General features: G+C 66.3%; 42 protein-coding genes. 18 read left to right on the top strand and 24 right to left on the bottom strand.

Features of this window, described 5'->3' with window-relative positions; all coding sequences use genetic code 11:
- On the top strand, positions 1-399 hold a 399-nt coding region (locus HV773_RS33505), incomplete at its 5' end, for a phosphorylase family protein (RefSeq protein WP_484555908.1).
- A gap of 54 nt (positions 400-453) precedes the next feature.
- Here the strand turns inward: HV773_RS33505 and HV773_RS33500 are convergent.
- From HV773_RS33500 to hpnN, 4 genes are all read right to left on the bottom strand, one after another.
- Positions 454-834 (bottom strand): type II toxin-antitoxin system VapC family toxin, encoded by a 381-nt coding sequence (locus tag HV773_RS33500; RefSeq protein ID WP_175198132.1) that lies wholly within the window; start codon positions 832-834, stop codon positions 454-456.
- On the bottom strand, positions 831-1037 hold the full coding sequence (locus HV773_RS33495; protein ID WP_175198131.1) for a type II toxin-antitoxin system VapB family antitoxin: 207 nt from the start codon (positions 1035-1037) through the stop codon (positions 831-833). The genes HV773_RS33500 and HV773_RS33495 overlap by 4 nt, the downstream gene beginning before the upstream one ends.
- 98 nt (positions 1038-1135) lie before the next feature.
- Positions 1136-2182 carry an MlaA family lipoprotein gene (locus HV773_RS33490; protein WP_175198130.1) on the bottom strand — a complete coding sequence of 349 codons (1047 nt, stop codon included), beginning with the start codon at positions 2180-2182 and terminating at the stop codon, positions 1136-1138.
- Positions 2179-4809 carry a hopanoid transporter HpnN gene (hpnN, locus tag HV773_RS33485; RefSeq protein ID WP_175198129.1) on the bottom strand — a complete coding sequence of 877 codons (2631 nt, stop codon included), beginning with the start codon at positions 4807-4809 and terminating at the stop codon, positions 2179-2181. The genes HV773_RS33490 and hpnN overlap by 4 nt, the downstream gene beginning before the upstream one ends.
- A 242-nt stretch (positions 4810-5051) precedes the next feature.
- On the opposite strand from hpnN, the gene HV773_RS33480 reads away from it, so the two are divergent.
- Entirely contained in the window at positions 5052-5660 is a 609-nt protein-coding gene (locus HV773_RS33480; protein ID WP_175198128.1) for an MlaC/ttg2D family ABC transporter substrate-binding protein, read from the top strand.
- A gap of 41 nt (positions 5661-5701) precedes the next feature.
- On the opposite strand, the gene HV773_RS33475 is transcribed toward HV773_RS33480, so the two are convergent.
- Together HV773_RS33475 and HV773_RS33470 are read right to left on the bottom strand one after the other, a co-directional pair.
- On the bottom strand, positions 5702-6352 hold the full coding sequence (locus HV773_RS33475) for a response regulator (protein WP_175198127.1): 651 nt from the start codon (positions 6350-6352) through the stop codon (positions 5702-5704).
- A 13-nt stretch (positions 6353-6365) separates the two neighbouring features.
- A complete protein-coding gene (locus tag HV773_RS33470; RefSeq protein ID WP_175198126.1) occupies positions 6366-7892 on the bottom strand; it encodes a cache domain-containing protein in 1527 nt (508 codons plus the stop codon).
- 182 nt (positions 7893-8074) lie between these two features.
- Here HV773_RS33470 and HV773_RS33465 point away from each other — a divergent pair, with 182 nt between their 5' ends.
- The 4 genes from HV773_RS33465 (at position 8075) to HV773_RS33450 (ending at position 13985) form a co-directional block, all read left to right on the top strand.
- Positions 8075-9055 (top strand): glycerophosphodiester phosphodiesterase family protein, encoded by a 981-nt coding sequence (locus tag HV773_RS33465; RefSeq protein WP_175198125.1) that lies wholly within the window; start codon positions 8075-8077, stop codon positions 9053-9055.
- A gap of 183 nt (positions 9056-9238) precedes the next feature.
- The gene (locus tag HV773_RS33460; protein ID WP_175198124.1) at positions 9239-11329 is read left to right on the top strand and encodes a carbon starvation CstA family protein; all 2091 of its coding nucleotides are present in this window, start codon (positions 9239-9241) and stop codon (positions 11327-11329) included.
- A gap of 24 nt (positions 11330-11353) precedes the next feature.
- Positions 11354-11560 carry a YbdD/YjiX family protein gene (locus tag HV773_RS33455; protein ID WP_175198123.1) on the top strand — a complete coding sequence of 69 codons (207 nt, stop codon included), beginning with the start codon at positions 11354-11356 and terminating at the stop codon, positions 11558-11560.
- 370 nt (positions 11561-11930) lie between these two features.
- Entirely contained in the window at positions 11931-13985 is a 2055-nt protein-coding gene (locus tag HV773_RS33450) for an SMP-30/gluconolactonase/LRE family protein (RefSeq protein ID WP_175198122.1), read from the top strand.
- A 31-nt stretch (positions 13986-14016) separates the two neighbouring features.
- Here HV773_RS33450 and HV773_RS33445 read toward each other — a convergent pair whose 3' ends face one another.
- From HV773_RS33445 to ispH, 3 genes are all read right to left on the bottom strand, one after another.
- Positions 14017-16557, bottom strand: coding sequence for a tetratricopeptide repeat protein (locus HV773_RS33445; protein WP_175198121.1), 2541 nt, complete (start codon positions 16555-16557; stop codon positions 14017-14019).
- Between the two features lie 273 nt (positions 16558-16830).
- A complete protein-coding gene (gene hpnH, locus HV773_RS33440; protein ID WP_175198120.1) occupies positions 16831-17982 on the bottom strand; it encodes an adenosyl-hopene transferase HpnH in 1152 nt (383 codons plus the stop codon).
- Positions 17983-17994: 12 nt separating this feature from the next.
- Entirely contained in the window at positions 17995-18939 is a 945-nt protein-coding gene (ispH, locus tag HV773_RS33435; protein ID WP_175198119.1) for a 4-hydroxy-3-methylbut-2-enyl diphosphate reductase, read from the bottom strand.
- A 399-nt stretch (positions 18940-19338) separates the two neighbouring features.
- Here ispH and hpnC point away from each other — a divergent pair, with 399 nt between their 5' ends.
- Together hpnC and HV773_RS33425 are read left to right on the top strand one after the other, a co-directional pair.
- Complete coding sequence (gene hpnC / locus HV773_RS33430) at positions 19339-20202, top strand: squalene synthase HpnC (protein WP_175198118.1); 864 nt, start codon at positions 19339-19341, stop codon at positions 20200-20202.
- Positions 20199-21377, top strand: coding sequence for a glycosyltransferase (locus HV773_RS33425; protein WP_175198117.1), 1179 nt, complete (start codon positions 20199-20201; stop codon positions 21375-21377). The genes hpnC and HV773_RS33425 overlap by 4 nt, the downstream gene beginning before the upstream one ends.
- A 93-nt stretch (positions 21378-21470) precedes the next feature.
- Here the strand turns inward: HV773_RS33425 and HV773_RS33420 are convergent, their stop codons facing one another.
- Both HV773_RS33420 and hpnA read right to left on the bottom strand, forming a co-directional pair.
- Positions 21471-22049 carry a hypothetical protein gene (locus HV773_RS33420; protein ID WP_175198116.1) on the bottom strand — a complete coding sequence of 193 codons (579 nt, stop codon included), beginning with the start codon at positions 22047-22049 and terminating at the stop codon, positions 21471-21473.
- A 132-nt stretch (positions 22050-22181) separates the two neighbouring features.
- Positions 22182-23204 carry a hopanoid-associated sugar epimerase gene (gene hpnA / locus HV773_RS33415; RefSeq protein WP_175198115.1) on the bottom strand — a complete coding sequence of 341 codons (1023 nt, stop codon included), beginning with the start codon at positions 23202-23204 and terminating at the stop codon, positions 22182-22184.
- Between the two features lie 142 nt (positions 23205-23346).
- Between hpnA and HV773_RS33410 the strand changes: the two genes are divergently transcribed.
- Positions 23347-23643, top strand: a complete 297-nt coding sequence (locus HV773_RS33410) for an acylphosphatase (protein ID WP_175198114.1) — start codon at positions 23347-23349, stop codon at positions 23641-23643.
- A gap of 31 nt (positions 23644-23674) precedes the next feature.
- Here the strand turns inward: HV773_RS33410 and egtD are convergent, their stop codons facing one another.
- The gene (gene egtD / locus HV773_RS33405; protein WP_175198113.1) at positions 23675-24694 is read right to left on the bottom strand and encodes an L-histidine N(alpha)-methyltransferase; all 1020 of its coding nucleotides are present in this window, start codon (positions 24692-24694) and stop codon (positions 23675-23677) included.
- Positions 24695-25065: 371 nt separating this feature from the next.
- Between egtD and rarD the strand changes: the two genes are divergently transcribed.
- Positions 25066-25968, top strand: coding sequence for an EamA family transporter RarD (gene rarD, locus HV773_RS33400; protein WP_175198112.1), 903 nt, complete (start codon positions 25066-25068; stop codon positions 25966-25968).
- A gap of 5 nt (positions 25969-25973) precedes the next feature.
- On the opposite strand, the gene HV773_RS33395 is transcribed toward rarD, so the two are convergent.
- Positions 25974-26513 (bottom strand): Mpo1 family 2-hydroxy fatty acid dioxygenase, encoded by a 540-nt coding sequence (locus HV773_RS33395; protein WP_175198111.1) that lies wholly within the window; start codon positions 26511-26513, stop codon positions 25974-25976.
- 231 nt (positions 26514-26744) lie between these two features.
- Between HV773_RS33395 and HV773_RS33390 the strand changes: the two genes are divergently transcribed.
- Together HV773_RS33390 and HV773_RS33385 are read left to right on the top strand one after the other, a co-directional pair.
- A complete protein-coding gene (locus tag HV773_RS33390) occupies positions 26745-27389 on the top strand; it encodes an HAD family hydrolase (RefSeq protein WP_175198110.1) in 645 nt (214 codons plus the stop codon).
- A 69-nt stretch (positions 27390-27458) separates the two neighbouring features.
- Positions 27459-28697: a dienelactone hydrolase family protein gene (locus HV773_RS33385; RefSeq protein WP_175198109.1), complete on the top strand. Its 1239-nt coding sequence runs from the start codon at positions 27459-27461 to the stop codon at positions 28695-28697.
- Between the two features lie 102 nt (positions 28698-28799).
- Here the strand turns inward: HV773_RS33385 and HV773_RS33380 are convergent, their stop codons facing one another.
- Entirely contained in the window at positions 28800-29060 is a 261-nt protein-coding gene (locus tag HV773_RS33380; RefSeq protein WP_175198108.1) for a hypothetical protein, read from the bottom strand.
- Positions 29061-29286: 226 nt separating this feature from the next.
- On the opposite strand from HV773_RS33380, the gene HV773_RS33375 reads away from it, so the two are divergent.
- Both HV773_RS33375 and HV773_RS33370 read left to right on the top strand, forming a co-directional pair.
- Positions 29287-30180, top strand: a complete 894-nt coding sequence (locus HV773_RS33375; protein ID WP_175198107.1) for a M23 family metallopeptidase — start codon at positions 29287-29289, stop codon at positions 30178-30180.
- A gap of 22 nt (positions 30181-30202) precedes the next feature.
- Complete coding sequence (locus HV773_RS33370; RefSeq protein WP_175198106.1) at positions 30203-30811, top strand: BPSL1445 family SYLF domain-containing lipoprotein; 609 nt, start codon at positions 30203-30205, stop codon at positions 30809-30811.
- 48 nt (positions 30812-30859) lie between these two features.
- Here HV773_RS33370 and HV773_RS33365 read toward each other — a convergent pair whose 3' ends face one another.
- Positions 30860-31672 (bottom strand): DNA/RNA non-specific endonuclease, encoded by an 813-nt coding sequence (locus tag HV773_RS33365; RefSeq protein ID WP_175198105.1) that lies wholly within the window; start codon positions 31670-31672, stop codon positions 30860-30862.
- A 262-nt stretch (positions 31673-31934) separates the two neighbouring features.
- Positions 31935-32294 carry a DUF3564 domain-containing protein gene (locus tag HV773_RS33360; RefSeq protein WP_175198104.1) on the bottom strand — a complete coding sequence of 120 codons (360 nt, stop codon included), beginning with the start codon at positions 32292-32294 and terminating at the stop codon, positions 31935-31937.
- A gap of 340 nt (positions 32295-32634) precedes the next feature.
- On the opposite strand from HV773_RS33360, the gene HV773_RS33355 reads away from it, so the two are divergent.
- The 3 genes from HV773_RS33355 to HV773_RS33345 all read left to right on the top strand — a co-directional run bounded on the left by HV773_RS33355 (position 32635) and on the right by HV773_RS33345 (position 35197).
- Positions 32635-33057 (top strand): rubrerythrin family protein, encoded by a 423-nt coding sequence (locus HV773_RS33355; RefSeq protein ID WP_175198103.1) that lies wholly within the window; start codon positions 32635-32637, stop codon positions 33055-33057.
- Positions 33058-33197: 140 nt separating this feature from the next.
- Positions 33198-34547 (top strand): heterodisulfide reductase-related iron-sulfur binding cluster, encoded by a 1350-nt coding sequence (locus tag HV773_RS33350; RefSeq protein WP_175198102.1) that lies wholly within the window; start codon positions 33198-33200, stop codon positions 34545-34547.
- 68 nt (positions 34548-34615) lie between these two features.
- Positions 34616-35197, top strand: a complete 582-nt coding sequence (locus HV773_RS33345; protein ID WP_175198101.1) for a DUF3501 family protein — start codon at positions 34616-34618, stop codon at positions 35195-35197.
- A 13-nt stretch (positions 35198-35210) separates the two neighbouring features.
- Here the strand turns inward: HV773_RS33345 and HV773_RS33340 are convergent, their stop codons facing one another.
- Together HV773_RS33340 and HV773_RS33335 are read right to left on the bottom strand one after the other, a co-directional pair.
- Positions 35211-35672 carry a GNAT family N-acetyltransferase gene (locus HV773_RS33340; RefSeq protein ID WP_175198100.1) on the bottom strand — a complete coding sequence of 154 codons (462 nt, stop codon included), beginning with the start codon at positions 35670-35672 and terminating at the stop codon, positions 35211-35213.
- A gap of 36 nt (positions 35673-35708) precedes the next feature.
- Positions 35709-35936, bottom strand: a complete 228-nt coding sequence (locus HV773_RS33335) for a hypothetical protein (protein ID WP_175198099.1) — start codon at positions 35934-35936, stop codon at positions 35709-35711.
- A gap of 121 nt (positions 35937-36057) precedes the next feature.
- On the opposite strand from HV773_RS33335, the gene pdxR reads away from it, so the two are divergent.
- Positions 36058-37566 carry a MocR-like pyridoxine biosynthesis transcription factor PdxR gene (gene pdxR, locus HV773_RS33330; RefSeq protein ID WP_175198098.1) on the top strand — a complete coding sequence of 503 codons (1509 nt, stop codon included), beginning with the start codon at positions 36058-36060 and terminating at the stop codon, positions 37564-37566.
- Here the strand turns inward: pdxR and HV773_RS33325 are convergent.
- The 6 genes from HV773_RS33325 to HV773_RS33300 form a co-directional block, all read right to left on the bottom strand.
- A complete protein-coding gene (locus HV773_RS33325) occupies positions 37563-38867 on the bottom strand; it encodes an NAD(P)/FAD-dependent oxidoreductase (protein ID WP_175198097.1) in 1305 nt (434 codons plus the stop codon). The two genes, pdxR and HV773_RS33325, sit on opposite strands and share 4 nt — an antisense overlap.
- A complete protein-coding gene (locus tag HV773_RS33320) occupies positions 38867-40159 on the bottom strand; it encodes an NAD(P)/FAD-dependent oxidoreductase (protein WP_175198096.1) in 1293 nt (430 codons plus the stop codon). Before HV773_RS33320 ends, HV773_RS33325 begins: the two co-directional genes overlap by 1 nt.
- 70 nt (positions 40160-40229) lie before the next feature.
- A complete protein-coding gene (locus HV773_RS33315; RefSeq protein WP_175198095.1) occupies positions 40230-41831 on the bottom strand; it encodes a DUF3138 family protein in 1602 nt (533 codons plus the stop codon).
- 129 nt (positions 41832-41960) lie between these two features.
- Positions 41961-42881 (bottom strand): ABC transporter permease subunit, encoded by a 921-nt coding sequence (locus HV773_RS33310; protein ID WP_175198094.1) that lies wholly within the window; start codon positions 42879-42881, stop codon positions 41961-41963.
- Positions 42878-43831 (bottom strand): ABC transporter permease subunit, encoded by a 954-nt coding sequence (locus tag HV773_RS33305; RefSeq protein ID WP_175198093.1) that lies wholly within the window; start codon positions 43829-43831, stop codon positions 42878-42880. The genes HV773_RS33310 and HV773_RS33305 overlap by 4 nt, the downstream gene beginning before the upstream one ends.
- 13 nt (positions 43832-43844) lie before the next feature.
- Positions 43845-44025: TOBE domain-containing protein (locus HV773_RS33300; RefSeq protein ID WP_175198011.1), on the bottom strand; the 181-nt coding region annotated here is incomplete at its 5' end.

Here is a 44025-nt window from a genome sequence, read left to right as displayed (position 1 = left end):
GCGCGCACGCGGCGCGGCGTGGAGGCCGCCGTGGCCGCGCCGCTCACCGGCGCGGCGGACAAGGCGGCGCTGCATCGGTCGAGTGGCGGCGCGCTGGCCGTCGACATGGAATCACATCTGGCGGCGGCAGCCGCCGCGGAACGCGGCTTGCCGTTCGCGGTCTGCCGCGCGGTGGTCGATCCAGCGTGGCGCAGCTTGCCGAAGGCCGCGATGGCCGGCTTGCGCGACGATGGCTCCACGGCCGTTTTGCCGATTCTGCGCGAGCTCGCACGCGATCCCCTGCAACTGGGCGGCCTGCTGCGCGTGGCCGCCGACGCCGGCGCGGCGCGCAAGGCGCTCACAGCCGCGCGGCGCGTGCTGACGGCCTCCGGCGCATTTTTCCCGGGTTTCCCTGGTTGATCCGGCCGCTTGCCGGCGCGAATGGCGATGGGGTACTGGGCTTGGATCGGCTTGTCAGTGCATCTCTTTCGGAAACGCCACGTTGAACCGGCGCGCCAGTTTTTCGAGGCGATGATCGAGGGTCCAAAGACTTCCGCCCGGCGTCATCAAAGCCGAGGCGAGCAAAGTGAGGTCGACGCTGCCGCAGCCTCGACCGTAAAGCTGCTCAGTTTCGATAAATTGCATGACCTCCGACGGTGTAGCTTGCTGCGCGCGACGTAGCAAGCCGATGTCGTGAAGTGTGCGGGAACGGGGTGCCGGAGGAGTGCCGCACGCGAGTTCGAGGAGAACCAGCGAGTGTGTCAGTGCCTGATCGGACGTGATAAGCCGGACCAGTGTTTCATTACGCCACCGGAAGTGGCCCACCCACACTGAGGTGTCGATCAGGACGCTCATCCTGCGCTCGGTTCGTTACGGCGTCGAGGAATCTCCTGCATATCAGGCGCCACTCCCCCGAGCGCTGCAAGGCGCTTTGCAGCCTGGACCCGCACGAAAGTCTGTATCGCTTCGCGGAACAGTTCGGCCTTGTCCATGCCGGGTTCGGCAAGCTCGAGCGCCTGTTCATACAGTGCGTCGTCAATCGTGACCGTTGTTCTCATAGCAAGCTCCTGAATTGATGCAGTTTCACATCAATTTTAGCATCTGATTGCCAGGAGCTCGGAGAAAGCGTCGCAATGTCGCAAACATGCCGCGCGTTTCAGGGCGCCGAAGCAGCCCGCGCAGGCGCTGCAGCCGATGCCGCCACTGGCGCCGATGCCGATTGTGCAGGGGCAGCAGCCGCCGCGCCGGCGGCGCCCGTCGACTCGCCCGGATCTTCGTAGTTCGGCAACCCGTTGTTCGAAGCCCCGGATCCACCCGATCCCCCCTTCGCGCCCGAACCCGCGCCATCGGGCGAACCGCCCGACTCGCCCGGATCCTCGTAATTCGGCAGGTTGTTGCCCGGCTTGGCCGATCCGCCCGCAGCACCGGCGGCTCCGGCTGCACCCGAAGCGCCTTCCGCGCCTTCAGCACCCTCAGCATCCGGATCGCCGTAATTCGGCGGCGCCGCATTATTGTTCTGCGAGCCGCGAATCAGCGATTGGCGCTGCTGGCTGTACGCGTCGCGCACGAACGAATACGGGTCGAGCGCGGCCTGCTTGAGCAGGTCCGTCGCGCCAAGCAGGTCAGCGCGCGCGCTCACGAACTGCATGAGGTAGAACGGATTGCGCACCGCGGGCTGAAAGTAGTTGATGATGTTGAACTTCACGTCCACGCCCATGCCGATGCCGTCGCGCACGTCGCTCGGCCCGAACAGCGGCAGCACGAGATACGGCCCGGCCGGCACGCCGTAGTGGCCTAGCGTCAGGCCGAAGTCCTGATGGTGCTTCGGCAGCCCCGCGAGCGTGGCGAAGTCGATCAGGCCGCCCAGCCCGAAGGTCGAATTGATCGCGAGACGCATGAGGTCTTCGGTGGCGTCGGTGATCTTCAGTTGCAGCAGGTTATTGGCGAAGTTGCTCGCGTCGCCCAAGTTCGAGAAGAAGTTCGTGATCGCCTGGCGCACCGGCTTCGGCGTCACCTTCTGATAGCCCTTCGCGATCGGCTGCGCGATATAGGTGTCGAGCTTGTCGTTGAACGTGAAGATCGCGCGATTGGCGGGCTCGAACGGGTCTCCCGGCTTGCGGTTGGGGCCCGTGGCGCAGCCCGACGTCAGGAGCAGCGCCAGGCTCGCCGCCGCCATCGTGAGCGCGGCTGTTTTTTTCTTCATTGATCGATCCCCTGGATTTGCGACCGTGCGCGCTTCGCGCGCGGCTTGCCCATCAGCACCGGCTGGAATACCACTGCGCCGATCAGCGTGCAAAACAGCGACAGCGCGAGCAGCTTGCCCATGCTCGAGGTGCCCGGATGATGCGAAAGCCACAGGCTGCCGAATGCTGTCGCCGTCGTGGCGGCCGAGAACAGCACCGCATGTGTGAGGCTCGACTGCAGGAGGCCCGTCTGCCCCGCGCGCCACGCCATCACAAAGTAGATTTTGAACGCGACGCCCACGCCCAGCATCAGGGGAAGCGCGATGATGTTGGCGAAATTGAGTTGGATGCCGAACACAACGCACAACTCGAGCGTCACGAGCGCCGATACCAGCAGCGGAATCAGCGTGCGCAGCACGTCGCTGAAGTTGCGCAGCGTGATCCACAGCAGCGCCGTGATGAGCAGCACTGACCAGCCCGCGGCCTGGAAGAACGCGAGGATGATCACGTTGGCCGAATGCAGGATCGAGATCGGGCCGCCGATCGCGCTCGGCTCGGCTTGCTTCACCGCGTGCGCGAAGCGCGCGAGCATGGTGTCGTCGTTGGAGTCGACGCCGGTAGGCACACGCGGCGCGATATCCACGAGCGCCTGGCCCGTGACCGGCGAGATCCAGTCGTCGACCATTGTGCGCGGCAGGTTCTCTCGCGTGATCGGCGAAGGCTGCAGCAGGCGCTCAAGCTGGGCGAAGGCGAGCTTGAGCGGCAGGCTGAAGGCGGCTTCGGCGCGATCGCGCGTGACGGCGTCGGCGTTCGCGAGCTTCAGGAGGCCGTCCGAGAGGTGCTTGGCCTCGGCGGCGCCCGGTCCCGGGTGATCGCCTACCGCGAGCGCGAGCTGGCGCGCCGTGCGTTTGAGCGTGTCCACGCGCACGGCGTCGGTGACGGGCGCGGACTGTTGCTGCGTGAGCGCGGGCAGCAGTTGCTGCGCGGCGCTCGAGATCAGCATGAGCTTTTGCTGCTGGTCGTCGGGGATCAGCGAGCTCAGCGTGGTGGCGCGGCTCACCTCGGGCAGCTTCACGAGCTTCGCGGCGATTTTGTCCGCTTCCGCGAGATTGGGCGCGAGCACGCTCACATCGTTGATCGAGATGACCGGCGAGTTCTTGAGCGCGATGAGCGTGGCCATCGACTCGGTATGCGGGTCCTTCAGATGCAGCGGATTGAAGTCGAAGCGCAGATGCAGCAGCAGCGGCGTCGCGCCCAGGATGACGATGAGCGAGCCGATCAGCACGGGCTTGCGATGTTCGGCGAGCCACGTGTCCACGGGCGCGAGGAACGGGAAGCCCGGCGAGGCGCGCTCGCCCTTGGGATTGAACACCTTGATGAGCGCCGGCAGCACTGTCATGTTCGCGACGTAAGCGACGAACATGCCCACGCCCGCGATCTGGCCGAGCTCGGAGAGGCCCTTGTAGGCGGTGGGCAGAAACGAAAAGAAACTTTCCGCGACGGCAATGGCCGCGAGCGTGAGCGGCACGCCGATGGTGCGCGCGGTCTTGAGCAGCGCGACGTCCAGACGTTCGTCCTCGAAACGATGCTCGCGGTACTTCACGCCGAACTGCACCCCGAAGTCGACCCCGAGCCCGACGAACAGCACCATGAAGGCGACTGACAGCATGTTGAGCGAACCGATCATGAAGAGGCCGAGCGCCGCCGTGATGGCGAGGCCGATCACGAGCGTGACGAGCACCGCGCCGATCAGGCGGCCCGAGCGCAGCGCGAGCCACAGGATCACGAGCACGACGATGGCCGTGATGATGCCGTTGAGCGCGGCGCCGTCCTGCACCGAGGCGAACTCCTCGTCGGCGAGCGGCTGCTCGCCGGTCAGGCGCACGTGCGCGCCGTATTCGGTGTCCAGATGCAGGCGCGCGGCGGTGTCGCGGATCGCCTGCGAGGCGTTCGCGCCGGCCTTGAGCGCCGCGAAATTCAGCACCGGCTGAACGGTAACGAATGCAAACGCCGGCTTCGTGGCCGAATCCTTGTCGACGAGCGCGCGCCACGAGAACGCGGCGGGCTTGCCGGCGAGCACCTGGTCGACCACGTCGGCGGCGCTGCCGAGCAGGGACGCCATTTGCGGCAGCTTCACCTGGCCGATCGTGAGCGGCAATTGCAGCGTGGTCGTGAGCGTGCCGGCGAGCCCGGCGAGGCTGGGATCCTTCGCGAGCTGGTTCACGAGCGGGCGCGCCTGCACGAGCTGGCCCGTGGTGGAGAGGACGGTCTGGGTGGACGGGAACAGCAGCCCGTTGTGCTCGAAGAACGGCCCGCCCGCGGGCTGCGAAACGGCGCTGAATTCGTGCGCATCCTGCTTGAGGGCTTCGGCGAGCTTGTCGGCGGCGGCGTCGGCGAGCTCGGGCGCCTGCGCCTCGACCACCACGAGCAGCGACGAGCCGCGCTGCGGGAACGCCTTGTCCTTCGCGTCGCTGAGCGCGGCCCATTCGGCCTTGTTCTCGACGAGGCCGCTCACGTCCGTGTTGATCTTGAAATGCTTCACGACGTACACGCCGCTCACGGCGGCGAGAACGAGCGCGAATGCGATGACCCACGCCGCGCGGCGCACCGACCAGGCGACGAGGTGGATGATGAATGGCTTCAGCATAAAGGCGAGGGGGCCTTGTCGTTTGACTGTTCTTGATGAGAAGCGCCCAAGTATACCGGCCCCGCACATCCCGGCGCGCCTTGCGCACGCGAGCCCGTGCGCTAAAGCCGTTATACTGGGTCGGTCGGGGCGGGATCGGGCCTGAGAGGCCGGTTAAACGTCGATCAAACCTTTGACCGGGGCTTTCCGGGCCGCCGTGCCGGCACCTGATATTCACTGTTCAAGAACGCTCAAGAACACGTATGAAACGCTATCTGACCGCATTTCTCGCCGCTGCTTTCCTGTCGGGCGTCTCTGGCGCCGCCCTCGCGCAGTCCTCGCCGGATGTCGTCGTCAAGAACGCGGTGGAAGGCACCGTGAAGGCGATGCAAGCCGACCCGCAAGCGCGTGGCGGCGACATGAACAAGATCACTAGCGTGGTCGAGACCCATTTTGTGCCGGCCACCGACTTCCAGCGCACCACGCGCATCGCGATCGGCAAGGCCTGGACCACGGCCACGCCCGAGCAGCAGCAAAAGCTCTATGAGCAATTCCAGCTCCTGCTCGTGAAGACCTACGCATCGTCGCTTTCGCAACTGCGCGACGCCCAGGTCACCTTCAAGTTCGTGCCGTCCAACACGGGCGCGGGCGCGAAGGACACCGTCGTGCAGTCGCACGTGCTCAGCAACGGCGGCGACGACGCCATCGACTATCGTCTCGAACGCAGCGCCAACGGCTGGAAGATCTACGACATCAACATGATGGGCGCGTGGCTCATCCAGGTCTATCAAACCCAGTTCGCCGACCAGATCGCCAAGGGCGGCATCGACGGGCTCATCAAGTATCTCGTCGATCACAACGCGCGCAGCTAAAGCGGCGCGCGTTGCGCGGGAGGCGCGCCTTCAGGCTACATTCAGGCGCCTTCCCGCTTTCTGCGGTTCTCCACCGCGAATTTGATCAGTTCTGCCTGGCCTTCGATGTCGAGCTTGCGCTTGAGATTGAGCCGGTGCGTCTCCACCGTGCGCACCGATAGCCCGGCGCGCTGCGCAATCTGCTTGCTCGACAGCCCCTCGGCGAGCGCGTCGAGAATGTCGAGTTCGCGCGGCGTGAGGCGTTCGATGGGGGTTTCCTTCAGCGATGCCTGCAGCATGCGCACGCCCAGTCCCGCACTGAAATACGTTTGCCCCGCCAGCACGGCTTCGATTGCGCGCACGATCTCGGTGGCCGGCGAATCCTTGAGCACATAGCCGCTCGCCCCCGCGCGCACCGCTTGCGCCACATATTCGACGTTATCGTGCATCGAGAGCATCAGCACGCGGATCGCCGGAAAGCGCTCGTGAAAGATGCCCGCGAGCGCGATGCCGTTCATGCCGGCCATGCCCACGTCCATCAGCGCGAGATCGGGCTCGAGCGCGGCGGCGAGCCCGATGGCCTCGTCGGCGTTGCCCGCCTCGCCCGCGACTTCGAGGCCCGGCACGGCTTCCAGGCGCGCACGCAGGCCGTCGCGCACGAGCGGATGATCGTCGACGAGCACAAGGCGCGCCGGTTTGCCTGATTCGTTCATAGTGGGTTTCTTTTCAGTGCGTTGCCCTGGAGGCCGCGTGCTTTGAGGCCGCGCTGGCGGAGTGTATCGGCACCCAGGCATCGACCACGGTGTGGCCCGGCTTCGAGCTGACCGAGAGCCGCCCGCCGAGCGGTTCGAGCCGTTCGCGCATATTGCGCAGGCCCATGCCCGCGCGCGGATCGGCGAGCGCGTGCGCGACGTCGAAGCCACGGCCATTGTCGGCGATGGTGAGCGTCACGCCGTTGGGCGCGACGTCCAGCGTGAGCGCGGCGCGCCGCGCGCCGGCGTGCTTCACGATGTTGGTGAGCGCTTCCTGGGCGATGCGGAACAGCACCGTGTTCACGGCATCGGGCAAGGGCGCGGCGCCCGGGTTCGTGCTCACGTTCGTGCTCAGGCTCGCGCCGCTATCGCCATGCCCGGCCCCCGGCCGCGCGCCCAACTGCGTGAAGCCGATGTCCATCTCCGACTCCTCGGCCAGCTCGCGCGTGAGCTGCTCGAGCGCCGCGGCGAGGCCGAGATCGTCGAGCATCGCCGGGCGCAGCGCGTGCGAGATGCGGCGCACCTCGCGCAACGTCTCCGCAAGCCGCGCGAGGCCGGTCGACAGCGAAGCCTCCGCGGCGCTCACGCGCGTCTCGCCGCGCTCGAAGCGCGCAAGCGCCGACTCCAGCAGCAGCTTCACGGAAACCAGCATCTGGCTGATGCCGTCGTGCAGTTCGCGTGAGAGGCGCGCGCGTTCTTGCTCCTGCGATTGAACCACTTGCTGCGCGAGGCGCTTGAGTTTCGCGTCGGTGCTGCGGTACTCGCTCACGTTGAGCACGAGTGCGCCGAGCGCGAACACGCCCACGCCCGCGAGCGCGATGATGCCGAGCCATTGCAGCGTGCGCTCGATGTTGGCCGAGGCGCGCTCGTCGGTGCGCGCGAGCGTGGAGTCGACGTCGTCGAGATAGATGCCGGTGCCGACCATCCAGCCCCAGCGCGGCAGCGCGACGACATAGCCGAGCTTCGGCGCGAGCTTGCCGGTCGACGGCCGGTGCCACATGTAGCGCACGAAGCCGCCGCCGTGCGACGCCGCGCTCACGAGCTGCTGAATCGTGAGCGCGCCTTGCGGGTCGCGCAGGTTCCAGAGATCCTGGCCGACGAGGCTCGGCTCGCGCGGATGCATGAGCGAGCGGCCGTGCATGTCGTAGACGAAAAAGTAGCCGTCCGGGCCGAAATTCATCTTCTGCAGCACGGCGAGCGCGGCGCGCTGGCGGTCGGCGACGCTGTCGGCAATGCTAACGGCGGTTCCTGCTGCGCGGTTCTCGCCGGCTTCGTACAGCGGCGCGATGGCGCTCGTCGCGAGTTCGACGTAGTGGCGCAGCTCGACTTCTTTGCTCGACAGATACGCCGCCTGCATCGTGGCGTGTTGCGTGTGCGCGAGCGCGGTCGCCTGCTGCCGCACGCCGATGCCGATGCTGGCAATGGCGGCGAGAAACGGCACGACCGCGAGCAGGAAGATCTTCGTCTTCAGGCGGTCGTTGAAGAAAAATGGGGCGGGCATGGCGGCATTAAGATGCTTGAGGGTGCAAGCATAACCGGCTGTGCGTAATGGACGGTGCGCACCTGGAATTTTCGAGATTGTGCTACGGGCGATGATGCGGCGGCGAACGGGAGCAGTACCGCTCCTGCCCGGTCGCGCTGGCTGGGTTTCCCATTCCCGAGCGGCATTGAATCTGACGCACCATGACTCGACAGACCACATCGATCCGACCCCTGCTCGCGAGCGCCGCCGCCTGCGCCGCGCTGTTGCTCAACGCTTGCGGCGGCAATTCCGAGGCCCGCACGATCACGCATGCGCAGATGGCCGTCCCGCAACTGATCGCCCATCGCGGCGGTACGGGCGACGCGCCCGAGAACACGATGATCGCCATCCGCACTGCGCTCGCGAATCGCGCCGACGCCATCTGGCTCACCGTGCAGTTGAGCGGCGACGGCGTGCCGGTGCTCTACCGCCCCGCTGATCTTTCCGCGCTGACCGACGCGCGTGGCACGGTCGCGTCGAAGAGCGCGGCGGAACTGGCGCGCGTCAACGCGGGCTGGCAGTTCAAGACGCTCGATGCGTCCGGGCGCGACGCCTACCCGTACCGCAGCGCGCCGGTCGGCATTCCCACGCTCGCCGAGGCGCTCGCGGCGATTCCGCCGGAGGTGCCCGTCATGCTCGACATGAAGGCTCTGCCGGCCGAGCCGCAGGCGGTCGCCGTGGCGCACGTGCTCGACCAGGCCGGCGCGTGGGAGCGCGTGCAGATCTATTCGACCGATGCGAGCTACCAGCAGGCGTTTGCCGCGTGGCCGCGCGCGCGCCTGTTCGAGTCGCGCGACGCGACGCGCGGGCGGCTTGCCACGGCCGCGCTCGCGCATCGCTGTGAGGCGCCGCCGCCCGCGAATACGTGGACCGGCTTCGAATGGCGCCGCCAGGTCGATCTCGTCGAGCAGTTCACGCTGGGCGAAGCGCGGTCGACGGTGGCGGACGCAACGCTCTGGTCGTCCGAGGCGGTTCAGTGTTTCCGCACGAACCCAGGTGTGCATATCGTGGCGATCGCCGTCAACAATGAAGCCGACTACCGCGCGGCGGCCTGCGCGGGCGTGGACGCGGTGCTGGCGGACTCTCCACGGCAGATGGCGCCGGTGCGCGAGGCCTTGCGCGTTGGCCACACCTGTCCTTGATGTTGGACTACCCTACGTAGTTGTACGTAGGTTGCTTACGTAGTTGTCCGGTTGTGGCGCGCGGCGTGAAGGCGAATACTACACGGCCACCACTTGGCGCATTGCGCCATGCCGCGCGCCGTTTATGCATGACGGATCGTGGTCCGAAGTGGGCATCGAAACCAACCATAAGAAGGAGACGGCATGAGTCGGACAACCAGCTTGATCGTCTGGACGCTAGTCGCGCTGCTAGGCGCATTCGCGTTTGGCACCATCGCGCTCGCGCACGGCGAGCGCATCAGCGCACTGTGGATCGTGATCTGCGCGGTGTGCGTTTATCTGATCGCGTATCGCTTCTACAGCCGCTTCATCGCCACCGCCGTCGTGCAGCTCGACGGCCTGCGCATGACGCCGGCCGTGCGTCACAACGACGGGCTCGACTACGTGCCCACCAACAAGTACGTGCTGTTCGGCCATCACTTCGCGGCGATCGCGGGCGCGGGCCCGCTGGTCGGCCCGGTGCTGGCCGCGCAGATGGGCTACATGCCCGGCATGCTGTGGATTCTCGCGGGCGTGGTGTTCGCGGGCGCGGTGCAGGACTTCGTGGTGCTGTTCCTCTCCACGCGCCGCGACGGCCGCTCGCTCGGCGACCTCGTGAAGATGGAGCTTGGGCCCATCCCCGGCGTGATCGCGCTGTTCGGCACCTTCCTCATCATGATCATCATTCTCGCGGTGCTCGCGCTGATCGTGGTGAAGGCGCTCACGAACTCGCCGTGGGGCACGTTCACCGTGGCCGCGACGATTCCCATCGCGATCTTCATGGGCCTCTACGTGCGCTACATCCGCCCGGGCAAGATCGGCGAGATCTCGATCATCGGCTTCGTGCTGCTGATGGCGTCCATCGCGTTCGGCCAGCATGTGCACGATTCGCCCACGCTCGCGGCCATGTTCACGTTCACGGGCACGCAGCTCACGTGGATCCTGATTGGCTACGGCTTCGTGGCATCGGTGCTGCCGATCTGGCTGTTGCTCGCGCCGCGCGATTACCTCTCCACGTTCCTGAAGATCGGCACGATTCTCGCGCTCGCGATCGGCATTCTGATCGTCGCGCCGGAACTGAAGATGCCGGCCTTCACGAAGTTCATCGACGGCACCGGCCCGGTCTGGTCGGGCAACCTGTTCCCGTTCCTCTTCATCACGATCGCGTGCGGCTCGGTCTCGGGTTTCCATGCGCTGATCTCGTCGGGTACGACGCCCAAGATGCTCGATAACGAAACCAACGCGCGCTTCATCGGTTATGGCGCGATGCTGATGGAATCGTTCGTCGCGATCATGGCGCTGGTGGCCGCTTCGGTGATCGAGCCGGGCGTGTACTTCGCGATGAACGCGCCGCTCGCCGTGCTCGGCACGACGCCGGACGCTGTTGCGCAAACCGTGGGCCAGTGGGGCTTCGCGCTCACGCCGGACATGCTCACGCACACCGCGCAGGCCGTGGGCGAGACCACCATCATTGCGCGCGCGGGCGGCGCGCCCACGCTGGCCGTGGGCATGGCGCAGATCCTCCACCAGGTGGTGGGCGGCGAAGCGATGATGGCGTTCTGGTATCACTTCGCCATCCTCTTCGAAGCGCTCTTCATCCTGACCGCCGTGGACGCGGGCACGCGCGCGGGCCGCTTCATGCTGCAAGATCTGCTCGGCACGTTCCACCCGTCGCTCAAGCGCACGGATTCGCTGGTCGCGAACCTGATCGCCACCGGCTTGTGCGTGGCCGCGTGGGGCTACTTCCTCTACCAGGGCGTGGTCGATCCGCTCGGCGGCATCAACACGCTGTGGCCGCTGTTCGGCATCTCGAACCAGATGCTCGCCGGCATCGCGCTGATGCTCGCCACGGTTGTGCTCTTCAAGATGAAGCGCGAGAAGTTCGCATGGGTCACGGCGCTGCCCACGCTGTGGCTGCTGATCTGCACGCTGACGGCCGGCTGGCAGAAGATCTTCGACAGCAACCCGAAGGTGAGTTTCGTTGCGCACGCACAGAAACTCTCGGCGGCGCTTGCTGACGGCAAGATCCTCGCACCGGCGAAATCGGCCGAGCAGATGCAGCGCATGATCTTCAACGACTACGTGGATGCGGCACTTTCCGGCCTGTTCATCATGGTGGTGGCGAGCATCGTGGTGTACGGGCTGATCGCGATTGCGCGCGCACGCCGCAGCGACCGCCCGACCGCGCAGGAAACGCCGTACGAAGCGATGCCGGCAGGCGGCGCGGCCATCGCGGCGCGGCAAGGCGTGCACTAAGGCACGGGCCAGAAGGAGCGCATCATGTTCTCGGAACTTCGCGACAACGTGCAGACGGCGGGCCGCTATCTGGGCCAGGCCATGCGCCTGATGGTGGGGCTGCCGGACTACGAGGGCTACGTCGCGCACATGCGCGCGACGCATCCCGACCGGCCGGTGATGACCTACGAAGCGTTTTTCCGCGAGCGGCAGAACGCGCGCTATGGTTCAGGCGCGGGGAAATGCTGCTGAGAACCGGCTGATCGGCCCGATTCGACAAGCGGGTGAAGTTTGATGCGAAGCGCGATGGTGAAAGCCGTCGCGCTTTTTTTCGTTTTGCTTTGCCGATGAAGCCGCGCGCTTTTGAACCCGATTTTGAATCCGATCGTGGGGCGGCTTGCCGCTTCTTCACGACACCAGGCACAATCACGAGCGCCGCCTCGACGCGAGGCCAATCGCTCAACCTCCCCCACGCCACGCCGTTAACCCGAAAGAGATTCCACGTCGATTCGCGGCGTTACGAATCGCCGCCTCATCGAAAAGCCGATTGCAAGTTTTCAATGAGCGGCGGCCTCTCACCCTGAACGCCCATTCAGCACGGCGTCCTACGAAGAAATCTCTCATGATCCTGCACCGACTGGGCGCCGCATCGCTTGCGCTCCTCCTGGCCGCAACGGTTGCGCCCGTTTGCGAAGCGCAATACTCGACCGACTGGGTAGCCAACACCTACGGCGCCAGCACGACGCGCGTGGGCAACGTGGCCCGCTCGATGTGGGTCGCGCCCGAAGGCGTGATCTATACCTCGTCGATGTGGGACGAGAACGAAGGCGGCGTGGCTCTCTATCAGAACGGCCAGAGTGCGGGCTCGATTGGCGGCCACGCCGATTTCCAGGGCGGTGCGATCACGGGCAACGCCACGTCGCTGTTCGTCGCGATGCAGTACAACGCGAGTTACGGCAGCGGCAGCGTCGGGCGATATAACCGCTCGAGCGGCGCGCGCGATCTGCTCATCGGCGTGAGCGCCGACACGACCGAGAAGCTCGCCGATGTCGTCACCGGACTCGCGACCTCGGGCTCGCTGCTCTACGCCAGCGACTTCCCCGGCAACCGCGTGCGCGTGTACACCACGGACGGCGTCTGGCAAAGCGATATTGGCGTGACGGGGCCGGGCGCGCTGGCGGTGGATGCGCTCGGCAATCTCTGGGTTGCGCAAAAGAGTGCGGGCGCGGTGCTCGAGTTCAGTCCCGGCGGCCAGCTTCTGAACACCATTCAACTGGCTGCCACCGCGCGGCCGTCGTCGCTGTATTTCGATGCGCAAAACGCCCAGTTGATGATCGGCGACTCCGGCCCCGACATGAACATCAAGATCTACAACGTCACGGGCGCGCCTGCTTTTGCGGGCACATTCGGCGTGCAGGGCGGCTATCTCGACTCGACCACCGGCGTCAAGGGCCAGGTGGGCGCCAAACGCTTCACGCGCGTGGCCGGCATCGGCAAGGACGCTGCGGGCACGCTGTATGTGCTGAACAATCCTTGGGGTGGTTCATGGGATCTGGGCCGCAACGGCGCCACGGACCTTCACGCATACGATGGCGCGGGCAATCTGCGCTGGATGCTTCAGTCGCTCAACTTCGAAGGCAACGGCGTGCCTGACCCGGCCACCGACGGCGCGCGCTTCTACGGCGGCATGAACATCTATGCGGGCACGGCTGGCGGCACCTTCGTGGCCAACACGATCGACCCGATCACCTATCCGAACGACCCGCGCATCAATCTCGCCGACCCCGCGCGCGGCGAACATTTCGCACAGCTTGCGAGCGTGAACGGGCAGCGCATTCTCGTGGCCGCCGGCCAGAATCCCGATACGTTCTACTTCTTCCATTTCAATGCGGCGAGCGGCTATATCGCCATTCCCGACTACACGCTGCCGGGGCCGGCATTCAATACGACCGCGCCGGTTCGCAATGGCTTTTGCCTCGACAGCAAGGGCGATCTCTGGGTGGGGCTCGACAAGACCAACGTGATTTCGCACTATCCGCTGACCGGTTTCGATGCGAACGGCCAGCCGCTGTGGGGCGCCGCAATCACCACGCCGATCCCGAATACGATCGGACGCCTCACCCGCATCATCTACCTGCCCGAAAGCGACACGATGATCCTCGCGGGCATGACCGGCAGCACCGACTGGACCGCCGTGGGCTCGCGCGTCGAGGTCTATCACGGCTGGCTCGCCGGCAATACGGGCGCGCCGGATCCGGTGATCAACCTCACGAGCGCGAATCCCAAGTCGATCGCGGCCGCTGGCAACGAGCTGTTCGTGGGCTATGTGCACACGGTGCCCAACATCGACGCCTTCAACCTCACCACGGGCGCGCTCGACACCACGCTCATCGACAGCAGTGCGAATACGGTCTACGTGGGCAACGACGTGGATTCGATGTATGGCCTGCGCGCGTATCGCCGCTCGACTGGCGAGTATGTGGTGACCAAGGACAACTACAACGGCACGAGCATTGTGGTGTACCGCTGGACGCCGCCGGCGAGCGCCACGGCCATGGCCGCGGTCCGCGCGAGTGCTGCCACGAGTACAAGCGCGAGCATGACCATGACCGTGGCGAAGGCGATGAAAGCGGCGAAGGCGCTGCTGGTGTCGCCCTTCGGCGCGAAGTCGAAGTGACGGCCGCGCCGGGCCGCCGCGATGCGGCGAACTATGCCTGCGACGACAGGCGCGCCGTTCGCTTCGTTTCCTGATCGTCGCACCAGGTCTGCCACATCGTCCGATACGCTCGTTCGATATTCGCGGCAAAGCGCGGCGCATCCATGAGCGGCGACGCCTCCATGCGCGCGCGCAGCGCCGCGCGCAACGCGGCCAGACGGGGCAGATCGTGCGCCAACTCGACGGCGATGCGCACGAAGTCTTCGTCGGTGTGCGCGACAAGCTCGGGCATGCCGAGATTCGCCGCGATGCTCAAGCCGCCCCGGCTCGCCGTCGAGCGGCCCGCGCGCGTGACGACGGGCACGCCCATCCACAATGCGTCGAGGCTCGTGGTGTGGCCGTTGTACGGAAACGAGTCGAGCGCCACGTCGATGCGGTGGTAAGTCTCCAGATACAGGCGGCGGGCCTGGTGGCCGACGAACGCCACGCGCTCCGGGTCGATACCCTGCGCCTGCGCGCGCGCCTTGAGCCGTTCGCGCGGCGCGCCCGGCGGCGCGAGCAGCAGCAGGCGCGCGTGCGGCACGGTGGCCAGCACACGGCTCCACAGGCGCAGCGCGTGGTCGCTGAGCTTGGCCGGATTGTTCAGGCAGCCGAACGTGAACGGCGCGCCGCCCGCCGCCGGCAATCCATTGACTTCGAGTCCGGCGACCTGCGCGTCGTAGCACCAGAACGCGTCCGGCAGGCGCAGCGAGCGCTCGCTGTAGAGCGCGTCGCGGCCGGGCTCGCCGATGGGGTCGAGCCACGGGTCGGTGAGCCGGTAGTCCATCGCCGCGCTGCCGGTCGTGCCCGGATACGCGAGCCACGCGACCTGCACCGGCGCGGGCCGCCGCGCGAACAGCAGACGCCGCCCGCCGGCCATGTGCATCGTGAGGTCGACGACGATATCGATGCGGTCATCGCGGATCTGCTGCGCAAGCGCGGTGTCGTCGAGCGTGTGCACGTCGCGCCAGACATCGACGAGGCTCTTGAGGTGCTGCGTCAGCGCGTCGGGCTTCGGGACGCTCGCATAGCAGACGATCTCGAACGCCGCCCGGTTGTGGTGCGAGAACAGCGGCACGGTGAAAAGCGCCTGGCAATGCGAACGAAAATCGGGCGAGACGTAACCGATACGCAAGCGTCGCCCTGGCGTGGGATCGTTGCCGTGCGGCGGTTGCGCGTGCGCCGCGTCGAGCAACGGTGGCTCGTAGCGCGCCGCGAAACGCCGGCATTCGTCGAGCAGCGCCTGCGGGTCGTCGGTCTGGAAGGCGAGCGCGAAGATCAGGTCGCAATGCGCAACGACGCGCTCGCGCTGGCGGTCGTTGCTGTTGCCTGCGGGGTTTTGCGCTTGCGCGAGCGCCACCGCCTTCTGGTACGAAGCCACCGATTCGTCGAGCTGCCCCATGTCTAGCAGCACGTTGCCGAGCGCCGCGTGCCCGGCCGGGTCCGCGGGAGCCAGTTCGATCGCTCGATGCAGCGCGGCTTCGGCCTCGTCCAGCCGCTCGCCCTTGAGCACAAAGCCGAGGTGATGCCACGCGAGCAAGTGGTCGGGCTGCAGCGCAACGGCGCGACGCAGCGCGTCGGCGGCCTCGTCGGGGCGCGTGACGCCGATCAGCGTGCCGAGGTTGTAATGCGCGTCCGCGAGGCCGGGGTCGAGCGCGATGGCCTGGCGTGCCGCGGCTTCGGCTTGCTCGCGTTCCGTCTTCGACAGCACGTGCGAGAGATTGACCCAGGCGACGGCGAAATCAGGCTTGATCGCCACCGCGCGCCGGAAGGCCTGCACCGCTTCATCGGGGCGGCGCTCGCAGAGCAGGTTGCCGAGGTTGAAATGGGCGGCCGAAAGCTCCGGGTTCAGCTCGATCGCGCGGCGCAGCGCGGCTTCGGCTTCGTCGGGATGCGACCTGGAAAGCAGCAGCCCGAGACGGCTCCACGCGGGCGCGAAGTCCGGGTCGAGTTCGAGCGCGCGGCGTAGTGCTGTCTTGGCGGCCTCGGCGGCCTCGGGAGCATCAGGCTGCATCGACACGAGCAGCGTGCCTAGATTGAAATGCGCGTGCATGAAATCGGGGCGCAGCGCGATCGCCTGCTCGAACGCCGCGCGTGCTTCCTTGGGCTGCGTCGTGCGCAGCAGGTTGCCGAGGTTGTTGTGCGCTTCCGCGAGCGCCGGATCGAGGCAGATGGCCGCGCGCAGATGCGCGTCGGTCTGTGCGGCGTCGTCGGGGCCGAACGTGTTGGCCAGATAGAAGTGCGCGGCGGCCAGCGTGGGATCGAGCACGAGCGCGCGGCGCAGCGCGGCGCGCGTGTCGTCGATGCGGCCTTGCGCGCGCAAGGCGTGGGCGAGATCGACGAGGCGCTGCGCATCCTGGTGCGGAGCGAGCGCCTCGCGCAGCAGCGTTTCGGCCTCGGCCGCGCGGCCTTGCTGGTGGACGATCAGGGTGAGCAGATGCAGCGCTGGTGCGTGGCCCGGCAATTGCGCGAGCAAGGCGCGGCAGTGCTGCTCGGCCGCGGCCAGCTGCCCGGTGCGCCAGGCGGCGAGGGCGTCGTCGTAAAGTGGAGACATGGTGGCGATCGGCGGGGCCGGGCCGGCGGCGCACGGGGGCGCATCGCAGGACCGGGCGCGGAATCCGGTGAATGGGAAACCCGGCATTGTGGCCGCGTCGCCATCCCGAAAACGCTTGTCGTCGCGCCGCTGCGATCTGCCGCAACAAAAACAGAAAGGGCGCAACGGTGTGAACCGTTGCGCCCTTTCGATCACCGTGCCAGAGCCGCTGTCCTCACGGACGGCAGCCTGGCTGCCGCCCGACGGAACGCCGCCCAGCGGACCGCCGCCCGCTCAGCTTGCCGCGACGGTCGCGGCCTTCTTCGTCTTGGCCGCAGCCTGGATCTCTTCGAGCTTGATCTCGACGTGACGCGAGAACACGTACTCGGCCGGACGCTGGCGGTCGAGCGGGATGTCCTTGGCAAACGCGCCTTCGGTCTTCGGGCCGCTCATCGCGACCTTCAGCGCCTTGAGCGGATGCGAGACCGTGTCCAGCACGGCGGTGGCCTCGAAGCCGCAGTGAACCATGCAGTTCGCGCACTTCTCGTACTTGCCCGTGCCGTACTTGTCCCAGTCGGTGGTTTCCATCAGCTCCTTGAAGGTCTTGACGTAACCTTCGCCGACCAGGTAGCAGGGCTTCTGCCAGCCGAACACCGTGCGCGCGGGGTTGCCCCACGGCGTGCATTCGTAGGTCTGGTTGCCGGCCAGGAAGTCGAGGAACAGGCTCGACTGGCTGAACGACCACTTCTTGCCGTTGTTGCCGCGCTTGAAGATTTCGCGGAACAGGTTCTTGGTTTTCTCGCGGTTCAGGAAGTGCTGCTGGTCCGGCGCGCGCTCGTAGGCATAGCCCGGCGAGACCGTGATGCCGTCGACGCCGATGTCGCCGACCGTGTCGAAGAACTTCGCCACGCGCTCGGGCACCGCGTCATTGAACAGCGTGCAGTTGATGTTCACGCGGAAGCCGCGGCGCTTGGCTTCCTTGATGGCCGCGACGGCCTTGTCGTAGGTGCCTTCCTGCGAAACCATGTGGTCGTGCGTTTCGCGGTCGCCGTCGAGGTGCACCGACCAGACGAAGTACGGGCTCGGCTCGTAGTCGTCCATCTTCTTTTCCATCAGCAGCGCGTTCGTGCACAGGTACACGAACTTCTTGCGCGCCATGATGCCCTTGACGATCTGCGGCATTTCCTTGTGCAGGAGCGGCTCGCCGCCTGCGATGGAAACGACCGGCGCGCCGCACTCGTCGACGGCTTCCAGGCATTCCGCCAGCGACAGGCGCTGGTTCAGGATGGGATCCGGATAGTCGATCTTGCCGCAGCCGTTGCAGGCCAGGTTGCAGCGGAACAGCGGCTCGAGCATGAGCGCGAGCGGATAGCGCTTGGTGCCGCTGAAATGCTGGCGAAAGATGTACGAGCCAACGCGGACTTTTTGTAGCAGCGGAATAGACAAGACGTGTCCTCCTTAAACTTCGCGCGCGACGAGCGGTTGCAACAGCTTCGACGGCAGCTTGAATTCGACTTTTTCTTCACGGCCCGCCATCGTCGACACGTCGACAGGCCCCAATGCGCGTAGCGCGTCAATTACGTTTTCCACCATTTCCTCGGGCGCCGACGCACCGGCCGTGATGCCGACGGTCTGCGCATTGGCAAACCACTCGGGCTTCACTTCCGAGCCGTCCGCGACGAGGTAGCTCGGCACGCCCGTTTCGCTGCCGATCTCGCGCAGGCGATTCGAATTCGAGCTGTTCGTCGCGCCCACCACCAGCAGCACGTCCACCTGGACGGACAACTCGCGCACCGCGGCCTGGCGGTTTTGCGTGGCATAGCAGATGTCGCGCGTATCCGGGCCGACGATGTCGGAAAAGCGGGTGACCAGCGCGTCGATGATGCCGCGCGTGTCGTCCACCGAAAGCGTGGTCTGCGTCACGTAGGCGAGCGGCGCGTCGAGCGGCAGGTCGAGCTTCGCCACATCGGCTTCGCTCTGCACCAGCAGCACGGTGCCGGGAATCTGGCCAATCGTGCCTTCCACTTCCGGGTGACCGGCATGGCCGATCAGGATCAGCGTGCGGCCCGCCGCGACGTACTGGCGGCCCTGCACGTGCACCTTGGTGACGAGCGGACAGGTTGCGTCCAGCACGTCGAGGCTGCGTTCCTCGGCGGCGCGCTCGACCGTTTTGGCCACGCCGTGCGCGCTGAAAATGGCGACCGCGCCCTCGGGCACTTCGTCGAGTTCTTCCACGAAACGCGCGCCTTTGTTGCGCAGGTTTTCGACCACGTGGCGATTGTGGACGATTTCATGGCGCACATAGACCGGCGCGCCGTGTTTCTGCAAGGCGCGATCGACAATCTCGATAGCGCGGACAACCCCCGCACAAAAGCCGCGGGGTTGAGCAAGGATGACTCGCATAAAGTGGCGAACTCCGACTGCCGCGGATTTTCGAAAGAGCCGTAAAAGACTCGTTCGCCGCGGTCATCATATTAATAAGGTGCTGATATCCGCACGTATCCGCAGAAAGGCGGGGCGGAAAAAAACCAGACGCGCATTTTAACCCCTTCGCCGCCGCTTTGCTGATCGACGAACGGGAAGGTGCGGCGCGCATACGACGCCAATCGGCATGGCCCCCTTTTTTACGCACTGTTCGGGACTGCAACGGGCTCGCCATTGCAGCAAGATTTGCCGCAAAACAGCCCTTGGGGGCCTTGGGAACCTTGCGCAGTGCAACATGATGCGGGAACCCTTAAACTAACGTCCCCGCGCATCGGGCCGATCTGTGCCACGCGGGACCGACCCCAATCTGGACGCTTCATGGAACCCGATCAACACGACGATTTTCCGGTAGCGCGCATTTTGCTGCCGAAGGCGCTCAGAGCGCCTGTCGGCGTGATCTACCATATTGCGCGCACCCTTGACGACATTGCCGACGAAGGCGACTGGAGCGCCGAAGAGCGCCACCTGCGCCTCGCCGACTTTCGCGCCGGGCTCGACGCCGTGGCGCAAGGGCGCCTCGCGCCCGTGCACCCCGCGCTGTTCGCGCGGCTCGCGAAAGTGATGTACCAGTGCCGGCTGCCGCTGGAGCCGTTTTACGACCTGGTCTCGGCGTTCGATCAGGACATCCGCACCACGCGCTACGCCGACCGCCACGATCTGCTCGATTTTTGCCGCCGCTCGGCCAACCCGATCGGGCATTTGATGCTGCACCTGATCGACGAAGCCACGCCCGAGAATCTCGCCGATTCCGACGCTATCTGCACCGCCTTGCAGCTCATCACCTTCTTGCAGGACGTGCCGGCCGACTGGAGCCGCGGGCGCATCTATCTCCCGCAGGCCGACCGCGAACGCATGCAGGTGAGCGACGCGCAGATCGCCGCGGGCCGGGTGGACGACGCCTGGCGCGCGCTGATGGAGCACGAAGTGGCGCACGCGCGCGCGCTCATGCTGAGCGGCGCGCCGCTCGCGCTGCGAGTGCCGGGCCGCTTCGGCCTCGAGTTGTGCAGCGTCGTACATGGCGGCCTGCGCATGCTCGAGATCATCGAGCGCAGCGGCTACGACGTGTTTCGCGCGCGGCCCCGGCTGGGTGCGGCCGACTGGGCCGTGGTGCTGCTGCGCACCGGCGCCATGTGGCTGTCGCGCCGCTTTGCGACGCCTTCGATGGAGAGCAACAACGCATGATGACAACGATCCTCTTTGCCGTGTCTTGCTTTTCGCTGCTGATCTGGCTCGTGCTGCTGTTCGCGCGGGGCGGCTTCTGGCGCGCGCGTCCCGCCGCGCCGCTGCCCGTGGTCGAGCCCGCGGCGGGCTGGCCGGCGGCGTGCGCCGTGGTGCCCGCGCGCAACGAGGCGGACGCGATCGGCGAGGCCGTCGCGTCGCTGCTCCAGCAGGACTACCGTGGTGAATTCCACGTCATCGTGATCGACGACCACAGCACCGACGGCACCGCCGAAGCCGCGCGCGCCGCCGCGCTCGCGCTGCAATGCCCCGAAAAGCTCACGGTGGTGAGCGCGAAGCCGCTGCCCGCGGGCTGGTCGGGCAAGGTGTGGGCGCAGTCGCAGGGCATCGAGGCGGTGCGCACGCTGGGCCTGAACGCCGACTACCTGCTCCTGACCGACGCCGACATCGGCCATCCGCCCGAGGCCCTCGCGCAGCTCGTGGTGCGCGCGCAGGCGGAACGGCGCGACCTCGTCTCGCTGATGGTGCGCCTGCGCTGCGACTCGTTCTGGGAGAAGGCGCTGATCCCGGCGTTCGTGTTCTTCTTCGCCAAGCTTTACCCGTTCTCGTGGGTCAACAACCCGCGCAACAAGACGGCGGCGGCGGCGGGCGGCTGCATGCTGGTGCGCCGCACGGCGCTGGAGGAAGCGGGCGGCATCGAGTCGATCCGCGCCGAGCTCATCGACGATTGCAGCCTGGCCGCGCGCATCAAGCACCGCGGCGTTGGCCATCATCCGATCCGCCTCGACGTGGCTGCGAAGAGCGTCTCGCTGCGCCCCTACGATTCGTGGAAGGACATCTGGAACATGATCGCGCGCACGGCGTTCACGCAGCTTCATTACTCGGCGTGGCAGCTCGCGGGCACGATCCTCGGCATGACGGTGATCTATCTCGCGCCGCCCGTGATCGCGCTGGTGCTCGGCCCGCTCGGCTGGCCCGCGTGGATGGCGTGGGCGCTGATGTGCTGCGCCTATGCGCCGATGCTTGCTTACTATCGCCGCTCGCCGCTGTGGGCGCCGTTCTTGCCGCTCGTCGCGCTGTTTTATGTGGGCGCTACGTTCGCTTCGGCGTGGCGCTTCTGGCGCGGCAAGGGCGGGCAGTGGAAGTCGCGCGTGCAGGCGCCGGTGCAGGGGCGGTGAGGGGGCTGCCAGCCCGCAAGCATGCAAAAAAGCCGTCGCGATCGCTCGCGGCGGCTTTTGTTTTTATGGGCGCTTGATGTCCCGGCGCGCGCCTCAGCGCTGCGTCAGCATCATATACATCTGCACGATCATGTCGGGCGAGAACACGAACGGCACCCAGCCGTGACCCGTGTGCCGCATGACCAGCAGGCGGTCGCCGTTCGACTGCTTCTGCACGGCGATCATCGGATTCTTCGTCGAAGCAAAGCGCCAGCCTTGCGGAATCGCGGGCGGCGGCTCGGGCTGCATCGAGGCGCGCGCATTCGCGAGTTCCTCGATCAGCTGGCCCACCTGCATCGGATTCAGCGATACCGTCTGGCCGCTGATCGTCATCGTGATTTCGTTCGGCGAGGGCCGGCCGACTTCCAGCGTGGGGGTTGGTGCCTGGGCTTCCTGCACCGCCTGTTCAACGGATTCAGCAGATTCAGCGGGTTCGACCTGCGCAGCCTGCGGTTCGGGCTCGTGCTCGGGCGCTGCTGCAACGGCGGGCGTTTCCGGCTCGGCAATCGCCGCCGCGTGAGTCGGTTCGGGGGCTGCCGCAATGGCGGCGCAAGACGCAAGCGCAGCGCTGACGGCCTGAATAAGCTGATCGACGCCCACGTCGAGCGCGCCGATCTGATCTTGAAGGTTCATGCGAGGCTTCTCTGGTAAGACCCGCGATTTTACCTACAGCGCACGCGGGTGTCCCGCGCGACGTTGTAATGAGGTCGCAACAAAAGTTGTAACAATTTGCTCCGGCATTGCGCGGCGCGTCTCGCGCGGCGCTTACTTCGCGCCCAGATACCCCGCCTCGCGGAACCACGCGAGCGCGTCTTTCAACCCTTCGCGATAAGGCCGCGCGCGATAGCCAAGCTCGCGCTCCGCCTTCGCCGACGTGAAGTACATCTTGTTCTTCGACATCTTGAGCGCGTCCACGGTCACGAACGGCTCGCGCTTCGTGAAGCGCGCCACGGCCTCCGCGCCCATTGCGAGCGGGTAGAGCGGCCAGCGCGGCAGCGCGATGGTGGGCGGCTTGCGGCCCACGATGCCCGCGATGTCGGCGAGCATCTGCTGAAGCGGCAGGTTCTCGCCGCCGAGGATATAGCGCTCGCCGATGCGCCCGCGTTCGAGCGCGAGGAAGTGACCGTTCGCGACGTCGTCGACGTGCACGAGGTTCAGGCCCGTGTCGACGAATGCGGGAATCTTGCCCGTGGCCGCCTCGACGATGATGCGGCCCGTGGGCGTGGGCTTCACGTCGCGCGGGCCAATGGGCGTGGACGGATTGACGATCACCGCGGGCAGGCCGTCGCGCGCGATCATGCGCTCCACGGCGCGCTCCGAGAGCACTTTGCTGCGCTTGTACACGCCGATGGCTTGCTCAGCCGTGAGCGGCGAGGTTTCGTCGGCGGAGTTGCCCGAGCTCGTGACCTTGAGCGTGGCCACGCTGCTCGTATAGACGATGCGCTCCACGCCCGCGTCGAGCGCCGCGCGCATGGTGGCCTCGGCGCCTTCGAGATTGGCGCGCTCGATCTCGTGCGGATCGGGCGCCCAGAGGCGATAGTCGGCGGCCACGTGAAAGAGATAGCGCACGCCGTCGAGCGCGCGGCGCATCGAGGCGGAGTCGCGCATGTCGCCGGTGACGATTTCGGCGTCGAGCGCTTCGAGATTCTTGCGCGGGCTCGTCGCGCGCACCAGCACGCGCACGGCGTAGCCCTTTTCCTGCGCGATGCGGGCCACGGCCGAGCCCACGAAGCCGGACGCGCCGGTGATCAGCACGAGGTCCTTGTTGGCGCGGGAGGTGTCGGTCATTCTGGATTGGCTTGCGGGTTCGAGGAGCGGTGCGGTGCGCCGCTGGCGTGGCACGGATTGTACGTGGCGCGCGGCGGCATGGCGTCTACAATGCCTGGCGTAATGAATGCACCGCGAAATGCACGACGAAGGAGATTGAACGATGAGCGAACCGGATCTGGATGCACGCCTTGAAACGTATTACGTGCGCGTGCACGGAACGGTGCAAGGCGTGGGCTTTCGCCACGCAACGGTGCGCCAGGCGCACGCGCTGCGCATTCGCGGCTATGTCGCCAACCTGGAGGACGGCTCGGTGGAGGCGGTGATCCAGGGCACCGCGAACCAGGTGGACCGCATGCTGTCCTGGCTGCGCCACGGCCCGCCCGCCGCGCGCGTGAGTTCGGTGGAGAGCGAGGAGCGGCACACCGGGAAGCGCTACGAGCGTTTCGAGCAGCACTGAGGCTGCCCGACTTCGCGATAACGTCGGGCTCTCACGCAGCAGCTAGCAGACTCTCCGCGAACCCCCATTCCTTCTCGACCCACTGCCGCGCGCATTCGAAGCCCGCATCCGCTGCGATCGCGGGGATTTCATCGGCGTGGTACTTGTGGCTGCTCTCGGTCCAGATGGTCTCGCCCGCTTCCAGCTCGACCGCGAGCCGCGCCGCGCCCACGCGCGCCGAGACCCGGCGCCGCGCGCGCAGATGCATCTCGACGCTGCGCGCATCGGGGTTGAAGCGCGCGACGTGCTCGAAATCGTGCAGGTCGAAGTCGCCGTCGAGTTCGCGGTTGATGCGCGCGAGCAGGTTCAGGTTAAACGCGGCGGTGGCGCCGATGGCGTCGTCGTAGGCGGCGATCAGCGTGGGTACGGGCTTCACGAGATCGGTGCCCAGCAACAGCGTGTCGCCCGCGCGCAGCATCGCGCGGATGTCGCGCAAAAAACGCGTGGCCGCGAGCCGCGCGAAATTGCCGATCGTGCTGCCGAGAAAGAGCACGCACAGGCGCTCGCCGTGCTTGCGCTGGCGGCTCACTTCGGCGAGCCCGGCCAGATAATCGCGCTCGTAGCCGACGATGGAGATGCGCTCGATGTCCGCGAGTTCGCGCCGGCAGAGCTGCAAGGCGGTGCGCGAGATCTCGATCGGGCAATACGAAGTGGGCGAGGTCGGGCGTTTGCGCGAGAGCGCTTCGAGAATGCGGCGCGTCTTGCGCCCGCTGCCGCTGCCGAGTTCGGCGACGACGACATCGGCGGGCAGCGCCTCGACGATTTCGGCGGCATGGCGCGTGAGCAGACGTTCCTCGGCGCGCGTGACGCCGTATTCGGGCAGCACCGTGATCACCTCGAACAGCGCCGAGCCGACTTCGTCGTAGAGGTACTTCGACGGCAGTTCTTTCTGCGGCGCGTGGGTGAGACCCGCGCGGACCTCGGCGGCAAAATCGGCGGCGAAGCCGGTAAGCGAATTCTGCTGCGCATTGGAACGGGAGGAACGGGCGGAACGGGACGCGGATTGGGTCATGCGCACTCCTGTGTGCGTTGGACGGCTGGCTGCCGGTGCGCAGAAGGTTTTCCTCGCGCGCGGCAGCAGGGCGGCTCCGTAGCGAGATTTATGTTCTAGTCCACAGCAACAGACATTTCACGGACTAAATTGCGGATCTCGCTGCTCCGGCGGACGTCGCATTGCCCATGCCCGCCGTCCCGGGGCGGTGCGCGGCGCATTAGAATCGGACTGACAGCGTGGCAACGCCCGCCGCTGCTAATTCAATAGCCGATTCAAATGACAATATTTTTTCCAACGCCTCCCGGTTTTTTCTGGGAGGCCGGCGCGCGGCGCATCTCTAGCGCTCGCACTCGCGCCCTGTTTTTCTCACGCTCGCGCGGCGCCTCGCCATGTCGGTGAATACGTACGAGCCCAGGCGCGGCATCACGCTTTCCGTGGGGGCGTCCACGCTGTTCGCGCTGATGTCCAGCTATACGCTGCTGCTCGCCCCGCTCGACGGGCTCGACATCTTCGCCTGGCGCGTGATCTGGACCGCGCCCGGCGCGCTCGCGCTGGTGATTCTGCGCTCACGCGCGCCGCAACTGCTGGAATTGCTCGCGCGCGCGTTCAGGGAGCCGCGCACCGCGCTCATGCTCGTGGCCAGCGCCGGGCTGCTCGGCCTGCAGTTGTGGGTGTTCCTCTGGGCGCCGCTACACGGGCGCCTGCTGGAAGTCTCGCTCGGCTATTTCATGTTGCCGCTCGTGATGGTGCTGGTGGGGCGCTACTACTACCACGAGCGGCTCGAGGCGCTGCAGTGGATCGCGGTCGCGTGCGCGGCCGCGGGCGTCGCGCACGAACTCTGGGTGACGCACGCGTTCTCGTGGCCGACGCTGCTCGTCGCGCTCGGCTATCCGCCGTACTTCGTGCTGCGCCGCAAGATTCACGCGGATTCGCTCGTGACCTTCTCGATCGAAATGATGCTGTTGCTGCCCGTGGCCGCCATCGAGGTGCACACGGGCGGCTCGCTCGCGCTGCTCGACTCGCATAAGCTGCTCGCGTGGGCGCTGCTGCCGGGGCTCGGCGTGATCAGCACCGTGGCGCTCGCGTGCTATCTGAAGGCGAGCCGCCTGTTGCCGATGGCGCTCTTCGGCGTCCTCGGCTATGTCGAGCCGGTGCTGCTCGTGCTCGTCTCGGTGGTGCTGCTGCGCGAGCCGTTCGGGCTGCGCGAGCTGGGAACCTACGTGCCAATCTGGATCGCCGTCGCGTTGACGGCCGTGCATGGCGCGCGGCTGGTGAGGCTGTCGGGAGGATGATCCGGTTACGGCCGGGCCGCGTGCCCGCGCGGGGGATTGATGCGCGTGGGCCCCGCCTTGGCCTCGATGGCCGCGCGCAAGGCCGGACGCCAGCCGAGCCCGAACAGCGCCTCGGCGAGCACGAAAAGCGGGCCGACGATGAGCCCGATCAGGTCGTCGGCGAACGCGGGCTTGCGATGCTCCCACGCGATGTGCCCGACGAACTGGAACACCCACCCCACCACGAACAGCCCGATGCCGCCCGCGAGCCAGGCCGCCGTGCCTTGCTGCGCGAGCCACGCGCCGAACCCGAGGCAGGCCGCCGAAACGACGGCCATCATGAGGCCGAGCGGCACGTCTAGCACGAGGTAATAGAGCGTCGTGGCGCCGAACAGGAGCCACGCGGGCGAGAGCGGCCATCCGCCGAGGTGCCCCAGCACGGGACGCGACAGCAGCACGGCGAGCGCGAGCACGATCATCGGGATGCCGACGAAGTGCGTGGCGATGTTGCGGACGTCGCGATGGTATTCGGCGTACTGCGTGAGCTGATCGGTCAGGGTTCTCATGAAGGCCTCATTGTCTGCGCGATGATTATGACCTTGTGACGGCCTCGTGGCGCTGCGCAACGCACATGTATCGATATTGATCGATAGTATCAACATCGATACACAAAGCCGGGCTGCCTGCGTGGAGCATGGCCGCGCCATTGCGGCAGCGCGCCGTTTGCGTCGACAATGACGCCGGCTTGCTGTCCATAACCCCACGCCCCTGACCGTGGCGCTTTCCGATTCCGCTTCATGAACAACCGCGTCGTAGCCGCCTTCGATTTCGACGGCACCATCACCACGTCCGACAGCTTCCGCGCCTTCATGCTAGACGCCGCCGGCAGCACGCGCTTCGCGCTCGCCGTGCTGCGCTGCCTGCCGTGGCTTGCCGGCATCGCGCCCGGCTGGGCCGAGCGGGGTCGCACCAAGGCGCGCTTTCTCTACGCGGCGCTTGGCCCGGTGCGCCGCGAAGCGCTCGAAGCCGCCGCGCAGCGCTTCGTCGACACGGGCTTGCCCGCGCTGCTGCGACCCGAGATGCTGGCGCGCATCCGCGAGCATCAGGCGCTCGGGCACGAGGTGGTGCTCGTGAGCGCGTCGCCTTCGATTTATCTGCGCAAGTGGGCGCCGAGCATGGGCATCGGCACGGTGCTCGCGAGCGAGCTCGAATGGCGCGATGGGGTCTACACTGGGCGGCTCGCGGGCCGCAATTGCTGGGGCCCGGAAAAGGTCGCGCGGCTGCGCGCATGGTGGGGCAAGGATGCGCCCGCAACGCTCTACGCCTACGGCGACAGCCGCGGCGACCGCGAAATGGCCCAGCTCGCGAATCACGCGTGGATACGCGGCGAAGCGGCGCTGCCGCCGCTCGCGGCTGAGGGGGGATTTGGCGCGGTGGCGTAACAGCGCGCCACGCACGACGGATTCGCCGATCTGGCTGAAGGCCGGCCACAACGACAAGGAGACAAGCGCATGAATGGACAATGGACCCAGGTGAAGTCGCGCGACGGCGGCGAATTCCGCGCCTACACGGCGCTGCCGCCGGAGGGCAGCGGCCCGGGCCTCGTGCTGCTGCAGGATGTGTACGGCGTGAGCGACTACATGCGCGGTCTTGCCGACCGTTACGCGGAGGAAGGCTACGTCGTGATGGTGCCGGACCTGTACTGGCGGCTCGAGCCGAATCTCGATCTTGGCTACGGAGAAGCCGACAGCGCGAAGGCCTTCTCCTTGCTGGGTCGCTTCGACAACGACCTCGCCGTGGACGACATCGCCTCGACGCTCGCTGCCCTGCGCGCTCACGCATCGCATCGGGGCAAGGCGGGCGTGATCGGCTATTGCCTCGGCGGCCGCCTCGCCTATCTTGCCGCCGCGCGCACCGACGCCGATTGCGCGATTGGCTACTACGCCGTGAGCCTCGAGGATTATCTCGACGAAGCCGACAAGATCCAGTGCCCGTTCATGCTCCACTTCGCGGGCGAGGATCCCTATTGCGACGCGGCCACGCGCGAGCGCATCACCGAGGCGCTGGCCGACAAGCCCGGCGTCGAGCTTTACACGTACCCGGGCTGCGATCACGCGTTCGCCGCGCCATCGCGGCCGCACTACGACAAGCCCGCCACGATGATGGCGTATTCGCGCTCGCTCGCGATGCTGCGCCGCGTGCTCGGCCCCATCTACGACTTCAACGCGTTGTGGGAGGAGCACTGCTACCACGAGTTCGTCACGCGCAACCCCAGCGATGTCATGCCGACGATGGTGGCGCAGCCCTACGTCAACCACATCCCGACGATGACGGGCGGCGTGGGCCACGACGAGCTCAAGCGCTTCTACACGCACCACTTCGTGCATTCGAATCCCGCCGATACGCGCCTGATCCCGATCTCGCGCACGATCGGCTCGGACCGCGTGGTGGACGAGTTCATCTTCTGCTGCACGCACGACCGCGAGATCGACTGGCTGCTTCCCGGCCTCGCGCCCACCGGCAAGTACTTCGAGGTGCCGATGCTCGCCGTGATCTGCTTTCGCGGCAGCAAGCTCTATAACGAGCACATCTATTGGGACCAGGCCTCGGTGCTCGCGCAGATCGGCGCGATCGATCCGACCGGGCTGCCGATTGCGGGCGCCGCGAGCGCGAAGAAACTGCTCGACGAAACGCTGCCGTCCAACACGCTCATGGCCGCGTGGAAGACCAGCGAAGGCAAGCCGTTCTGAGCGCCCCCGGACCTGCCGCTTCGCGTCAGGCCCCCCGAGGGGGTTCAAGAAAACTTGGGGCGGCCCGGCGTTTTCTTGAGAGGCGTTGCCGCCGCGGCGATATCAGTTGAACGGGTTGTCGACGACGCCGGGCTTCGCGTCCGGCTCGTCCTTGACCTGCGCGGGCAAGTGCGGGTCGGCCTGGAGCTTCGCGACCACGCTGTCGAGCGCGGCCTTCAGCGCGAGCGCGGCGGCGAGGCCGCGTTTGTCGCGCGTGAGTTCGAGCGTGCCGGCAAGCGTCACGCGCGTGGTGCCGTTCGTGAGCGTGAGCGCGTCGCCTTGCACGTTCAGGACATCGTCGTCGTTTGCGTATGCGTCGAACACCTTCAGTTCCTCCTTGAGCGCGATGCGCGGGCCCGCATTATAAGAAGCGGTCCGCTACGCCATCAAACATCTTCCCGAAAATCCGCCGCATCCCGCCCGCATGTCGTTCATCTTGACGTGAGTCAGAACTGGCACGCGAATCCGCTGCGCTTCGCGGCAAACCCTTGATCATGACGCACCTGCGCCGCTCGGCGCAGATATTCCTGCAGGTCGAACAAGGAGCGTCATGGGAATTCTAGACAAGGGTGCCGAAATCGCTGCGGCCGTGGCCATCGCTGCCGCGTCCGCCGCCATGCTCGGCGCCTGCACGGTCACACCGTGGCATTCGTCCGCCTCCGTGGCCGACGACGCGCCGGCCGCCGCCAGCGAGGCCGCCGCGCCTTCGTCGGCCCCGAGCGCGACGCCGATCGAAACATCGGCTCCGGCTGTGGTGGCCGAAGTGCCGCCATCCAGCGCCACGGCCGAGTTTTATCGCGTCAAGGCCGGCGACACGCTCAGTCGCATTGCGGTCACCCACAAGCAACGCGCCGCCGATATCGCCGCCTGGAACAAGCTGCCCGCTTCGGGCACGGTGAAAGTGGGGCAACTGCTGCGAGTTGCGCCGCCCGTGAAGGCATCCGTCGCGGCACCCACTCCTGGTTCCGCGCCCGCCAAAAGCCTGGCGGCGCCCGCATCGCCGCCGCCGGCCGCCGCGCCTTCGGCCCCGAGCGCGAACGCGCCCGTCCCGCCCGCCGCCGCTGCGCGCACCAATGCGCGGCTCGCCTGGCCGGTGAGCGGGAGCGTCGTCACGCCGTTCGCGCCTGGCAAGCAGCGGGGCATCGTCGTCGCGTGTGCGCCGGGCGCGCCTGTGAAGGCGGCAGCGGCGGGGCGCGTGATGTATGCCGGCAGCGGCATCAAGGGCTACGGCAAGCTCGTCATCGTCAAGCACGACGCGCACCTGATCACCGCGTATGGCCGCAACGGCCGGCTGCTTGTGAAGCAGGGCGACACCGTGAAGCTGGGCCAGCAGATCGCCACGAGCGGCGCGGACGCGGTGGGCGTGGGCGCGCTGCTGTTCGAAGTTCGCGAGAACGGCAAGCCGGTCGATCCGCTTGCGCAATTGCCGCGCAAGCAGCCGTAGTTCAATGGGAGTGCGAAGCAAAATGAACAGAAGGCAATTCATCGCGGCGGGTGGGCGAACTGCTGCATCGATGGCGTCGCTGGCGTCGTTCACGGTGCTGGGCGCGTGCACCACAACAGGGCCCGGCAATGCCGACGCCGCCGCGGAAAAGAACGCCCGCCTGCGCCGCGAGATCGACACTGATGTCGATGCCGCGCTGGCGCGTCTCTATGGCACGGTGAAGGGCTCGCGCGAGCTGGTGGGCAAGTCCAGCGCCGTGCTGGTGTTTCCCGAGGTGGTGGGCGCGGCCTTTGGCGTGGGCGGCGAGTACGGGCGCGGCGCGTTGCGCGCCGATGGCCGCTCCGTCGGCTACTTCAGCACCACGGCGGGCTCGTTCGGCTTCCAGATCGGCGCACAGTCGCGCGCCGTTTTTTATGCCTTCATGACCCGGGGCGCCTTGGAGCGTTTCAAGCGCAGCAGCGGCTGGAAGGCGGGCGCGGACGCCACCGTCGCGCTCGTGAAGATGGGCGCGAACGGGCAGATCGATACGACCACGGCGGTCAATCCGATCGAGGCCTTCGTGCTCACCAACGCCGGCCTGATGGCGGGCGCCTCGCTCGAAGGCACCAAGGTTTCGCGGCTCGATTTATAGCGATTCGTAGTGGTAGCCGGCGCGCGGCCGGCCTTCGTCACACGGTTCTTACCAGCCCCATTTGCGCACGGCAAATGCGCGGCCGTTGAACGACACTGACGCCCGCGCGGCGACGTTCGCGGGAATGCCCGGGAACGCAATGCCGCTTTGCGTTTCGAGGTCGCGCACCGAACGCACGTCATAGCTATCGACGCTCGTGTTGTTCGCGACGATGGCGAACGCCAACTGCTGCGAGGGCACGTACACCACCTTGAAGATCTGCGTGGGCACCAGCACGCGCGACGCGCCGATCGTCTGCAACTGCGCGCCCGAGAAGAGCGGCCCGGTTACGACATAGGCGTCGCCGTATTTCGTCGCGAGCTTGCGCACCGCTGTTTCGATATGGGACCACAGCCGCTGATTGTTCTCACGGTTCTGCGGCACGATGTTCGCGAGCGAGAACGATTCGGCCATCGCCTGCGGGTTCCAGCGGTTGCCTGCGGGACTCATGTGGCCGCGGTCGAAGCCGCTGCGCTTGTAGTCGGCGAGCGTCGCGCCTTCGCCGGCGGGCAGGCGCTCGTCTTCGAAGAAGCGGTTCGTGCGCGTCATGTCCTTCGCGGCTTCGAGGTGATCGCGTGTCAGGTGTTCCGCCGACCAGAGCGGGCCGTGCGTGACGCCCGAGTGCAGCACCACGAAATCGGAATAGCAGAGCATGCGCGTTTTCGGCGCCATGCGCGGGTTGCTGAGCGTGGGGAACTGGCCGCCCGGAACCAACTGGGCGCAGGCGGACGTTGCGGGTGCTGCAGGTGCAGTAGGCACGGCGGGTGCGGCGAACGCGTGGCCGGCAAGGGCCAGGGTCAGGCAGGCAAACAGCTTCTTCATCGGCAAATCGGCAAAAACGGCAAAGCAGCGAGTCGGGGATGGCCCCGGAATGCGTAAGCGGCGCGCGCGTCGTGGGTATCGTGCGCGTGCCGTCGCGTTCCTGAAAGGACCTGTAAGGGCGTGAAAGTATAGCGGGCGAGACTGCGCACGGCCATCTCGAACTCAGGTGCGCGCGCAGCAAAACAATGCGGCGCCGCCGGAAGGGCGACGCCGCAAGGCGGGAAAGCTGGAGGAGTGAAGCGCGCGGGCTACGCGCGATGCATCAGCCCGCGAACAGCGCGTTTTCGGCGTGGACCATCTGGCGGTCCACAGCCTGCAGGCGCCATTGGCCTTCCATGTGCGCGTGCGAGGTTTCGCACGACCACGTGGCGTCGCCGTGGGCCGAACTGATTTCCTGGCGGCGGTTCACGTGCAGGCCGCGCAGGGTACAGAGGGGAGAATCGTCGAGCGGCGCGCATAGCGCCGTCACACCATCTGCATCGCGCATCTCGCCCCAGGCGGGAAGGTCGATGCCATCGTGCGACTCGCGCGACCAGCGTTGCTGGTCGGTATCGAGCCAGAGCACGGCAAAGTCATGATTCACAGTCGGGTCCGGACCGTTGATCAAAATAGTCAATCGCATGTGAGCTCCGAAATGGCTTCAAAAGGGCGCGCGGGCGGGCGCGCGAATCTGGCCGAAAACTAAGTCTAGGTCGGATGATTCGGTGTTCAAGGCCTTTATACATATATTGGGATAGGCCGGTCGCACAGGCCCGCCGTATAAGGGTGCCCAGCGCGTGCGGCAAGGCGTCGCTGGGCCGGAGACCGTCCGGCTATCGGCGGGATTGAAAATCACAATTGGGAACACAAACGACATTTCCTAAATTGATAGAGCGGCGTAGACCGCGCTCATGCCCTGCTGCACCGCACGAAGATGCGCAGCGCCGCGTCCCCCCGAATCCGGAAGTTTGAAGGAGGCATAGATGGCACAGCTCAAAGGCTCGAAGACGGAACAAAATCTCAAGGACGCCTTCGCGGGCGAATCGCAGGCGAATCGCCGCTACCTCTATTTCGCGGCCAAGGCCGATGTGGAAGGCCAGAACGACGTCGCCGCGCTGTTCCGCTCGACCGCCGAAGGCGAAACCGGCCACGCGCACGGCCACCTCGAGTATCTGGAAGCCGTAGGCGACCCCGCGACGGGTTTGCCGTTCGGCAGTTCGCGTCTGAATCTGCAGTCGGCGATCGCGGGCGAAACGCACGAATACACGGATATGTATCCCGGCATGGCCAAGGTCGCGCGCGACGAAGGCTTCGACGAAATCGCCAATTGGTTCGAGACGCTCGCCAAGGCGGAGCGCAGCCACGCGAACCGCTATACGAAGGCACTGGACGCCCTGACCGACTAGGGCCGCGGTCACAGGGCCGCCACCGCGCGCGCGAGGCTCGCCCGCGCGCGCCGCATTTCGCGTGTCTTTCGCGGTGCTTTTCGTGTGCCTGCGCGAACGCACCCTTATAACCAGAAGAAACAACTAGAACCGGAGACGTCATGCCCCACAAGGAAGGCAGTCTCGAAGCGCCGACCCGCCACCCGCTCGACTGGCGATCCGACGCGTTCTACGACCAGGCGCAGCTCGACACCGAGCTCACGCGCGTGTTCGATATCTGCGCGGGTTGCCGGCGCTGCGTTTCGCTCTGCGGTGCGTTTCCGGCGTTATTCGATCTCGTCGACGAAACCGATAGCGGCGAAGCCCACGACGTCGACAAGGCCCAATTTCCGAAAGTGGTCGACCAGTGCTATCTGTGCGACCTCTGCTACATGACGAAGTGTCCCTATGTGCCGCCGCATCCGTGGAACGTGGATTTCCCGCATCTGATGTTGCGCGCGAAGGCCATTCATTACCGCAACGGCGAGGTGCAGCTGCGCGACCGTGTGCTCTCGAACACCGACGCGCTCGGCCATCTCGCGGGCATTCCGGTGGTCACGCAAACCGTCAACGCGGTGAACGGCACGAAGGCGATGCGCGCCGTGATGGAAGATGCGCTGGGCGTGGACCGCAAAGCGTGGCTGCCGTCGTTTGCCGCGCGCAAGTTCCGCAGCGCGGCAAGCAAGGCCACGGCGAGCGAGGTGCGCGACGGCGAGCGCACGCCGGGCAAGGTCGCGATCTACGCCACTTGCTATGTGAATTTCAACGAACCGGGCATCGGCCATGACCTGCTGGCGGTGCTCGATCACAACGCCATTCCGTACGTGCTGGTGAAGAGCGAGGCGTGCTGCGGCATGCCGCTGCTCGAACAGGGCAACCTCGAAGGCGTGGCGAAGAAGCAGGCCGAGAACATGCCGGTGCTCGCGCAGTACGCGCGCGAAGGCTATGCGCTGCTGGGCGCGGTGCCGAGCTGCGTGCTGATGTACAAGCACGAGCTGCCACTGATGTTCCCCGACGACGCCGACACGCGCGCCGTGAGCGAAGCGTTCTGGGACCCGTTCGAATACTTCGTGGCGCGCAACCGCGACGGCCTGCTCAAGACCGATTTCCGCACCCCGCTCGGCAATGTCTCGTATCACGTACCTTGCCACGCGCGCGTGCAGAACATCGGCCGCAAGACCTCCGACCTGCTTTCGCTCGTGCCCGAAACCAAGGTCAACGTGGTCGAGCGCTGCTCGGGTCACGCGGGCACCTTCGGCGTGAAGAAGGAGTTTCACGCGATGGCGATGAAAATTGGCGCGCCCGTGTTCAAGCAGATGGCGCAGGGCGAGCCCGATTTCGTCTCCTCGGATTGCCAGCTCGCGGGGCATCACATCGTGCAGGGCATCGACGAGAACAAGCTCGGCAACGCCCAAGGCGGCCCGCCGCTCGCGCATCCGCTTACGCTGCTGCGCCGCGCCTATGGGATTTGATAAGGATTGCAATGTAAATAGGGTCCGGCGTGCCGGACCCTAAAGCATTCACGCATGAGGTACACCTGATGATGATCGCAAGAAACTCGCTGCTCTCGCTCGAAGCCTATGCGAAGCAGCGCACCGAGATACGCAACCGCATCATCGAGCACAAGAAACGCCGCGCCGTGGCGCTGGGCAATCACCTGACCTTTCTCTTCGAAGACGAAGCGACGATCCGCTATCAGATCCAGGAGATGCTGCACATCGAGAAGATCTTCGAGGAAGACGGCATCCAGGGCGAGCTCGACGCCTATTTGCCGCTGGTGCCGGACGGAAGCAACCTCAAGGCCACGATGCAGATCGAGTACGAGAACGAGATCGAGCGGCGCGCGGCGCTGGCGCGGCTCATCGGCATCGAAGACCGCGTCTTTCTGCAGGTGGAGGGGGAGCCGCCCGTCTACGCCATTGCCGACGAAGACCTCGAGCGCGACAACGCCGAGAAGACCTCGGCGGTGCACTTCGTGCGCTTCGAACTCACGTCGCCAATGAAAAAGCGCCTGCGCGAGGGCGCGGCGCTCATGATCGGCTGCGATCACCCAAACTATCGCGTGCCGGACCAGATTATCGACTGCGACGTGCGCGCCGCGCTCGTGAAAGATCTCGACTGAGAACGCTCGCGCCTCACACGTTCTTGCGATACATGACGAAGCCTGGCTTGTCGGCCACGGCGTCGTAAAGGCGCATGGCCGTGTGATTCGTTTCGTGCGTGTGCCAGTAGACGCGCGCCGAATTCGAAGCTTTCGCGTGCGCATACACCGCTTCGATCAGCGCGCGTCCCACGCCCTTGCCGCGTGCATCCTCGCTCGTGAACAGATCCTGCAAATAGCAGATCGGGCCCTCGAGCGTGGTGTTGCGGTGATAGATGAAGTGCACGAGGCCCACCATGCGTTCGCCTTGCAGCGCGACGAAGGCGTGCATGGGCTCGTAGCCGTCGAAGAAGCGCGTCCACGTGGTTTGCGTGATCGCCTCGGGCAGCGCGGTGGGGCCGGAGCGGCCATAGAAGTGGTTATAGCCGTCCCAGAGCGGGCGCCATGCGTCGTAGTCGGCGGGCGTGACTTCGCGCACGTGGATCGTCGGGCTCAAATTCGTTCTCCTTGGGGTGGTGGGCTTGCCGCGGCTCTAGCGCTGCGCCGCGCAATCGGTCAGGGTCTGCAGCGCCTGCGTGCGGCGCTTGACGTCGGGCGCGTGCAATGCGCTCGCGGCTTCGCCCGCGCACGCGCGATACGCTTCGCGCGCCTGCGCTGCCGGGTCCGCGCGCCAGTAGGCCCATCCTGCGAGACTCAGCGCGAGGGCGATCGCGCACGCTGCGCGCGTGCGCGCCTGCCGCCGGCCAGGCGTTGCTTGCATGCGGTTCCGGGTGGGCTGCATGACCTCCATCACATTCTCCATGCGAATGCAGGCTTCAGCGTAAGCGATTTGTGGCACCATTGTTAGTCCCACTCAAGCCACAAAATATGGAGCCACGAGATTGGACTACGCGCTGATGATGGCCGCTTACGAGCGCCGTGCGCGCGCGAGCGCTTCACGACGCCTCACGCAACAGGATCTGCTCTACGAGAGCCTGCGCCGCGCGATTCTCGACGGCGATATCGTGTGCGGCACGCGCCTCGCTTCGAGCCGCACGCTGGCCGAGGAGCTGGGCATCGCGCGCAATTCGGTGCTTTATGCGTATGAGCGGCTGGTGGAGGAGGGTTTCGTCACCGCCACGCGTCATGGCTCCATCGTCAACGGCGTGAAGCCAGGCGTTGCGCCACCTGCCACGCGCGTGCTGGCGCACGACGACCACAGCGCGCCGCAGCTTTCGCGCCGCGTCCGCGAGTTGCCACCACGCCGCAGCGACGGCGTGACGGCGTTGCGGCCGGGCACGCCCGCGCTCGATGCGTTTCCGCTCGCGCAGTGGCGCACCAGCGTCGAGCGCGCGATGCGCGAGGTGGACCCGAGCGAACTGGGCTACGGCGACAGCGCGGGCCTGCCGGTGCTGCGCCATGCCATTGCGCAATACGTGCGCGTGTCGCGCGGCGTGCGCTGCCAGCCCGACCAGGTGTTCATCACGGACGGCACGCAAACGAGCCTCGCCCTGTGCGCGCGTTTCTTCGCTGACGAAGGCGAGCGCGTGTGGATCGAAAATCCGGGTTATCTGGGCGCGCGCGTGGCGATGCTGGCGGCCGGGCTCACGCTCGTGCCGGTGCCGGTGGACGCCGCGGGCATGGCCGCGCGCGATGAGGACTGGCGCGCAGCGCCGCCGCGTCTCGTGTATCTCACGCCTTCGCATCAATATCCGCTCGGCTGCGTGTTGAGCCTCGAGCGGCGTCTCGCGCTGATCGAGCAGGCGCGCGCGTGCGGTGCGTGGATCATCGAAGACGACTACGACAGCGAACTGCGCCACGACGGCCCGCCGCTGCCGTCGATCCAGGGCCTCGCGGACGACACGCCCGTGATCTACCTGGGCACCTTCAGCAAGACGCTTTTTCCGGCGCTGCGTCTCGGCTTCATGATCGTGCCTCGCCAGGTTGTGGCGCAGGTGGCGGCGGCGCATCGCACGCTCATGCGCCAGGGGCGCGTGGCCGAGCAGGCGGCGCTCGCCGACTTCATCGAAAGCGGCCGCTACGCGCGGCATCTGCGCCGCATGCGCAAGCTCTACGAGACGCGCCGCGACGGCCTCGTGGCCGCGATCGAAAAACATCTCGCGGGGCTCATGACCGTGTCCGCCGACGCGGGCGGCATGCACCTGAGCGTGCGCCTGGATGCGCCGCTCGCCGACGCGGCTGTGAGCGAGGCGGCGCGCGCATGCGGTCTTGCGCTTTCGCCGCTCAGCGCGTTTTGTCTCGATGGCGAGGAGGGGCGCTTGAATCGCGAAGCAGTGCGGTACAACGGCTTTCTGCTCGGCTATGCCGAGGCCACGCCCGAGGCGTCGGATGCGCTCATGTCGGCGCTGGCGGAAGTGTTGAAGGCGATGCTCTCAACGGCGACGCCCTAAAACATCTCTCTCACCCGGTGATACATCATCCCGATCTCGAGCGCAGGCCTGCGCCACGCGGGGCCGCCCGGAAAGCGCGCGTGACGCACGCGTGAAAACAGATCGAACGCCGCGCGCTCGCCTGCGATGGCTTGAGTAACCACACGCCCCGCGATGCCCGTGAGCGCCACGCCGTGCCCGGAAAACCCCTGCATGTAGTAATAATTCGGATCGACCGCGCCGAAGTCGGGCGCGCGATTGCGCGTGACGTCCACGAAGCCGCCCCATGCATAGTCCACGCCCACGCCTTCGAGTTGCGGGAACACGCCGGTCATACGCCGCTTCATCGCCTCGGTGAGCTGCGCGGGCGCCGCGCCTGTTGAGTCGGCGCGGCCGCCGAACAGCAGGCGGTCATCGGCGGAGAGGCGGAAATAGTCAAGGAAGAAATTGTTGTCGCAAATGGCCGCGCGGCTGGGCATGAGCGCTTGCGCGCGCGCCCGCCCGAGCGGTTCTGTCGCGATGATGTACGAGGCGATGGGCGCGATGCGCGCCGCAATGGGCGCGGGCAGCACGCCGCCAGGCGCGGCGTTGCAGCACGACACCACGAAGCGGCAGCGCACCTCGCCGCGCGCGGTCTTCACGACCGGCCGCGCGCCCCGCACAACGTCGAGCGCGCGTGAATGCGCGAAGAGACGAGCGCCTTCCTTGCGCGCCGCATCGGCGAGACCGAGGCAGTACTTGAGCGGATGCAGATGTCCCGAGAACGGATCGTGGACGCCCGCCAGGTAGCTTTGCGAATTCACGCGCGCACGCGTGGCGTCGGTGTCCAGCCATTCGAGCTTGTCGTAGCCCCAGCGCGTGCGCGCGGCGTCCATCCATGCGCGCAGGTCGGGCACGCGCTTGGGCTTCGTGGCGACCGTCACGTAGCCGGGTGTGAAATCGCAGTCGATGCCATGGCGCGCGATGCGCTCGCGCACCAGCGCCACGCCCTCGATGGACAGCGCCCATGCCGCGCGAATCCCCGCGTCGCCAAGCTGCTTTTCGAGCACCTCGTCTTTCGCGAAGCCCACCAGGGTCTGGCCGCCGTTGCGTCCCGATGCGCCCCAGCCGGGCCGATGCGCATCGAGCACCACGACCGAAAGCCCGCGCGCGCGGCATTCCAGCGCCACTGAGAGGCCGGCGAAGCCCGCGCCGATCACACAGACGTCGGCGTCGATCGCGCCTTCCAGCACGGGGTCGTCGTCGGCGGGGCGCGTGGCGGTGGCCTCATAGTACGAGTCGCGGGCGAGCACATCCGCCTGGGCGTCGAGGTCGAAAGTCATCAGAGCCAATCCTTCATTCGATACCACGCCATCGCGAGCACGAGGGCAGGGGTTCGCAGTGTAGCGCCGCCGGGGAAGTCGCGGTGGCGGATCTTGCCGAACAGGTCGAAGCGCGCGGCCTGGCCGTGAATCGCCTCGGCAATCAGGGTGCCCGCGAGGCCCGTGGTGTTCACGCCATGGCCCGAGAAGCCCTGCGCGAAATACACCGTGGGGGACAGGCGGCCGAAATGCGGTGCGCGGTTCATCGTGATGTCGACGAAGCCGCCCCACGCGTAGTCCACCTTCACGTCGGAGAGTTGCGGGAAGGTCTTGAGCATGTCCGCGCGCATCGCTTCGCCGAGGTTGCGCGGCGCGAGCTTCGAATAGCTGACCTTGCCGCCCCACAGGAGCCGCGTGTCGGGCGCGGGGCGGAAATAGTCGAGCACGAAGCGGCTGTCACACACGGCGGTTTGCGCCGGCATTAGCGCCGCCATGCGCTCCGCGCCGAGTGCTTCGGTCGCGATCACATAGGTGCCGACCGGCATGATCTTGCGCGCGAGTTGCGGCGCGAGCGTGCCGAGATACGTGTTGCACGCGAGTACAACGAACTTCGCGCGCACCTGGCCCAGTGCCGTTTCGACGATGTGTCCGCTGTGCTCGTCGCGAATGCGCGTGACCGCGCTGTCTTCGAAGAGTTGCACGCCTGCTTCGCGCGCCGCGCGCGCGAGGCCGAGCGTGTAGTTGAGCGGATGCAGATGCCCGCTATCGGGATCGTAAAGACCGCCAAGATAGCGCGCCGATTTCACGTAATGGCCCACGCCCTCGCCATCGACGTAACGGAATCCGTCGTAGCCGAAGCGCTTCGCGGCTTCGTCGCGCGAGCGCTTGAGGTCGTCCACGTCGCGTGGCTTGTTCGCGGCGGTGAAATAGCCCGGCGTGAGCGCGCAATCGATCTGGTGCCGCGCCACGCGCGATTTCACGATGTCGAGCGTTTCGAGGCCCATCGCCCAGATTTGCTTGACCTCGTCTTCATTCATGAATTGCGCGAACGTGTCCATGCCGCACGCAAAGCCGCCGATCAACTGGCCGCCATTGCGTCCGCTTGCGGCCCAGCCGACCCTCGAAGCTTCGAGCAGCGCAACGCGATAGCCGCGTTCGGCAAGATTGAGCGCCGCCGAGACGCCCGTGAGACCCGCGCCGATCACGCAGATGTCGGCATCCAGCGCGCCTTGCAGCACGGGGTGGCGGGTCGTGTCGTTGATGCTGGCCGCGTACCACGACGGCGCATGAGGCTGATTCGCGAATTTGAGCATAAGGGAAGCGTACAAAAAAGGCGGGTGGGAGCGGGAGAGTGCACCCCCGTCGCCGCCCGCCGCACACTCGTTAGAACGAGTAGATGAACTGCGCGCCCAGCAGGTCGTTGCTCTTGCTGTACGAGCCGTCGTCGCGCAGGAATACCTTCTGCGTGGCCCAGTCGTGGCGGTATTCGACCTTCACGGTGATCTGCTGCGTCGCATAGAACAGCACGTCGAGCGCGATGTCCTGGCGCGTCGCGCCGTGGCATTCGAAGCCGTAGCCGCCGCCCGCCTTCGAGTTCGTGAGGCAGTCCGAACCGATGCCGAAGCCGTTGTTCGGGTCCATGCCGTTGCCGTTGAGCGCGATGCCGCCGCCGCCGCCGCCGTTCTTGTTGTTGACGAGCACGTCGTAGCGCGCGGTCACGCCCATGCGTCCCACCACCGGCGCGAAGAACTTGCGGTGCGCGAGCAGCGAGAGGCCATACCACTGCGCGTTGCCGCCGTTGAACGCCGCGCGCTGCTGCTGGCCGTAATCGACTTCGGCGTTGTACTGGACGTCCGCGGCCGTGTAGGCAGCGTCGGCTTCGCCGAAGAAGAAGTAGCCGCCCGAGCTCGATGCCTGGCCGCCCGGACCATAGACAGCCTGGCCGGTCGTGGAGTCGATCGCGCTCGACAGCGTCTGGCGGCCCACGTTGACCGAGCCGCCGAGATCGAGCGCGCTCGACCACGTGTAGTCGACGCGCGCCGTGAAGGTCGGGATCTTGTTGCTGGTGGTGATCGGGTCGCCCAGCGCGTTCGTGCCCGTCTGCGTGACGGCGCCGTAGGTGCGGTACTGCTCGTTGCCGACCATGAATTTCCACGCCCAGTTGCTGCCGCTCGGCGAGTAATTCCAGCCGACGCCCACATAGCTGCCCGGATCGGAGAAGTCGTAGAGCAGGTTGTGGGTGAGCGTGAGCATCTGGTTCGACTGCTGCACCTCGTAGCCGCCGAAGCTCGGCATGAGGCCGGCCACGAACGTGCCCGTGGAGGTCACCGGCACCGTGATGACCGCCGTGTTCAAGATGTTGTTGCCGATCTCCCCATGCTCGTTTTGCAGCAGCGTGATGCCGTTGCCGCGGTTGGGCATGAGCGTGATTTCGGCCGAAGGCGCCATCGGGCCGACACCGAAGGTCTTCTTGATGTCGAGGTAGACGTCGCCGAACGTGCTGTTGTAGTAGTTGTACGAACCGGTATGGTTCGCGAACAGGAACGAAGAGGTGCCGGGCGCGCGGTTGTAGATGTACGTCGGGTCGATATAGCCGGTGACCGAAAGACCCGCGAGCGGGCCAGTGTTGGCGGCGTCGGTGAGCGAATCGACCTTCATTTGCTGGTTCGCGATTTGCTGCTTCATCTGGTCGACCTGGTCGTTGGTCAGATGGGCCTGTGCGTTTCCATAGTCGGGCGAGGACGGATCCACCGCGGGCGCAGCGACCAGCGTCGCGCCTGCCGTGCCCGAGGACGCCGTGGCGGATTTCGCCGTTCCCTTTGCAGTGTTGTTCGACGCCGCAAGTTCGCTCTTGAGCGATTTCACCTCTTTTTGCAGCGCGTTCAATTGCTGCTGCAGCGCCTTGATCTGGTCGCTAGTCGTGTCCGCGAAGGCGAGCCCCGGCAATGCCCCGGCCACCAGCAAACAGATTAACTTCTTCTTCATTGAAATTCTCCGTATGGGTCGTTATTGCAATCGCTGCGGCGTACACATCCCCTGTGCCGCAACGTGTTGCCGGCGGCGCGCGCCACCACCAAGAGCCGCGCGCTGCCTTTGTAGACTGCGATCAGATCATCAAGCGGCGCGCCGGCCGAGCGGCGAGCCCACCGCGCCGGCCGGCGCACCCGGTCCCGCGCTCTGGATGGCTTCCGAGGGATCGGGCTGCACGAAGGCCATTTGCATGTCGCGCATGCGCTTCTTTTCACGCGCGGACATCATCTGGTTCACCGCGATCACGCCGATCGTTACCGCGCAGATGAAGAGCGTGGCCAACGCATTCATTTCCGGATTCAGACCGAGGCGCACGCGCGAGAACACCACCAGCGGCAGCGTGGTCGAGCCGGGACCGGAGAGGAACGCTGAAAGCACGAGGTCGTCGATCGAGAGCGTGAACGAGAGCAGCCAGCCCGAGAGCAGCGCCTGCGAAATGAGCGGCAGCGTGACCACGAAGAACACCTTGAGCGGCGTGGCGCCCAGGTCGAGCGCGGCTTCTTCGAGCGACTTGTCGAGTTCTTTCACGCGAGACTGCACGACGATCGCCACATAGGACACGCACAGCATCACGTGACCGATCCACATGGTGATCACGCCACGGCCCTTCGGCCAGCCGATGAGCTGCTCCATCGCTACGAACAGCAGCAGCAGCGAGATGCCCTGGATCACTTCGGGAATCACGAGCGGCGCGTTGATCATCCCGGCAAACAGGGTGAAGCCGCGAAAGCGTCCGAAGCGCGCGAGCACGAAGCCGGCCCACGTGCCGATCACGACCGAGGCGAACGCGGTCATGAGGCCGATCTTCAGCGACAGCCAGGCGGCGTTGAGCAACTCGTCGTCCTGCAGCAGTGCGGCGTACCACTTGAGCGAGAAGCCCGACCACACGGTCACGAGTTTTGACTCGTTGAACGAGTACACCACGAGGCTGATGATCGGGATATAGAGGAACAGGAATCCCAGCGAGAGAACGCCGGTGGAAAGTGTGCGGTTGGGCTTGATCATTTGCTTTCCTCCAGTTCCTTGACCTGGTAGTACTGAAAGACTGCCATCGGCACGAGCAGCAGCCCGACCATCGCGACGGTAACCGCCGAGGCCATCGGCCAGTCCATATTGTTGAAAAACTCATCCCACATGACGCGGCCGATCATGAGTGTGTCCGCGCCGCCGAGCAGTTCGGGAATCACGTACTCGCCCACCGCCGGAATGAACACCAGCAGGCTGCCGGCGATAATCCCGTTCTTCGAGAGCGGCAGCGTGATGCGCGTGAACGCGACCCACGGCTTCGCGCCGAGGTCGTAGGCGGCTTCGAGCAGCGTGAGGTCCATCTTCACGAGGTGCGCGTAGAGCGGCATCACCATGAAGGGCAGGTACGAATAGACCATGCCGATATAGACGCCCGCATCGCTGTGATAGAGGCGCAGCGGCGAGTGAATCAGGCCGATCGCGATGAGCGCGTGATTGAGCAGGCCGTCGTCCTTGAGAATGCCGATCCATGCATAGACGCGGATCAGGAACGAGGTCCAGAACGGCAGCATCACGGCCATCATGAGGATGTTGCGCGTGGCCGGATTCGAGCGCGCGATGTAGTAGGCAATGGGATAGCCGATCAGCAGACAGAAGAACGTCGAGACCGCCGCCATCTTCAGCGAGCTGATATAGGTGGCGATATAGAGGCTGTCCTGCAGCAGGAAGACATAGTGACCCAGTTGCAGCGAGAGGTGCACCATGCCGTCTTTCATCTCGGCAAGGCTCGAATACGGCGGAATGCTCATCGCCTGGTCGGCGAAGCTGATCTTGAACACCAGCACGAACGGCAGTGCGAAGAACAGCGCGAGCCACAGGAACGGCACGCCGATTACCGTGGTGCGGCCCGAGGGCAGGAAGCGCGCAAGCATGCGCCCGAGCGCGCCGCGCGAGGCGGCGGGCGTAGTGGTAGACAAAGGAGTACTCATCTCGGCCTCTCCCTTATTGCGTGAGCACGACGCCGCTGGCGGGCGACCACGAGACATAGACATCGTCGTTCCATGCCGGCGCCCCCTCGTTCATGAGGTGCGAGCTGGAGAGGTTCGAGACGATGGTTTTGCCGCCGGGCAGGCGCACGTGATAGAGCGAGTAGCTGCCCATGTAGGCGACGTCGGTAACCACG

The sequence above is a fragment of the Paraburkholderia caffeinitolerans genome (genome assembly GCF_902859945.1).
Lineage (GTDB): Bacteria > Pseudomonadota > Gammaproteobacteria > Burkholderiales > Burkholderiaceae > Paraburkholderia > Paraburkholderia caffeinitolerans.
The sequence above is the reverse complement of the archived record's forward strand: the minus strand, read 5'-3'. Positions and strand labels throughout refer to the sequence as shown.

What these genes read in the sequence shown, in the direction of transcription:
- HV773_RS33365 (WP_175198105.1), bottom strand. Translation starts at nt 31,672, where the DNA reads ATGAAGAAGCTGTTTGCCTGCCTGACCCTGGCCCTTGCCGGCCACGCG.
- HV773_RS33410 (WP_175198114.1), top strand. Translation starts at nt 23,347, where the DNA reads ATGAGCGAACCGGATCTGGATGCACGCCTTGAAACGTATTACGTGCGC.
- HV773_RS33350 (WP_175198102.1), top strand. Translation starts at nt 33,198, where the DNA reads ATGCCCCACAAGGAAGGCAGTCTCGAAGCGCCGACCCGCCACCCGCTC.
- HV773_RS33370 (WP_175198106.1), top strand. Translation starts at nt 30,203, where the DNA reads ATGAACAGAAGGCAATTCATCGCGGCGGGTGGGCGAACTGCTGCATCG.
- HV773_RS33500 (WP_175198132.1), bottom strand. Translation starts at nt 834, where the DNA reads ATGAGCGTCCTGATCGACACCTCAGTGTGGGTGGGCCACTTCCGGTGG.
- HV773_RS33490 (WP_175198130.1), bottom strand. Translation starts at nt 2,182, where the DNA reads ATGAAGAAAAAAACAGCCGCGCTCACGATGGCGGCGGCGAGCCTGGCG.
- hpnN (WP_175198129.1), bottom strand. Translation starts at nt 4,809, where the DNA reads ATGCTGAAGCCATTCATCATCCACCTCGTCGCCTGGTCGGTGCGCCGC.
- HV773_RS33475 (WP_175198127.1), bottom strand. Translation starts at nt 6,352, where the DNA reads ATGAACGAATCAGGCAAACCGGCGCGCCTTGTGCTCGTCGACGATCAT.
- HV773_RS33355 (WP_175198103.1), top strand. Translation starts at nt 32,635, where the DNA reads ATGGCACAGCTCAAAGGCTCGAAGACGGAACAAAATCTCAAGGACGCC.
- egtD (WP_175198113.1), bottom strand. Translation starts at nt 24,694, where the DNA reads ATGACCCAATCCGCGTCCCGTTCCGCCCGTTCCTCCCGTTCCAATGCG.
- rarD (WP_175198112.1), top strand. Translation starts at nt 25,066, where the DNA reads ATGTCGGTGAATACGTACGAGCCCAGGCGCGGCATCACGCTTTCCGTG.
- HV773_RS33345 (WP_175198101.1), top strand. Translation starts at nt 34,616, where the DNA reads ATGATGATCGCAAGAAACTCGCTGCTCTCGCTCGAAGCCTATGCGAAG.
- HV773_RS33455 (WP_175198123.1), top strand. Translation starts at nt 11,354, where the DNA reads ATGTTCTCGGAACTTCGCGACAACGTGCAGACGGCGGGCCGCTATCTG.
- HV773_RS33450 (WP_175198122.1), top strand. Translation starts at nt 11,931, where the DNA reads ATGATCCTGCACCGACTGGGCGCCGCATCGCTTGCGCTCCTCCTGGCC.
- HV773_RS33375 (WP_175198107.1), top strand. Translation starts at nt 29,287, where the DNA reads ATGGGAATTCTAGACAAGGGTGCCGAAATCGCTGCGGCCGTGGCCATC.
- HV773_RS33335 (WP_175198099.1), bottom strand. Translation starts at nt 35,936, where the DNA reads ATGCAAGCAACGCCTGGCCGGCGGCAGGCGCGCACGCGCGCAGCGTGC.
- HV773_RS33310 (WP_175198094.1), bottom strand. Translation starts at nt 42,881, where the DNA reads ATGATCAAGCCCAACCGCACACTTTCCACCGGCGTTCTCTCGCTGGGA.
- HV773_RS33395 (WP_175198111.1), bottom strand. Translation starts at nt 26,513, where the DNA reads ATGAGAACCCTGACCGATCAGCTCACGCAGTACGCCGAATACCATCGC.
- HV773_RS33315 (WP_175198095.1), bottom strand. Translation starts at nt 41,831, where the DNA reads ATGAAGAAGAAGTTAATCTGTTTGCTGGTGGCCGGGGCATTGCCGGGG.
- HV773_RS33470 (WP_175198126.1), bottom strand. Translation starts at nt 7,892, where the DNA reads ATGCCCGCCCCATTTTTCTTCAACGACCGCCTGAAGACGAAGATCTTC.
- HV773_RS33320 (WP_175198096.1), bottom strand. Translation starts at nt 40,159, where the DNA reads ATGCTCAAATTCGCGAATCAGCCTCATGCGCCGTCGTGGTACGCGGCC.
- HV773_RS33390 (WP_175198110.1), top strand. Translation starts at nt 26,745, where the DNA reads ATGAACAACCGCGTCGTAGCCGCCTTCGATTTCGACGGCACCATCACC.
- HV773_RS33460 (WP_175198124.1), top strand. Translation starts at nt 9,239, where the DNA reads ATGAGTCGGACAACCAGCTTGATCGTCTGGACGCTAGTCGCGCTGCTA.
- HV773_RS33495 (WP_175198131.1), bottom strand. Translation starts at nt 1,037, where the DNA reads ATGAGAACAACGGTCACGATTGACGACGCACTGTATGAACAGGCGCTC.
- HV773_RS33445 (WP_175198121.1), bottom strand. Translation starts at nt 16,557, where the DNA reads ATGTCTCCACTTTACGACGACGCCCTCGCCGCCTGGCGCACCGGGCAG.
- HV773_RS33420 (WP_175198116.1), bottom strand. Translation starts at nt 22,049, where the DNA reads ATGAACCTTCAAGATCAGATCGGCGCGCTCGACGTGGGCGTCGATCAG.
- HV773_RS33480 (WP_175198128.1), top strand. Translation starts at nt 5,052, where the DNA reads ATGAAACGCTATCTGACCGCATTTCTCGCCGCTGCTTTCCTGTCGGGC.
- HV773_RS33465 (WP_175198125.1), top strand. Translation starts at nt 8,075, where the DNA reads ATGACTCGACAGACCACATCGATCCGACCCCTGCTCGCGAGCGCCGCC.
- hpnA (WP_175198115.1), bottom strand. Translation starts at nt 23,204, where the DNA reads ATGACCGACACCTCCCGCGCCAACAAGGACCTCGTGCTGATCACCGGC.
- HV773_RS33385 (WP_175198109.1), top strand. Translation starts at nt 27,459, where the DNA reads ATGAATGGACAATGGACCCAGGTGAAGTCGCGCGACGGCGGCGAATTC.
- HV773_RS33360 (WP_175198104.1), bottom strand. Translation starts at nt 32,294, where the DNA reads ATGCGATTGACTATTTTGATCAACGGTCCGGACCCGACTGTGAATCAT.
- hpnC (WP_175198118.1), top strand. Translation starts at nt 19,339, where the DNA reads ATGGAACCCGATCAACACGACGATTTTCCGGTAGCGCGCATTTTGCTG.
- HV773_RS33325 (WP_175198097.1), bottom strand. Translation starts at nt 38,867, where the DNA reads ATGACTTTCGACCTCGACGCCCAGGCGGATGTGCTCGCCCGCGACTCG.
- ispH (WP_175198119.1), bottom strand. Translation starts at nt 18,939, where the DNA reads ATGCGAGTCATCCTTGCTCAACCCCGCGGCTTTTGTGCGGGGGTTGTC.
- HV773_RS33425 (WP_175198117.1), top strand. Translation starts at nt 20,199, where the DNA reads ATGATGACAACGATCCTCTTTGCCGTGTCTTGCTTTTCGCTGCTGATC.
- HV773_RS33305 (WP_175198093.1), bottom strand. Translation starts at nt 43,831, where the DNA reads ATGAGTACTCCTTTGTCTACCACTACGCCCGCCGCCTCGCGCGGCGCG.